53 protein-coding genes (2 of these 53 cut by a window edge) are annotated in these 56,482 nt (G+C 73.0%); 24 read left to right on the forward strand and 29 right to left on the reverse strand.

Translation table 11 applies throughout. The annotated features are described in order from the left end of the window. Positions 1–342 carry the 3' portion of an ATP-binding protein gene (locus AB0J53_RS15010; protein ID WP_364172206.1) on the forward strand. Its footprint begins 45 nt before the window's first position, so 342 of the gene's 387 nt are visible here — the last part of the coding sequence; its start codon lies beyond the left edge, outside the window; its stop codon occupies positions 340–342. Between the two features lie 9 nt (positions 343–351). Here the strand turns inward: AB0J53_RS15010 and AB0J53_RS15015 are convergent, their stop codons facing one another. Both AB0J53_RS15015 and AB0J53_RS15020 read right to left on the reverse strand, forming a co-directional pair. Continuing rightward, positions 352–2,154 (reverse strand): ABC transporter ATP-binding protein, encoded by a 1,803-nt coding sequence (locus tag AB0J53_RS15015; protein WP_308125674.1) that lies wholly within the window; start codon positions 2,152–2,154, stop codon positions 352–354. Further along, positions 2,151–3,959: an ABC transporter ATP-binding protein gene (locus AB0J53_RS15020; RefSeq protein WP_364172920.1), complete on the reverse strand. Its 1,809-nt coding sequence runs from the start codon at positions 3,957–3,959 to the stop codon at positions 2,151–2,153. The genes AB0J53_RS15015 and AB0J53_RS15020 overlap by 4 nt, the downstream gene beginning before the upstream one ends. A 117-nt stretch (positions 3,960–4,076) precedes the next feature. On the opposite strand from AB0J53_RS15020, the gene AB0J53_RS15025 reads away from it, so the two are divergent. Beyond that, on the forward strand, positions 4,077–4,718 hold the full coding sequence (locus AB0J53_RS15025; RefSeq protein ID WP_364172208.1) for a TIGR03085 family metal-binding protein: 642 nt from the start codon (positions 4,077–4,079) through the stop codon (positions 4,716–4,718). Between the two features lie 11 nt (positions 4,719–4,729). Here AB0J53_RS15025 and AB0J53_RS15030 read toward each other — a convergent pair whose 3' ends face one another. Continuing rightward, the gene (locus AB0J53_RS15030) at positions 4,730–5,362 is read right to left on the reverse strand and encodes a MerR family transcriptional regulator (protein WP_364172923.1); all 633 of its coding nucleotides are present in this window, start codon (positions 5,360–5,362) and stop codon (positions 4,730–4,732) included. Between the two features lie 258 nt (positions 5,363–5,620). On the opposite strand from AB0J53_RS15030, the gene AB0J53_RS15035 reads away from it, so the two are divergent. Both AB0J53_RS15035 and AB0J53_RS15040 read left to right on the forward strand, forming a co-directional pair. Then, positions 5,621–5,782 carry a hypothetical protein gene (locus AB0J53_RS15035; protein WP_197094029.1) on the forward strand — a complete coding sequence of 54 codons (162 nt, stop codon included), beginning with the start codon at positions 5,621–5,623 and terminating at the stop codon, positions 5,780–5,782. 62 nt (positions 5,783–5,844) lie between these two features. Further along, positions 5,845–7,218, forward strand: coding sequence for a glutamine synthetase family protein (locus AB0J53_RS15040; protein ID WP_364172211.1), 1,374 nt, complete (start codon positions 5,845–5,847; stop codon positions 7,216–7,218). Here the strand turns inward: AB0J53_RS15040 and hisF are convergent. The 9 genes from hisF to hisD are packed head-to-tail and all read right to left on the reverse strand — an operon-like array spanning position 7,215 to position 13,187. Further along, a complete protein-coding gene (gene hisF / locus AB0J53_RS15045) occupies positions 7,215–7,976 on the reverse strand; it encodes an imidazole glycerol phosphate synthase subunit HisF (protein WP_219502399.1) in 762 nt (253 codons plus the stop codon). The genes AB0J53_RS15040 and hisF overlap by 4 nt on opposite strands. Continuing rightward, the gene (locus AB0J53_RS15050) at positions 7,973–8,368 is read right to left on the reverse strand and encodes a Rid family hydrolase (RefSeq protein WP_246644356.1); all 396 of its coding nucleotides are present in this window, start codon (positions 8,366–8,368) and stop codon (positions 7,973–7,975) included. The genes hisF and AB0J53_RS15050 overlap by 4 nt, the downstream gene beginning before the upstream one ends. A gap of 29 nt (positions 8,369–8,397) precedes the next feature. Beyond that, the gene (gene priA, locus AB0J53_RS15055) at positions 8,398–9,120 is read right to left on the reverse strand and encodes a bifunctional 1-(5-phosphoribosyl)-5-((5-phosphoribosylamino)methylideneamino)imidazole-4-carboxamide isomerase/phosphoribosylanthranilate isomerase PriA (RefSeq protein ID WP_219502393.1); all 723 of its coding nucleotides are present in this window, start codon (positions 9,118–9,120) and stop codon (positions 8,398–8,400) included. Further along, on the reverse strand, positions 9,120–9,449 hold the full coding sequence (locus AB0J53_RS15060) for a hypothetical protein (RefSeq protein WP_219502390.1): 330 nt from the start codon (positions 9,447–9,449) through the stop codon (positions 9,120–9,122). The genes priA and AB0J53_RS15060 overlap by 1 nt, the downstream gene beginning before the upstream one ends. Continuing rightward, entirely contained in the window at positions 9,442–10,077 is a 636-nt protein-coding gene (gene hisH, locus AB0J53_RS15065; protein ID WP_219502387.1) for an imidazole glycerol phosphate synthase subunit HisH, read from the reverse strand. The genes AB0J53_RS15060 and hisH overlap by 8 nt, the downstream gene beginning before the upstream one ends. Then, positions 10,071–10,226 carry a hypothetical protein gene (locus tag AB0J53_RS15070; RefSeq protein ID WP_219502385.1) on the reverse strand — a complete coding sequence of 52 codons (156 nt, stop codon included), beginning with the start codon at positions 10,224–10,226 and terminating at the stop codon, positions 10,071–10,073. The genes hisH and AB0J53_RS15070 overlap by 7 nt, the downstream gene beginning before the upstream one ends. Further along, the gene (hisB, locus tag AB0J53_RS15075) at positions 10,223–10,816 is read right to left on the reverse strand and encodes an imidazoleglycerol-phosphate dehydratase HisB (protein ID WP_219502383.1); all 594 of its coding nucleotides are present in this window, start codon (positions 10,814–10,816) and stop codon (positions 10,223–10,225) included. The genes AB0J53_RS15070 and hisB overlap by 4 nt, the downstream gene beginning before the upstream one ends. After that, a complete protein-coding gene (locus AB0J53_RS15080; RefSeq protein WP_364172215.1) occupies positions 10,813–11,883 on the reverse strand; it encodes a histidinol-phosphate transaminase in 1,071 nt (356 codons plus the stop codon). The genes hisB and AB0J53_RS15080 overlap by 4 nt, the downstream gene beginning before the upstream one ends. Beyond that, positions 11,880–13,187 carry a histidinol dehydrogenase gene (gene hisD / locus AB0J53_RS15085; protein ID WP_364172217.1) on the reverse strand — a complete coding sequence of 436 codons (1,308 nt, stop codon included), beginning with the start codon at positions 13,185–13,187 and terminating at the stop codon, positions 11,880–11,882. Before hisD ends, AB0J53_RS15080 begins: the two co-directional genes overlap by 4 nt. 370 nt (positions 13,188–13,557) lie before the next feature. Between hisD and AB0J53_RS15090 the strand changes: the two genes are divergently transcribed. Next, the gene (locus tag AB0J53_RS15090) at positions 13,558–13,752 is read left to right on the forward strand and encodes a hypothetical protein (protein ID WP_219502377.1); all 195 of its coding nucleotides are present in this window, start codon (positions 13,558–13,560) and stop codon (positions 13,750–13,752) included. A gap of 58 nt (positions 13,753–13,810) precedes the next feature. Further along, positions 13,811–14,812, forward strand: coding sequence for a non-homologous end-joining DNA ligase (ligD, locus tag AB0J53_RS15095; protein ID WP_364172219.1), 1,002 nt, complete (start codon positions 13,811–13,813; stop codon positions 14,810–14,812). Positions 14,813–14,830: 18 nt separating this feature from the next. Here ligD and AB0J53_RS15100 read toward each other — a convergent pair whose 3' ends face one another. Next, positions 14,831–15,988 (reverse strand): MFS transporter, encoded by a 1,158-nt coding sequence (locus AB0J53_RS15100; RefSeq protein WP_364172221.1) that lies wholly within the window; start codon positions 15,986–15,988, stop codon positions 14,831–14,833. Positions 15,989–16,046: 58 nt separating this feature from the next. On the opposite strand from AB0J53_RS15100, the gene AB0J53_RS15105 reads away from it, so the two are divergent. The 4 genes from AB0J53_RS15105 (at position 16,047) to AB0J53_RS15120 (ending at position 20,164) form a co-directional block, all read left to right on the forward strand. Next, complete coding sequence (locus AB0J53_RS15105) at positions 16,047–16,823, forward strand: helix-turn-helix transcriptional regulator (RefSeq protein WP_364172224.1); 777 nt, start codon at positions 16,047–16,049, stop codon at positions 16,821–16,823. Between the two features lie 20 nt (positions 16,824–16,843). Further along, positions 16,844–17,338 (forward strand): Cys-tRNA(Pro) deacylase, encoded by a 495-nt coding sequence (gene ybaK, locus AB0J53_RS15110; RefSeq protein ID WP_308125672.1) that lies wholly within the window; start codon positions 16,844–16,846, stop codon positions 17,336–17,338. A 106-nt stretch (positions 17,339–17,444) separates the two neighbouring features. After that, the gene (locus AB0J53_RS15115) at positions 17,445–18,710 is read left to right on the forward strand and encodes an MFS transporter (protein ID WP_364172226.1); all 1,266 of its coding nucleotides are present in this window, start codon (positions 17,445–17,447) and stop codon (positions 18,708–18,710) included. Then, positions 18,707–20,164, forward strand: coding sequence for an amidohydrolase family protein (locus tag AB0J53_RS15120; RefSeq protein ID WP_364172228.1), 1,458 nt, complete (start codon positions 18,707–18,709; stop codon positions 20,162–20,164). Before AB0J53_RS15115 ends, AB0J53_RS15120 begins: the two co-directional genes overlap by 4 nt. A gap of 38 nt (positions 20,165–20,202) precedes the next feature. Here the strand turns inward: AB0J53_RS15120 and AB0J53_RS15125 are convergent, their stop codons facing one another. Together AB0J53_RS15125 and murA are read right to left on the reverse strand one after the other, a co-directional pair. Further along, entirely contained in the window at positions 20,203–22,524 is a 2,322-nt protein-coding gene (locus tag AB0J53_RS15125; protein WP_364172230.1) for a transglycosylase domain-containing protein, read from the reverse strand. A 52-nt stretch (positions 22,525–22,576) separates the two neighbouring features. Continuing rightward, entirely contained in the window at positions 22,577–23,887 is a 1,311-nt protein-coding gene (murA, locus tag AB0J53_RS15130) for a UDP-N-acetylglucosamine 1-carboxyvinyltransferase (RefSeq protein WP_357592650.1), read from the reverse strand. A 64-nt stretch (positions 23,888–23,951) separates the two neighbouring features. Here murA and AB0J53_RS15135 point away from each other — a divergent pair, with 64 nt between their 5' ends. Beyond that, complete coding sequence (locus tag AB0J53_RS15135) at positions 23,952–24,485, forward strand: hypothetical protein (RefSeq protein ID WP_357592648.1); 534 nt, start codon at positions 23,952–23,954, stop codon at positions 24,483–24,485. A gap of 11 nt (positions 24,486–24,496) precedes the next feature. Here the strand turns inward: AB0J53_RS15135 and AB0J53_RS15140 are convergent, their stop codons facing one another. Continuing rightward, positions 24,497–25,918 carry an amidase gene (locus tag AB0J53_RS15140; RefSeq protein ID WP_364172233.1) on the reverse strand — a complete coding sequence of 474 codons (1,422 nt, stop codon included), beginning with the start codon at positions 25,916–25,918 and terminating at the stop codon, positions 24,497–24,499. A 16-nt stretch (positions 25,919–25,934) separates the two neighbouring features. On the opposite strand from AB0J53_RS15140, the gene AB0J53_RS15145 reads away from it, so the two are divergent. Beyond that, positions 25,935–26,591, forward strand: a complete 657-nt coding sequence (locus tag AB0J53_RS15145; RefSeq protein WP_364172235.1) for a class I SAM-dependent methyltransferase — start codon at positions 25,935–25,937, stop codon at positions 26,589–26,591. A gap of 107 nt (positions 26,592–26,698) precedes the next feature. On the opposite strand, the gene AB0J53_RS15150 is transcribed toward AB0J53_RS15145, so the two are convergent. After that, complete coding sequence (locus tag AB0J53_RS15150) at positions 26,699–27,319, reverse strand: TIGR03086 family metal-binding protein (RefSeq protein ID WP_364172237.1); 621 nt, start codon at positions 27,317–27,319, stop codon at positions 26,699–26,701. Positions 27,320–27,447: 128 nt separating this feature from the next. Then, positions 27,448–30,975, reverse strand: coding sequence for a DNA polymerase III subunit alpha (gene dnaE / locus AB0J53_RS15155; RefSeq protein WP_364172239.1), 3,528 nt, complete (start codon positions 30,973–30,975; stop codon positions 27,448–27,450). Between the two features lie 147 nt (positions 30,976–31,122). On the opposite strand from dnaE, the gene AB0J53_RS15160 reads away from it, so the two are divergent. Beyond that, complete coding sequence (locus AB0J53_RS15160) at positions 31,123–32,493, forward strand: amino acid permease (RefSeq protein WP_364172241.1); 1,371 nt, start codon at positions 31,123–31,125, stop codon at positions 32,491–32,493. Between the two features lie 7 nt (positions 32,494–32,500). Here AB0J53_RS15160 and AB0J53_RS15165 read toward each other — a convergent pair whose 3' ends face one another. Continuing rightward, the gene (locus tag AB0J53_RS15165; RefSeq protein ID WP_364172243.1) at positions 32,501–33,406 is read right to left on the reverse strand and encodes an RNA polymerase sigma-70 factor; all 906 of its coding nucleotides are present in this window, start codon (positions 33,404–33,406) and stop codon (positions 32,501–32,503) included. Between the two features lie 191 nt (positions 33,407–33,597). Here AB0J53_RS15165 and AB0J53_RS15170 point away from each other — a divergent pair, with 191 nt between their 5' ends. Continuing rightward, positions 33,598–34,449 carry an SDR family NAD(P)-dependent oxidoreductase gene (locus AB0J53_RS15170; RefSeq protein WP_364172245.1) on the forward strand — a complete coding sequence of 284 codons (852 nt, stop codon included), beginning with the start codon at positions 33,598–33,600 and terminating at the stop codon, positions 34,447–34,449. Between the two features lie 175 nt (positions 34,450–34,624). Beyond that, positions 34,625–35,626, forward strand: a complete 1,002-nt coding sequence (locus AB0J53_RS15175; protein WP_364172247.1) for an SGNH/GDSL hydrolase family protein — start codon at positions 34,625–34,627, stop codon at positions 35,624–35,626. 15 nt (positions 35,627–35,641) lie between these two features. Here the strand turns inward: AB0J53_RS15175 and AB0J53_RS15180 are convergent, their stop codons facing one another. Further along, complete coding sequence (locus AB0J53_RS15180) at positions 35,642–36,544, reverse strand: chorismate mutase (RefSeq protein WP_364172249.1); 903 nt, start codon at positions 36,542–36,544, stop codon at positions 35,642–35,644. A gap of 286 nt (positions 36,545–36,830) precedes the next feature. Between AB0J53_RS15180 and AB0J53_RS15185 the strand changes: the two genes are divergently transcribed. From AB0J53_RS15185 to AB0J53_RS15210, 6 genes are read left to right on the forward strand one after another with little or no spacing between them, the layout of a single operon-like run. Beyond that, positions 36,831–38,783, forward strand: coding sequence for a protein kinase (locus AB0J53_RS15185; RefSeq protein ID WP_364172251.1), 1,953 nt, complete (start codon positions 36,831–36,833; stop codon positions 38,781–38,783). Positions 38,784–38,793: 10 nt separating this feature from the next. Beyond that, positions 38,794–40,737, forward strand: a complete 1,944-nt coding sequence (locus AB0J53_RS15190) for a protein kinase (protein WP_364172253.1) — start codon at positions 38,794–38,796, stop codon at positions 40,735–40,737. Continuing rightward, complete coding sequence (locus AB0J53_RS15195; RefSeq protein WP_308125668.1) at positions 40,734–41,564, forward strand: AraC family transcriptional regulator; 831 nt, start codon at positions 40,734–40,736, stop codon at positions 41,562–41,564. The genes AB0J53_RS15190 and AB0J53_RS15195 overlap by 4 nt, the downstream gene beginning before the upstream one ends. 22 nt (positions 41,565–41,586) lie before the next feature. After that, on the forward strand, positions 41,587–42,249 hold the full coding sequence (locus AB0J53_RS15200) for an AzlC family ABC transporter permease (RefSeq protein WP_364172255.1): 663 nt from the start codon (positions 41,587–41,589) through the stop codon (positions 42,247–42,249). Next, complete coding sequence (locus AB0J53_RS15205) at positions 42,246–42,557, forward strand: AzlD domain-containing protein (RefSeq protein ID WP_219502330.1); 312 nt, start codon at positions 42,246–42,248, stop codon at positions 42,555–42,557. Before AB0J53_RS15200 ends, AB0J53_RS15205 begins: the two co-directional genes overlap by 4 nt. A gap of 9 nt (positions 42,558–42,566) precedes the next feature. After that, complete coding sequence (locus AB0J53_RS15210; protein ID WP_364172258.1) at positions 42,567–43,991, forward strand: protein kinase; 1,425 nt, start codon at positions 42,567–42,569, stop codon at positions 43,989–43,991. Between the two features lie 15 nt (positions 43,992–44,006). On the opposite strand, the gene AB0J53_RS15215 is transcribed toward AB0J53_RS15210, so the two are convergent. From AB0J53_RS15215 to AB0J53_RS15225, 3 genes are read right to left on the reverse strand one after another with little or no spacing between them, the layout of a single operon-like run. Then, on the reverse strand, positions 44,007–44,936 hold the full coding sequence (locus tag AB0J53_RS15215) for an RluA family pseudouridine synthase (protein WP_364172260.1): 930 nt from the start codon (positions 44,934–44,936) through the stop codon (positions 44,007–44,009). Next, the gene (lspA, locus tag AB0J53_RS15220; protein ID WP_308125667.1) at positions 44,920–45,510 is read right to left on the reverse strand and encodes a signal peptidase II; all 591 of its coding nucleotides are present in this window, start codon (positions 45,508–45,510) and stop codon (positions 44,920–44,922) included. Before lspA ends, AB0J53_RS15215 begins: the two co-directional genes overlap by 17 nt. Next, entirely contained in the window at positions 45,474–45,878 is a 405-nt protein-coding gene (locus tag AB0J53_RS15225; protein WP_246644367.1) for a TraR/DksA C4-type zinc finger protein, read from the reverse strand. The genes lspA and AB0J53_RS15225 overlap by 37 nt, the downstream gene beginning before the upstream one ends. Positions 45,879–46,298: 420 nt before the next feature. Here AB0J53_RS15225 and ileS point away from each other — a divergent pair, with 420 nt between their 5' ends. The 3 genes from ileS (at position 46,299) to AB0J53_RS15240 (ending at position 51,038) form a co-directional block, all read left to right on the forward strand. Beyond that, positions 46,299–49,448, forward strand: a complete 3,150-nt coding sequence (ileS, locus tag AB0J53_RS15230; RefSeq protein ID WP_364172262.1) for an isoleucine--tRNA ligase — start codon at positions 46,299–46,301, stop codon at positions 49,446–49,448. Between the two features lie 136 nt (positions 49,449–49,584). Continuing rightward, a complete protein-coding gene (locus AB0J53_RS15235) occupies positions 49,585–50,427 on the forward strand; it encodes an alpha/beta hydrolase (protein ID WP_364172264.1) in 843 nt (280 codons plus the stop codon). Then, positions 50,424–51,038, forward strand: coding sequence for a TetR/AcrR family transcriptional regulator (locus AB0J53_RS15240; RefSeq protein ID WP_364172266.1), 615 nt, complete (start codon positions 50,424–50,426; stop codon positions 51,036–51,038). Before AB0J53_RS15235 ends, AB0J53_RS15240 begins: the two co-directional genes overlap by 4 nt. A gap of 204 nt (positions 51,039–51,242) precedes the next feature. Here the strand turns inward: AB0J53_RS15240 and AB0J53_RS15245 are convergent, their stop codons facing one another. From AB0J53_RS15245 to AB0J53_RS15270, 6 genes are all read right to left on the reverse strand, one after another. Continuing rightward, entirely contained in the window at positions 51,243–51,878 is a 636-nt protein-coding gene (locus tag AB0J53_RS15245) for an MBL fold metallo-hydrolase (protein ID WP_364172268.1), read from the reverse strand. A 132-nt stretch (positions 51,879–52,010) separates the two neighbouring features. Further along, a complete protein-coding gene (locus AB0J53_RS15250) occupies positions 52,011–54,284 on the reverse strand; it encodes a hypothetical protein (RefSeq protein ID WP_364172270.1) in 2,274 nt (757 codons plus the stop codon). A gap of 62 nt (positions 54,285–54,346) precedes the next feature. After that, entirely contained in the window at positions 54,347–55,213 is an 867-nt protein-coding gene (locus tag AB0J53_RS15255) for a DivIVA domain-containing protein (RefSeq protein ID WP_219502314.1), read from the reverse strand. A gap of 107 nt (positions 55,214–55,320) precedes the next feature. Further along, positions 55,321–55,614: a YggT family protein gene (locus AB0J53_RS15260; RefSeq protein ID WP_049564087.1), complete on the reverse strand. Its 294-nt coding sequence runs from the start codon at positions 55,612–55,614 to the stop codon at positions 55,321–55,323. An 80-nt stretch (positions 55,615–55,694) separates the two neighbouring features. Then, positions 55,695–56,195 carry a cell division protein SepF gene (gene sepF, locus AB0J53_RS15265; protein ID WP_049564089.1) on the reverse strand — a complete coding sequence of 167 codons (501 nt, stop codon included), beginning with the start codon at positions 56,193–56,195 and terminating at the stop codon, positions 55,695–55,697. Between the two features lie 139 nt (positions 56,196–56,334). Then, positions 56,335–56,482: the 3' end of a YggS family pyridoxal phosphate-dependent enzyme gene (locus AB0J53_RS15270; protein ID WP_219502312.1), read on the reverse strand. It continues 545 nt past the right edge of the window; 148 of the gene's 693 nt are visible here — the last part of the coding sequence; the start codon falls outside the window, past its right edge; its stop codon occupies positions 56,335–56,337.

A 56,482-nucleotide genomic window follows, 5' to 3' on the forward strand; every position in this document is an offset into this window, starting at 1 on the left:
ACGGCGCTGCGCCGCACGCTGGCCGAGCGGGTGGCGGGTGAGGGGCTGGGCGGGCGCCGCCTGGAGGACTTCGTGGTGGCGGTCAACGAGGTGATCACGAACGCGGTGCTGCACGGCGGGGGCGGCGGGACGGTCCGCGTGTGGTGGCAGCACGGGCGGCTGTGGTGCGAGGTGGCCGACGAGGGGCCGGGCATGGGCCGCTGGAGCAGCGCCCTGCCGCCGCCGTCGGGGTTCGAGGCGGGCGGCAGGGGGCTGTGGCTGGTGCGGCTGCTGTGCGAGCACGTGACGATCGTGTCGGGGCCGGTCGGCACGACGGTGACCTTCAGCGTCGCGCGGGGGTGAGCCCGCGGGTCAGGAGCGGGCGGCCGACACCCAGGAGGCGTGCAGGTCGGCGTAGACGCCGGGTTCGGTCACGAGCTCGGCGTGCGGGCCGCGCTGGACGAGCCGGCCGCCGTCGAACACGAACACCTCGTCGGCGTTCTCGGCCGTCGAGAGGCGGTGCGCGATCGACACGGCGGTGCGGCCGCGCGTGACGCCTTCGAGTGCGCGGGCGAGCCGCACCTCGGTGGCGGGGTCGACGGCGGAGGTGGCCTCGTCGAGCAGCAGCAGGTCGGGGTCGGCCAGGTAGGCGCGGGCCAGCGCGACGAGCTGCCGCTCCCCCGCCGACAGCGACTCGCCGCGCTGCCCGACGGGCGTGTCGAGGCCGGCGGGCAGGCCGTCGAGCCAGTCGGCCAGGCCCAGCTCCGTCAGCGCGAGCAGGATCTCCTCGCGGGTGGCGTCCGGCTTGCCGTACCGGATGTTGTCCTCCAGCGTGCCGTCGAACAGGAACCCGTCCTGCGGGACCATCACGATCCGCTCGCGCAGCGAGGAGAAGCGGATGTCGCGCAGGTCGTGGCCGTCGACGGTGACGCGCCCGCCGACGGGGTCCATGAGCCGGGTGAGGAGCTTGGCGAACGTGGTCTTGCCGGAGCCGGTCTCGCCGACGACGGCGACGCGCGAGCGCGGCGGGATCTCCACCGACAGCTCGCGCAGCACGGGCGGGCCGCCGGGGTAGGCGAAGTGGACGTCCTCGAAGGCGACGGAGATGGGGCCTCGCGGCAGCTCGACGCCGTTCTCGCCGGGGTCGGCGACGTCGGCGGGGGTGTCGATGACGCCGAGGATGCGCCGCCAGCCGGCGACGGCGTTCTGCGCCTCGTTGAGCACCTCGGTGGCGGTCTGCATGGGTGAGACGAACAGCGTGATGAGGAACAGGAACGCGATCAGCCGCCCCTGCGTGATGTCGCCGGACAGGCCGAGCCGGACGCCGAGCAGCACGATGCCGGCGATGGCCAGGGCGGCGACGATCTCGGTCAGCGGGAAGACGAAGCCGACGATGGTCTGCGCCTTGACCTGGGCGGCGCGGTTGGCGTTCACGGCCTTGTCGATGCGCTCGGCGGTGCGCCGCTCGGTGGCGTACGCCCGGATGACGGCCGCGCCGACGACGGACTCGCTGACGGCGGCGAGCATGTCGCCGGTGCGCTCGCGGACGGTGGTGTACGCGCGCGACAGCCAGCGCTGGAAGCGCGGCAGGGCGATCATCAGCGGGACGAAGCACAGCCACACGAGCAGGGTGAGCTGCCAGGAGTAGACGAGCATGAGCACGCTGGCGACCAGGAGCTGGCCGAGCGCGACGATGATCATCAGCCCGCCCCACTGCATGAACGTGCTGATCTGGTCGATGTCGTTGGTGACGCGGGAGACGAGCGCGCCGCGCCGCTCGGTGTTCTGGGTGAGCACCGACAGGTCGTGGACGTGGCGGAAGCCGCGCACCCGCAGCGTCGCCAGGGACGCCTCGGTGGCCTTGTAGAGGCGGACGTTCATGATGTACGCGGCCAGCGCGGTCAGCAGCACGGCGGCGGCGCACAGGGCGACGGTCCGGTAGATGTAGGGCAGGTCGGGGACGCCGTCCTTGAGCCCGGTGTCGATCGTCTGCTGGACGGCGATCGGCACGATGATCTTGCCGATGGTGGCGACGACGGCGAGGGCGAGCGTGACCGCCAGCCCCTGGCGGAACTCGGGGGTGAGCGAGAGCCCCCGGCGGATGGTCGCCCAGGCCGAGCTGTCGGCGTTCGCGCCGATGCCCTGGCGCACGTTCTCGGCGGTCTCGGCGGTCACGCGCTGACCCCTTCCTCTTCGGCGTCGGTGCCGAGTTGAGTGCTGCCGTCGAGGTCGAGGGCGGCCCGTTCGGCCTCCTCGCGCTCGTAGGCCGTCACCAGGTTGCGGTAGCCCTCGCACCGCTTGATCAGTTCGTCGTGGGTGCCGCGGTCGGCGACGCGGCCGTGGTCCAGGAAGACGACCTCGTCGGCGAGGGCGATGGTGGCCATCCGGTAGGCGACGACCACGACGGTCGAGGCCTGTGCCCGGTCCCGGAGCCCGTACAGGATCTTGGCCTCGACCTGCGGGTCCACGCTGGAGGTGGCGTCGTCGAGGATGAGCAGGCGGGGGCGGCGGACGACGGCGCGGGCCAGCGCGAGGCGCTGGCGCTGGCCACCGGACAGGGAGGCGCCGCGCTCGCCGACGCGGGTGTCGAGCCCGTCGCCGAGGCGGGTGACGAAGCCGTCGGCCTGGGCGACGCGCAGCGCGCCCCACACCTCGTCGTCGTCGAGGGGCAGGTCGAGCGCGATGTTGCCGCGTACGGAGTCGTCGAACAGGAACGTCTGCTGCGGCACCAGCGCGACCGACTCGGCGAGCTTGCCGTACGCGAGGTCGCGCAGGTCGACGCCGTCGAGCGCGACGCGGCCCGAGTCGGGGTCGACGAGGCGGACGAGCAGCTGGACGAGCGTGGACTTGCCGGAGCCGGTGGGGCCGACGAGCGCGACGGTGCGCCCGGCGGGCACGTCGAAGGTGACGTCGTGCAGCACCTCGGCGTCGCCGTAGGAGTAGGAGACGCCGGAGACGGCCAGGGCGGCGGGCTCGTCGCGGTCGGCGGCGGCCTGGCCGTAGTCCATCGAGCCCTCGGCGTCGAGCACGGCCTGGACGCGGGTCCAGCCGACGACGCTGCGCGGCAGTTCGGCCAGCACCCAGCCGAGCGCCCGGATCGGGAACGACAGCAGCGTGAACAGGTAAGCGACCTGGACGAGTTGCCCGGCCTCGATGGAGCCGGTGGACAGCCGCAGCGCGCCGACGGCCAGGACGGCGAGCACGCCGAGCGTGGGCAGCGCCTCCAGCAGCGGGTCGAACAGGCCGCGCACCTTGCCGACGGCGATGTTGGCGTCGCGCAGCTCGTGGGCGCGGCGGCGGAAGCGGTCGGTCTCCAGGTCCTCGCGGCCGAGCGTCTTGACGACGAGGGCGCCGTCGAAGCTCTCGTGCGCGATCTCGCTGACCTCGGCGCGCAGCTGCTGGGCCCGGGTGGCGAGCGGGCTGAGCCTGCGCTGGTAGACGAGGTTGAGCACGGCGATGGCCGGGAAGATGAGGAAGCCGACCAGGGCGAGCACGAGATCGGTGAGCAGCATGCCGACGGCCGCGGTGAGCAGCATGACGACGACGCCGACGGCCATCGGCAGCGGCGCGAGCGGCGCCCAGGCGGCCTCGGCGTCGGCGCTGGCGTTGGACAGCAGCTGGCCGGTGGGGTGGCGGTGGTGCCAGGCGAGCGGCAGCCGCAGATACTGCTTGGTGACGTCGCGGCGGGAGCGGGCCTGCATCCGGTACTGGATGACGCCGGCCAGGATGCGCCGCCCGGCCACGCCGATGGACTTGAGCAGGGCGGTGCCGAGGATGAGCAGCACGCCGGTCCACATCGCGCCCGCCGCGGTCTCGCCGGCGGTGAACGCGGGCATCACGACGTGCTCGGTGGCCCACCCGAGTGCCCATGCCGAGGCGACGGTCATGCCGCCGTAGAGCGCGCTCGCCACGACCGCGGCGGCGAACATCGCCTTCTCCGTACGAATGGCCACCCCAAGGACACGCAGCCCTTGACGCATGACGGCCGAGGTGACCTTGTTCGCCACTCCTGAAGCTTCCCTTCACTGCCCGCTATAGCTACGTAAGTCAGTATCACGTCTGATCATCCCGTTATTCCCCTGGCGTAAGGTTGGCATGTGACTCATGCTCGTGACGAACGCGCGGCGCTCTGCGATCTGTTCGACCGGCTCGGCCCCGGCGCCCCCACGCTCTGCGCGGGATGGGACTCCTACGACCTGGCCGCCCACCTGGTGTTGCGCGAGCGCAGGCTCGACGCGCTGCCGGGCATCGCGATCCGGGCGCTGTCGGGCCGCACGGCCTCGGTGCAGCAGTCGCTGAAGGACCGCCACCCCTTCCCCGAGCTCGTCGCCCTCGTCCGCAGGCCCGGCGGCGTCTACGGGCTGGTGCCCTTCCTCGACTCGGCCGTCAACACGCTGGAGTACTTCGTCCACCACGAGGACGTGCGCCGCGCCCAGCCCTCCTGGGAGCCGCGCGAGCTGCCCGCGGACTTCGACGACCACATCTGGAAGCGGCTGTCGGCCATGGCCAAGCTGATGCTGCGCCGCGCCCCCGTGGGCGTGGTGCTGCACCGGCGCGGCTCCGGCGGGGCGCGCTCGGTGCTGCTCGGCGGCGCGGGCGAGGGCCCCAAGGTCGAGGTGACGGGTGACGCGGGCGAGCTGCTGCTGTTCTGCTTCGGCCGCCAGGCGCACGCCAGGGTCGACCTGACCGGCGACCCGGGCGCCGTCGAGCGGCTGCGCAGCGCCCGCCTGGGCGTCTAGTCCGCGTATGCCTAGCTCTGGTACGTGTCCTCCGCCAGGCGGGCCTGGGCGAGCCTGCGCAGGGCGGCGATGAGCGTGTCGCCGAGCAGGGTGCCGAGCGCCACGACCTCGACCGCCCGCTCCCGGTCGGTCACGTCCCCCAGGATGCGCACGTCGGCCGAGGCCGCCGCCTCGGCCGCCTCGGCGTAGTCGTCCAGCCCGTCGAGCACGTCGTCGAGCCCCAGCTCCAGGAGGCTCGCCAGGACGCCGGTGAGCGTGGCCGCCGACGGATGATCCGCCAGGCCGTCCCAGCCCTTCCTGGCCAGCAGGGCGGCCACCTGGTCCCGTGCCCGCTCCGCCGCGGCGCCGGAGCCCGGGGCGGGGCCGGGCTCCTCGGGCGCGGCCACGGCGGGCTGCGCCTCGGCCAGCAGCTCGCCCGCGCTCACGCCCGGGTCGTCGAGGTGGCGCACCAGCCCGGCGATCGCGGCGATGCTCAGCCCGCCGTAGTCGGCCAGCGCCCGCACCAGCTTCAGCCGCCGCACGTGCGCGGGCCCGTACTCGGCCTGGTTGCGGGCCAGCGGCCGGCCGGGCGGCAGCAGCCCCTCCCTCAGGTAGTACTTGATCGTCGGCACCGGCACCCCGGTGGCGGCGCTCAGACCGGCCATGCGCACGCTCGCGGCTCCCTTCTCGCGGATTGCGGAAAGTCTAGCCATTGGAGAGTGTCGCTATCCATCTAGGGTCTGTCGCTCCCGTCACATCACCGAACCACCGGCCCGTATGGCGCCCCCGCCACGCCCGCAGGCCGTACGATGACACAGGAAACAAGCCCCCCGGTTAGGATCATGAACATCTTCACAGAAGATGCCTAGTGACCGCCCAGATCCGGGTATATACGGCTGGGAATGGACTGCAGGAGGCCCCCCATGCAGGTCAAGAAGGTGATCACGTACGTGGCCGTCGCGTTCGTGATCTTCTACCTGTTCACCCGGCCGGCCGAAGCCGCCGCCGCGGTCAACGGTGTGTTCGATGGGATCGTCCAAGGAGCCAATCAACTGGCTGTCTTCTTCAGCAGTGTTTTGACCTGAAGCGCGGTCCTGTCTGCGTCAATTGGCTTCCCCGCGCTGCCAAGTCGTGTTACGCAGACAGGATGAGAGATCGCCCAGCCGTTGCCAAGCCCGTCCAGCCTGACCCCGCGGTCAGGCGGATCCTCGAGCGCACCGAGCTCGAGGGCGTCGAGCTGATCCGGTTCCTGTACGCCGACCACGGCGGCGTCATCCGGGGCAAGGCCGCCTCGCGGTCGCGCCTCGCGGAACGGCTCAACACGGGCATCGGGCACACGGTGGCCATGATGGCGATGAACATGCTCGACCAGTTGCAGGAGGTCGAGCACCTGGGTCCGGTGGGCGAGGTCCGCATCGTCCCCGACCCCTCGACGTACGTCCCGCTCCCCCACGCGCCGGGGGCCGCGGCCATGCTGTCGGATCTGCGCCTTCCCGACGGCTCGCCCTGGGCGGCCTGCCCGCGCACCTTCCTCAAGGACGCGATCGCGCTGCTCGCCGGCGAGGGCTACACGCTGCTGGCCGCGTTCGAGCCGGAGTTCACGCTCGGGCGGCGGCTGCCCGACCCGTCCGGCGGGCCCGACCGGCTGGTGCCGCTCGACGACTCGCTGTGCTACGCCGGTCACGGCTTCGACACCGCCCACGACTACACGATCAAGCTGGTCCGCGCCCTGGAGACGCAGGGGCTGCGGGTCGAGCACTACCATCCGGAGCTCGGCCCCGGCCAGCAGGAGCTGACCGTGCGGCACGCGCCCGCGCTGCGGGCCGCCGACAACCACGTCCTCTACCGCGAGACCGTGCGCGGCGTGGCGCTGCGCATGTCCATGTGGGCGTCGCTGGCCCCCAAGCCGCTGGCCGACCAGGCGGGCAACGGCGCGCACCTGCACCTGTCCCTGTGGCGCGAATCCCGTAACCTCTTCGACGGTGACAGTGGCGGCGAGGGGGCTGTGCGTGACTGGTTCGTCGGCGGGCTGCTCGCCCATCTGCCCGCGCTGACCGCGCTCACCTGCGGCAGCGTCAACAGCTTCCGCCGCCTGGCGCCGCGCATGTGGGCCAGCGCCTACGCCGTGCACGGCCCCGACAACCGCGAGGCCGCCGTACGGATCTGCTCCCCGCTCGGCGAGAGCGGCGAGCCCAACCTGGAGCTGAAGCCCTCCGACTCCTCGGCCAACCCCTACCTGGCCCTCGGCGCGGTCATCCACGCCGGGCTCGACGGCGTCCGCCGCAGGCTCGATCCGGGCGAGGCCGTGGACGTCGACCCCGACACCCGGCCCGGCCGCTACCCGCGGCTGCCGTCGTCGCTGGCCGAGGCCCTCGACGCGCTGGAGGCCGACCCGGTGCTCATGGAGGCGCTCGGGCCGCTGCGCGCCTCCGCCTACCTGGCCGTCAAACGGTCCGAGGCGGCGGCGTTCGCCGCCCGCGACGCCTCCTACGAGCTGTTCCAGCACATGCGGGTCTTCTAGCGGACCGGGTGGCCCGCCGTCCGCAGCGTCTCCTTCACCTCGCCGATCTTCAGCGTGCCGAAGTGGAAGACGCTGGCCGCCAGCACCGCGTCGGCGCCCGCGGCGACGGCGGGCGGGAAGTCCTCCAGCCGCCCCGCGCCGCCGCTGGCGATCACCGGTACCCGCACGGCGGCCCGCACCGCGCGCAGCATCTCCAGGTCGTAGCCGTCGAGCGTGCCGTCGCCGTCCATGGAGTTGAGCAGGATCTCGCCCACGCCCAGCTCCTCGCCCCGGGCGGCCCACTCCACCGCGTCGATGCCGGTGCCGCGCCGGCCGCCGTGGGTGGTCACCTCGAAGCCGCTCGCCGTGCCCGGCGCCCGCCGCGCGTCGACCGACAGCACCACGCACTGCGCGCCGAAGCGCCGCGACGCCTCGGTCAGCAGCTCCGGCCTGGCGATCGCGGCGGTGTTGAGCGACACCTTGTCGGCCCCGGCCCGCAGCAGCCGGTTGACGTCGTCGACCGAACGCACCCCGCCGCCGACGGTCAGCGGGATGAACACCTGCTCGGCGGTGCGGCGCACCACGTCGAGCATGGTCTCGCGCTCGCCCGACGAGGCGGTGATGTCGAGGAAGGTGAGCTCGTCGGCGCCCTCCTCGTCATAGCGCCTGGCCAGCTCGACCGGGTCTCCCGCGTCACGCAGGTTGGCGAAGTTGACGCCCTTGACGACCCTGCCGGCGTCGACGTCCAGGCAGGGGATCACCCTCACGGCTACGGTCATGCTCGGTGTGCCTCTATCTCGATCTCGACAAGCATCCGCGGGTCCACCAGCCCGGCCACCCGAACCCCGGTGCAGGCGGGCCGCACGTCGCCGAACGACTCGGCGATGGCCTGGCCGGCCAGGTCGAAGTGCCGGTGCTCGACCACGTAGTAGCGGACCATGACGACGTCCTGGCGGGACAGCCCGCCCATCTCCACGGCCTCCAGCGCGATCTGGATCGCGGTGCGGCTCTGCCGGTAGGCGTCGCCGACGTGACGGACCTCGCCGTCGACGGTGGAGGTGCAGCCCGAGACGATGACCCGGTTGCCCACGACCACCGCGCGCGCGTAACCGTACTTCTCCTCCCAGACGCCTCCGGAGAACACCCGCATGCCGGTGCTTTCCATGCTCATGGTGCCCATCACGCCCCCTCCCGGCGTCACTACTCGCCCACCGCGGCCAGCGCGCTTTCCAGCGTGAACGCCCGGGCGTACAGGGCCCTGCCCACGATGGCACCTTCCACGCCGACGGGAACGAGAGAAGACAGTGCCACCAGATCGTCGAGAGACGAGACTCCGCCGCTGGCCACGACGGGTTTGTCGGTGCGCGAGCACACCTCCCGCAGCAGGTCGAGGTTGGGGCCGCGCAGGGTGCCGTCCTTGGTGACGTCGGTGACCACGTAGCGCTGGCAGCCGTCGGCCTCCAGCCGCTCCAGCACCTCCCACAGGTCGCCGGCGTCCTCGGTCCAGCCCCGGGCGGCGAGCGTGGTGCCGCGCACGTCCAGGCCGACCGCGATCTTGTCACCGTGCTCGGCGATGATCCGGCGGCACCACTCGGGGTTCTCCAGCGCGGCCGTGCCGATGTTGACGCGGCGGCAGCCGGTCGCCAGCGCCGCGGCGAGCGAGGCGTCGTCGCGGATGCCGCCGGACAGCTCCACGTTCACGTCCAGCCGGCCGATCAGGTCGGTGATCAGCTCGCGGTTGGAGCCGCGGCCGAACGCGGCGTCGAGGTCGACCAGATGGATCCACTCGGCGCCCGCCTCCTGCCAGGCCAGCGCGGCGGCCAGCGGCTCGCCGTAGCCGGTCTCGGTGCCGGCCTCACCCTGGACGAGGCGTACGGCCTGGCCGTCGGCCACGTCCACGGCGGGGAGCAAAACGAGCGACATCAGGTCCTCCGGTCGAAAGCGAGGGTCACGAGCACGGGAAAGAGCAGCAGTGAGAAGACGAGGACGCCGAAGCTCAGCAACGGCGAGCCCCACAGCAGCCAGGCGAGCGCCTGGACGAGCAGGAAAGCGAGCGCGACGACCGCGTTCTGCGCGCGGTGGCGGCGGGCGAGCAGGCCGCCCTGGCGGGCCACCCGCACCGGGCGTGGGACGAGCCGGGTCAGGCGGGCGCGGCGGCGCGCCCGGCGGGCCTGGCGCTCCTCGTTGATCCGCATGGCCCGGGCCCGTTCGGCCTCACGCTCGGCGCGGCGGCGCGCCCGCTCCTTACTCAAGGGTGCCGAGCCAGTTGGCCAGCAGCGCGGCCCCGGCGTCGCCGGACTTCTCCGGGTGGAACTGGGTGGCCATGAGCGGGCCGTTCTCCACGGCGGCGACGAACGGCACGCCGTGCTCGGCCCAGGTCACCACCGGCTCGGCGAACCCGTCGCCGGGTCGCAGCTCCCACTCGCGCACGCCGTAGGAGTGCACGAAGTAGAAGCGGGTGGCGGCGTCGAGGCCGGCGAACAGCACGCTGCCCTGGGGGGCCTTGACGGTGTTCCAGCCCATGTGGGGCAGCACCGGCGCCTCCAGGCGCTCGACCGCGCCGGGCCACTCGCCGCAGCCCTCGGTCTCCACGCCGTGCTCGACGCCGCGGGCGAACAGGATCTGCATGCCGACGCAGATACCGAGCACGGGCCGGCCGCCGGCCAGCCGCCTGCCGATGATCTGCTCGCCGCGCACGCCCTTGAGCCCGGCCATGCAGGCGGCGAACGCGCCGACGCCGGGCACGACGAGGCCGTCGGCCTCCAGCGCGGCGTCGAAGTCGGCGGTGACCGTGACGTCGGCGCCGACCCTGGCCAGCGCGCGCTCGGCCGAGCGCAGGTTGCCCGACCCGTAGTCGAGCACGACGACGCGGCTCACCACCACATCACCCCCGCGGTGATCGCCATGGCGGCGCCGACGCCGCAGATCGCGGCGCCGATCTTGAGCCCCTGCTTGTACAGAGAGACCACGCCGCCGACCAGGAACATGCCGAGGAACACCATGACGACGGCGATCACGTTGCCGGTCACAGCACGCCCTTGGTGCTGGGCACGCCGGTGGCGCGCGGGTCGCGCTCGGAGGCGGCCCGCAGCGCCCTGGCCAGCGCCTTGAACTGGGCCTCGACGATGTGGTGCGCGTTGCGCCCGTAGGGGACGCGCACGTGCAGGCAGATCGCCGCCTGGGCGACGAACGACTCCAGGATGTGGCGGGTCATCGTCGTGTCGTAGTCGGGCCCGATCATCGGCGCCATGCCCTCGGGCTCGGAGTGCACCAGGTAGGGGCGGCCGGACAGGTCGACGGTGACCTCGGCGAGCGACTCGTCGAGCGGGCACGACGCATTGCCGAACCGCCTGATGCCCGACTTGTCGCCCAGCGCCTCGCGGAACGCCGCCCCCAGGGCCAGCGCGGTGTCCTCGATCGTGTGGTGGGAGTCGATGTGCAGGTCGCCCTCGGTCTTGACCGTCAGGTCGAACAGCCCGTGCTTGCCCAGCTGGGCCAGCATGTGGTCGTAGAAGCCGACCCCGGTCGACACGTCCACCGTGCCGGTGCCGTCGAGACCCACCTCGACCAGGACCGACGTCTCCTTCGTCGTACGCTCGACGCGGCCTACGCGACTCACAGGACTCCCTCCAGGGCGGCACGGAAGGCCGCCATCTCCTCGCCGGTGCCGATCGACACCCGAAGCCATTGTGGCGGGCCCACCTCACGGATGAGCACGCCCCGGGCCAGCAGCCCCTCCCACACCGCGCGCCGGTCGGGGAAGCGCCCGAACAGCACGAAGTTGGCGTCGGAGTCGGCGACCGCCAGCCCCTTGGACCGCAGCCACGCCACCGTGTCGTCACGCTCGCGGCGCAGCGCGTCGACGGTGCCGAGCAGCTCGGCCCGGTGCCGCAGCGCCACCCGCGCCGCCGTCTGCGTGAGCGCCGACAGATGGTACGGCAGCCGCACCAGCAGCAGCGCCTCCACCACGGCCGGGTGGGCGGCCAGGTAGCCGAGCCGGGTGCCCGCCATGGCGAACGCCTTGGACATCGTCCGGGTGACGATCAGCCGGGGGTGACGCGGCAGCAGGGTGAGCGCCGACGGCGTGCCCTCGCGGGCGAACTCGGCGTAGGCCTCGTCGACCACCACCATGCCGGGGGCGGCCTCCAGGATGGCCTCGATCACCGCCAGCGGCTGCGCGGTGCCGGTCGGGTTGTTGGGCGAGGCCAGGAAGACGACGTCGGGCCGGTGCTCGCCGATCGCCGCGACGGCCTTGCCGGGGTCGAGCGAGAAGTCGTCCTCGCGCGCCGCCTTGATCCACTCGGTGTTGGTGCCGGTCGTGATGATCGGGTGCATCGAGTAGGACGGCTCGAAGCCGAGCGCGGTGCGGCCGTGGCCGCCGAACGCCTGGAGGATCTGCTGGATGATCTCGTTGGAGCCGTTGGCCGCCCACACCTGCTCGGTGGTCAGGCCGTGGCCCAGGTAGGCGGCCAGCCCGGCGCGCAGCTCGACGGCGTCGCGGTCGGGGTAGCGGTTGAGGCCGCCCGCCACCCGCCCGACCTCCTCGGCCAGGTCGGCGACCAGCTCGGGAGAGGGCGGGTAGGGGTTCTCGTTGGTGTTGAGCCGGACCGGGACGTCGATCTGCGGCGCGCCGTAGGGCGACTTGCCGCGCAGGTCGTCGCGGATGGGCAGGTCGGAGAGGTTCACGACGGCACCTGCCCATCGAAGCGGGCGCGCACGGCGGCGCCGTGCGCGGGCAGGTCCTCGGCGTCGGCCAGCACCGACACGTGCGCGGCCGCGCCGGCCAGCGCCTCGCGGGTGTAGTCGACGACGTGGATGCCGCGCAGGAACGACTGCACCGACAGGCCGCTGGAGTGGCAGGCGCAGCCGCCGGTGGGCAGCACGTGGTTGGACCCGGCGAGGTAGTCGCCGAGCGAGACCGGCGACCAGGGGCCGACGAAGATCGCGCCGGCGTTGCGCACCCGGGCGGCCACCGCGGCGGCGTCGGCGGTGTGGATCTCCAGGTGCTCGGCGGCGTAGGCGTCGACGACCTTGAGCCCGTCGTCGAGGCTGTCGACGAGCACGATGCCCGACTGGCGGCCGGCCAGCGCCTCGGTGATGCGCTCGGAGTGGCGGGTGGCCGCCACCTGGCCGGGCAGCTCCTTCTCGACCGCGTCGGCGAGCTCGGGGCTGTTGGTGACCAGGACGGCGGCGGCGATCACGTCGTGCTCGGCCTGGCTGATCAGGTCGGCCGCCACGTGGACGGGGTCGGCCGTCTCGTCGGCCAGGATCGCGATCTCGGTGGGGCCGGCCTCGGAGTCGATGCCGATGCGGCCCTTGAGCAGCCGCTTGGCCGCGGCGACCCAGATGTTGCCGGGCCCGGTGACCATGGTGGCGGGCTCGCACTCCTCGGTGCCGTAGGCGAACATGGCCACGGCCTGGGCGCCGCCCGCCGAGTAGACCTCGTCGACGCCGAGCAGCGCGCACGCGGCCAGGATCGTCGGGTGCGGCAGACCGCCGTGCTCCTTCTGGGCGGGGCTGGTGACGGCCAGCGAGGCCACCCCGGCCTCCTGCGCGGGCACGACGTTCATGACCACGCTCGACGGGTAGACGGCGCGTCCGCCGGGGACGTAGAGGCCGACCCGGTCGACGGGCACCCACCGCTCGGTGACGGTGCCGCCGGGCACGACCTCGGTGGTGGCGTCGCTGCGCCGCTGGTCGCGGTGGACGAGCCTGGCCCGCCTGATCGACTCCTCCAGCGCCGCCCGGACCGCGGGGTCCAGCTCGTCCAGCGCGCGGGCGATGGCCTCGGCGGGGACGCGGGTGGTGGCGATCTCGACTCCGTCGAACCTGGCGGTCAGCTCCCGTACGGCTGCCGCCCCGCGATGGCGCACGTCCTCGCAGATGGGCCGCACCTTCTCCAGGGCGGCCTCGACGTCGAGCTCGGCGCGGGGCAGCACGTCGCGCAGGTTCGCCGGCAGGGAACCGCGCATGTCGATACGGGAAATCACCCTGACAGTCTACGGAGTCCGATCCCCGGATCCGGATCTGTCCACACTACGGACAGTCGCGTGGCGCGACGGGGACGGGACAGTGGCGGCACAGGGCTGGCACAGGGGTGACGCGGGCGGCCCGGTCGTGAGGTCGCGACGGGGGCACGCGACCTCACGACCGTTTCCGCACTGGCCCGGGCCGAGCGCCAGTGCGGGGCGCCGTGGGCGGTGGATCCACGGCTGGGGTGAAGCTTGGGCCGGGTGCTGCCCGGCGGGGTCGCGGGCAAACACGTCCACGGTTTGGCCAGGGTTTTTCCCTGGCCCGGGACACTTGAAACGTACTTTGACATTACTTGTCCTTTATGTTCCCTCCCGTACGCTTGCCCGCATGGGAATCTGGCGTGGGCCCGACGGCGTCGTCGTCGAGGCCATCGTGCTCGGCGACCGGCCGGTGCTCCGGGTCTCTCACCAGGTCGGCGGGCGCGCCTACCTCCAGGGCTACTGCTCGTCCGTCGACGAACTCGGCCGGCACGGCGTCGACCTGGCCCAGCTCGTCGAGGAGAAGCCCGACCCCGTGGCTTGACCATCTGTAAACCCCCGGCGATCACTGGCGGCGCGTGCGCCGGGGTATGCCTGGATGCATGGCGCCGCTGCCCACCTACGCGCCGATGCTCGCCCAGCTCGGTTCCCTGCCCACCACCGACGAGAACGACTGGGCCGTCGAGATGAAGTGGGACGGCGTCCGCGCCCTCGCCTACGTCGACGGCGGCGCCGTCCGCCTCATGTCGCGCAACGCCAAGGACATCACCGCCGCCTACCCCGAGCTCCAGCTCATGGCCGGGGCCACCGGCGGCCGCCCCGCCGTGATCGACGGCGAGATCGTCGCCTTCGACGAGGCGGGCAGGCCCAGCTTCGGCGCCCTGCAGCCGCGCATGCACCAGCGCAACCCGCTGAGCGTCGCCGAGCTCGCCCGCACCGTCCCCGTCACGTTCCTGGCCTTCGACATCCTGCACCTCGGCGACGACCCCGCCATCGCGCTCCCCTACACCGCCCGGCGCGACCTGCTGGAGAGCACGCTCACGCCCGGCTTCCGCTGGCAGGTCCCGGTCTGGTTCCACGACCACGCCGAGGACGCCTTCGCCTCCTCCCGCCGCCTCGGCCTCGAAGGCGTCGTGTGCAAACGGCTCACCTCCCCCTACCGGCCCGGCCGGCGCACCGCCGAATGGACCAAGGTCAAGAACGTCAGCGCCGTCGAGGTCGTCGTCGGCGGCTGGAAGCCCGGCGCCGGCCGCCGGGCCGGGACGATCGGGTCGCTGCTGCTCGGCTCCTACGACGACGGCGGCAGGCTGCTGTTCGTCGGGCACGTCGGCACCGGCTTCACCCAGGCCATGCTCCGCGACCTGCACCGCAGGCTCGCCCCGCTGGAACGTCCCGACCCGCCCTTCGACGAGCCCGTCCCGCGCGAGCACGCCCGCGACGCGCACTGGGTCAGCCCCGTCCTGGTCGGCGAGGTCCAGTACGCCGAGATGACCGGCGACAACCGGCTGCGCCACCCGTCCTGGCGTGGCCTGCGCCCCGACCGCGAGCCCCGTGAGGTCCGCGCACCCGGCGGCGAGAGCCCTGGCGCGTCCGCGACAGGCTGACCGGTCAGCGCTGACCGGTCAGCGCTGACCGGCGGCCGGGGCGTCGGCAGGGGCGTCGGCCCGGACCGGCTCGGCCAGCGTGAGCGACAGCAGCCACGCCAGCACCGGGAACGCGATCAGGCAGCCCAGCGCCAGCCGCAGCGACGTCGCCTCCGCCACCGCCCCCACCAGCGGGCTCGCCAGCCCGCCGACGCTCACCGCCAGCCCCAGCGTCACCCCGCTCGCCGTGCCCACGCGGCGCGGCAGGAAGTCCTGGCCCAGCGTCACGTGCAGGGAGAAGGGCGCGTACAGGGTGATCGACGCCGCCGCCACGAACACGTACGCGGCCGGTCCGGGCGCCAGCACCACGCCCGCCACCGCCGGGACGCTCAGCGCGTACGCCAGCCGCATCGCCCGCACCCGCCCCATCCGCGCCGCCAGCCTGCCGCCCAGCACCGTGCCCACTGCGCCGCCCGCGAACAGCACGAACAGCGCCACCGCGCCCGCCGCCCCGCCTCCGAGGTACAGCGCCACGAACGCGCTCAGCCCCACGTACACCACCGACCGGAACACGATCACCAGCGTCAGCCGGGCGAACGACGGCCAGTCGTCACGCCCCCGCGCCGGCCCGGCCGCGCGCCCCCGCTCCCCCGGCCCCGCCAGCGAGCGCATCACCACCAGCGTCAGCACCGCCCCGGCCACGCCCGGCACCACCAGGAACGGCGACGCCGCCAGCCCGCCCGCCGCCAGCAGCGGCGTCACCAGGATCGGCGCCGAGGCGAACCCCAGCGTGCCGCCCAGCGAGAACCAGCTCATCCGCACGTCGCTGCCCTCGCTGGCGATCCGCGCCAGCCGCGCCGACTCCGGATGGTAGGCCGCCACCCCCAGCCCCGACAGCGCCACCGCCAGCCACGTCAGCGGGTACGACTCCGACACCCCGCTCAGCGCCACGCCGAGCCCGGCCGTCGTCATGCTGACCGGGATCAGCCACGGCATCCGCCACCGGTCCGTCAGCGCCCCGAACACCGGCTGCACGATCGACGACAGCAGCGTCGCCGCCAGCACCACCCCCGACGCGGCCACGTACCCGTAACCCCGCTCGGCCACCAGGAACGGCACCATCGCCGGAACCGCGCCCTGATACACGTCCACGCCCGCATGCCCGGCGGCCAGCACCGCGACCCTGTTCACCCGCACGCCCCCGATCGTGCCGCCGGGCGGATGTGGCCCGCTTCCGATAAAATGCCAATCAGTCATGAAAATCCGCCATCTGTCGCGTGCGCCCACCGGCATCCGCCCGCTCGCGGCCGGCGCGGGCATCGACGCCCACCGGCACGACACCCACCAGATCGTGTACGCGCGCCACGGCGTCCTGTCGGTCACCACCGACGCCGGCACCTGGGTCGCCCCGGCCAACCGGGCGATCTGGATCCCGGCCGGGACCGTCCACGAGCACCGCGCCCACGGCAGCACGGACCTGCGGCTGATCGGGCTCACCGGCAACCCGCCCGGCCTGACGCGCCCCGCCGTGCTCGCGGTCGGGCCGCTGCTGCGCGAGCTGATCATCGCCTACACCGGCCTGCCGGACGACGACGCCGCCGCGACCGGGGACACCGCGGACGGAGGCTTCACGGCAGGAGGGGAGCGGGCGAGGTTGCTGGCCGTGCTGGTCGATCAGCTCCGGCGGGCGCCCGAACAGCCGTTCCACCTGCCGACCCCGCGTGACGCGCGGCTGGCGGCCGTGTGCGCGGCGCTGCACGCCGACCCGGCCGACAACCGGACGCTGGCCAGGCTCGCCGCCCACGCAGGCACCAGCGACCGGACGCTGGCCCGGCTGTTCCGGGCCGAGCTGGGCATGACGTTCCCGCAGTGGCGCACCCAGCTCCGGCTGCACCACGCGCTGCTGCTGCTCGCCGACGGGGTGAGCGTCACGACCGTGGCGCACCGGTGCGGCTGGGCGTCGGCCAGCGCGTTCATCGACGCGTTCCGGCGGGCGCTCGGGTACACCCCGGGCCGCGCCTTTACAATGTAGATTCGCTACACTGGGTCTCCGTGAGCAAGAAGAGCAAGGGCGGCGGCACGCCGGCCACCGTGGCGCTCGACAAGGCCAAGGCGGAGTTCACCCTCCACCCCTACGAGCACGACGCCTCGGCGCAGGCCTACGGCGAGGAGGCGGCCGACGCGCTCGGCGTCCCCCACGAGCGGATCTTCAAGACGCTGGTCGCCGAGGTCGAGAGCGGCCTGGCCGTGGCCGTGGTGCCCGTGGCCGGCAAGCTCGACCTCAAGGCGCTGGCCGCCGCCACCGGCAGCAAGCGGGCCGCGATGGCCGACGCCGCCAAGGTCGAGCGCGTCACCGGCTACGTCGTCGGCGGCATCAGCCCGCTCGGGCAGCGCAAGCTCCTGCCCACCGTGGTCGACTCCTCGGCGCTGGAGTTCGACACGATCTACTTCTCGGCGGGTAAGCGCGGGCTGCAGATCGAGACCGCCCCCGCCAACCTGATCGCGCTGACCCGGGCGGTGACCGCACCCATCGGGAAGACGGGCTGACCTCGTCGTAGCGCACAACACCTGGGCCGACTTTCGTCCGGACGCACCAAGCGGTCGCGGCGTTTCCGTATGAACAATGCAGAAACGCCGCAACACCGGAGATCGTATGGGACTGGCCGAAAACACCCCGGCAACCACCTGGACGCCCGCCAAGATCCGCAAGACCGCCACGCTGACCATCGCGCTGCTCGCCGGCGTGTGGGTGATCGACTACGTCGACCGCGTCATGATGGCGGTCGCGCTGCCGTTCATCGGCGCGGAGTTCGCGCTCACCAAGACCGAGCAGGGCTGGCTGATCACCGTCTTCTCGCTGGTCTACCTGCTGTGCCAGATCCCCGGCGGCATGCTCGCCGACCGGTTCGGGGCGCGCCGGCTGCTCGTCGCCTCCCTGGTGCTGTGGTCGGCGTTCACCGCGCTGACCGGGCTCGCGTGGGGGCTGGCCGCGCTGCTGGTGATCCGGGCGCTGTTCGGCGTCGGCCAGGGACTGTTCCCCGGCGCGTCGTTCAAGGCCATCGCCGAACGCACCACGCCCGAGCGGCGGGCCACCGCCGCCGGCGCGATGCTCGCCTCCAACGTGCTCGGCGGCGGCCTCGCCCCGCTGATCGCCGCGCCGCTGCTGCTGGTGTTCGGCTGGCGTGACACGTTCCTCGTGGCGGCCGTGGCCGGCGTCGCGATCGGCGTGCTGCTGTGGTCGCTGCTCCCCCGCGCGCTGCCCGGCCACCTCACCGGCGCCGCCCAGGCCACCGGCCCCGCCGCCCGGCCCGCCATCCCGCTCGCGGCCGTGCTGCGCTCGGCCGCCGTGTGGAAGTTCGCCGCGCTGTTCTGCGCCACGAACATGCTCGGCTACGGCATGATCACCTGGGTGCCCAGCTACCTCATGGAGGCCCGCGGCATCTCCCTGCTCAACACCGGCTTCCTCGCCGCGCTCCCCCAGCTCGTCATGACCGCGACGACGCTGCTCGGCGGCTGGCTGTTCGACCGCTACTTCCACGACCGGGCCAGGCTGTACGTGATCCCGCTGCTGCTGTGCACCGCCGTGCTGCTGCTCGTCATGATCAACGCCGAGACCGCCGCCGGGTTCACGCTCTTCCAGACGCTGGCGATGGCCGTGGCCGGGCTGTCCACCATGGGCATCCTCGGCATGCCGGTCCGCGCCCTGCCGCCCGAGGTGATCGGCTCCGGCATGGGCGTCGTCAACGTCGGCGGGCAGCTCGCCGGCGTGATCGCGCCGGTGCTCATGGGCTGGCTCGTCGACCAGTACTCCTACAGCGCCGCGTTCGGGCTGCTCATCGGCACCACCGTGCTCGGCGCGCTGATCGCGCTCATCGTGCCGCAGCGCGCCGACCGCTTCACCCTCGGGAGGGCCTCGTGACCACGTACGACCTGGTGATCTCCCGGGGGCGGGTGATCGACCCCGAGACCGGGCTCGACGGGATCCGCGACGTCGGCGTCAGCGGCGGCACGATCCAGGAGGTGTCGGCCGGACCGCTGCACGGCGTCACCCGCGTCGACGCCACCGGGCTGACCGTCTGCCCCGGCTTCGTCGACCTGCACAGCCACAGCGCCGACCTCGCCGGGCACCGGCTCCAGGCGCTCGACGGCGTCACCACCGTGCTGGAGCTGGAGGCCGGCAGCCTGCCCGTGTCGGCCGCCTACCGCGCCGCCGCCGAGGAGGGACGGCCGCTCAACTACGGGTTCGCCACCTCGTGGGCGGCCGCCCGGATGGCCGTGCTCGCCGGCGTCGAGCCCACCGGCAGGCTGGAGACGCTGTTCGCCAACATCGCCGTCGACGCCTGGCAGCGCCCCGCGACCCCCGAGCAGGTCGCGCGGATCGTCGGCCTCCTCGAGGCCGACCTCGCCGACGGCGCCCTCGGCATCGGCGTCCTCGTCGGCTACGCGCCCCGCACCGGGCCCGACGAGTATCTGGCCGTCGCCGCGCTCGCCGCCCGCGCCGGACGGCCCACGTACACCCATGCCCGCGAGCTCGTCGAGATGGACGCCGGCACGCCCGTCGACGGCGCCGAGGAGATCGTCCGCGCCGCCGTCGAGACCGGCGCGCACATGCACTACTGCCACGTCAACAGCACCTCCATCCGGCACGTCGACCGCGTCCTCGCCCTGGTCGAACGCGTGCGCGCCGAAGGGGCGCGGGTCACCACCGAGGCGTACCCGTACGGCGCGGGCATGACCGGCGTCGGCGCCGCCTTCCTCGCGCCCGAGCTGCTGCACCGGCGCGGGCTCACCCCGCACTCCATCGGGCTGCTGTCCACCGGGCGGCGCATGGCCGACGCCGCCGAGCTCCGCCGCGTCCGTCAGGAGGAGCCCGGGTCGGCGGCGTTCGTGCACCTGCTGGACGAGGACTCGCCCGCCGAGTTCGCCTACATCCGGCGGGCGCTCGACTTCGAGGACGCGGCGGTCGCCACCGACGCCGTGCCACTGCTGTGGCGCGAGGGCGGCGACCCGGCGCGGCGGCTGGAATGGCCGCTGCCGCCGGACGCCGTCACCCACCCGCGCACCGCCGGCACGTACGGGCGCACCCTGCGGCTCGTGCGCGAGCAGGGGATGCTCGGGCTCGCCGAGGCCGTGCGGCGATGCACGCTCGTGCCCGCCCAGGTCGCCGGGCTGGCGCGCAAGGGGCGGGTCCAGCCGGGGGCCGACGCCGATCTCACGGTCTTCGACCCGGACACGGTCACCGACCGGGCCACCTACGCGGCCACGGCGCTCCCCTCCACGGGATTCCGGCACGTGCTGGTGGGCGGCGTCCCGGTCGTCCAGGACGGCGCCCTCCTCCCGGACGCCCGCCCCGGCCGCCCCGTCCGCGCCTGACCTCCGCCGGGCGCGGCCCTGACCCCCGGACGGGCAGGTCAGTGGCGGTCGCGGCGGTGGCGGGGGGCGGTGTCGCGGCGGTGGCCGTCACCGTGGCGGCGCCGGACCTCCGGCGGGCGGCCCTCACGGAGCGGGCCCTCGTACGGGCGCGACTCGTGAGGGCGCGACTCGTGGGGGCGGGCGCCGTGGCCGAAGAGCCAGCGGAGGAGCTTGCGGTGGCGCTTGGCGTACGCGCGGTGCCGGCCGCGGCGGCCGTTCTCCTCGCCGGCCTCCTCCTCGCCCTCCTCCAGGCCCGGCGTGTTGCCGCCGCCGAAGCGGCTCATGTCGGGCCCCGGGAACCCCTTGGCCTCGGTGTGGCGCAGGGCGGCGCGCATGGAGTCCACCCAGATGGGCCCCGGCAGCGAGGCGCCCTGGACGGAGCCGTAGTACTGGTCGCCGATGCGCACGTCGGTGAGCGGGTGCTTGTAGGAGCCGCGGATGTCGCCGACGCTCACCGCCGCCGCCAGGTGGGGCGTGTAGCCGGCGAACCAGGCGGAGGTGTAGCCGTTGTTGGTGCCGGTCTTGCCGGCGGCGGGCCGGTCCAGGTCCTGGCCCTTCATCGTGCCCTTGTCGAACACGCCGGTGAGCACCCAGTTGACGGCGTCGGCCACCTGCCGGTCGATCACCTGCTCGCAGGCGGGCGAGACGTGGGTGCGCCGCCCGTCGCGGTCGACGATCTCGGTGATGGCGAGCGGCTCGCAGTAGCGCCCTCGGGCCGCGAAGGCGGCGAACGACGCGGCCACGGTGAGCGGGTCCATCTCGTTGACGCCGAGCGTGAAGGTCGGCACCTCGCGCAGCGGAGCCCCGTCGGCGCGGGTCACGCCGAGCGCCTTGGCGGTCTTGACCACGTTGCAGAGCCCGACCTTGCGCTCCAGCATCATGTAGAAGATGTTGACGGACTTCCAGGTGCCGGTGGAGATGCTGTGCGGGCCGCCCTTGCCCTCGCCGCTGGCGTTGTGGATCTCGGTGCCTGGGTCGTTGACCGGGCGTCCCGAGCAGTCGCGGTAGCCCTGTGACGGCGTCATCACGCCGGGGGTGTCGAAGCCGTCGTCGAAGCGCCAGCCCTGCTGGAGCGCCGTGGCGAGGGTGAACACCTTGAACGTGGAGCCCGCCTGGAGTCCCTGGCCGCCGCCGTGCCGGACGTCGGCGACGAGGTTGAACGTGGTCCTCGGCCCGTTCTTCTTGTTGCCGGGGTTGCGGCCGAACCGCTTGCTGGCGGCCATGGCCTTGATCCAGCCGGTGCCGGGCTCGATCATGGCCTCGGCGGCCACCTCGGTGTCCTCGGCGGAGACCCGCTGGCGGATGGCCTGGTCGGCGGCCCGTTGCGCGCGCGGGTCGAGGCTGGTCCTGACGACGAGGCCGCCTCGGGCGAGCCGCGCCCGGCGCACGTCCGCCGTGGCGCCGAACACCTCGTTCGTCATCAGCTCGCGGTGCACGTACAGGCAGTAGTAGGGGTGGTCGCTCTGCGCGCAGCCGCCGGGCTCGGGGCGCAGGCGGATGTTCAGCGGGCTGGCCTTGGCCTCGGCCGCCTGCGCCTGGGTGATGAGCTTGAGCCCGGCCATCCGGTCGAGGACGAGGTCGCGGCGCATCTTCAGGCGGGCGCGGTGCTCCTGGCCGATGGACGGGTCGGTGGAGTACGGGGCGCGGACGGCGCCGGCGAGGGTGGCCGCCTGGGTGAGCGTCAGCTCGGCGGCCGTGGTGGAGAAGAACCGCCTGGCCGCGGCCTCGACGCCGTGGGCGCCCGCGCCGAAGTAGGCGATGTTGAGGTACTTCTCCAGGATCTCGTCCTTGCGGTACTTGCGTTCCAGGGCGAGCGCCAGCCGCAGCTCGGTGATCTTGCGGGCGAGGTTGGGGGCGCGGGCCCTGTCGCGTTCCGCCTCGGTGCGGGCGCTCTCGACGAGGATGTTCTTGACGAGCTGCTGGGTGAGCGAGGAGCCGCCCTGCTTGATGCCGCCCGCCTGGGTGTTGGTGATCAGCGCCCGCAGCGTGCCGATGACGTCGAGGCCGCCGTGCTCGTAGAAGCGGGCGTCCTCGATGGCGACGATGGCGCGGCGCATCACCGCCGACACCTTGTCCAGCGGGACGACGGTGCGGTTGGCCTCGTAGAACTGGGCGAACGTCCGGCCGGTGCGGTCGACCAGCCGGGTGACCTGCGACAGCGGCTCCTCCCGGGGCGCGGGCGGCAGGTCGTTGAAGGTGTCGGCGACGCTCTTGGCTCCGATCCCGGCCCCGCTCACGACGGGCGCGGCCAGTGCCGCGACCAGCACCCCGCTGAGCGCCCCCGCCGCCCCGAGCCTGGTGATGGATTTGAGCACAGTCACGCAGATGATCTGCTACCACCCGATCACCGGCAAACGACCCGCTCTTAACTCTTTACTCTCCTCTGCGGATGTTCAGACCAAGCGACTCGAACTGCTCGAACGGGCGGTGGTAGCCGCGCTCGATGTGGTGCACGCCGCGCAGCGTCGACTGCCCGTCGGCCACGGCCGCCGCCAGCACCGCGGAGAAGCCGGCCCGGATGTCGGGCAGCACCACGTCGGCGCCCTTGAGCTGCGACACGCCGCGCACCACGGCCGAGTGGCGGGCGTTGGTGTCGTGGTAGCGGCAGGCGGGACCGCCCAGGCACTGGTCGAACACCTCGATCTCGCAGCCCATGCTCTGCAGCGCGGGCACGTACACGAGCCTGTTCTCGAAGACCGTCTCGTGCAGCACCGACATGCCCTGGCTCTGCGTGAACAGCACCATGAGCGGCGTCTGCCAGTCGGTCATGAAGCCGGGGTGGGTGTCGGTCTGCACCGCCGCCGCGCGCAGCCCCTCGGGCGGGGCGGTCGCGCACACGTACTCGTCGTTGATGTCGAACTGGGCGCCCATCCGGGCCAGCGTGGTGATCGCGGTGACCAGCCGGTCCTGCGGGCAGCCGTGCACGCGCACCTCGCCGCCCGTCACGAGCCCGGCGGCCAGGTACGAGAACGCCTCGATGCGGTCGCCGGCCAGCCAGGTGGAGGCGCCGCGCAGCCGTTCGACGCCCTCGATGACGATGCGCCGGTCGGGCGACAGCTCGATGCGGGCGCCCATCCGCTGCAGGAACAGCGCCAGCTCCACGACCTCGGGCTCCATCGCGGCGTTCTTCACCACGGTCTTGCCCTCGGCCAGCACCGCCGACATGAGGATCGTCTCGGTCGCGCCGACGCTCGGGTACGGCAGCTCCAGCCGGGTGCCGTTGAGGCGCTTGGCCTTGGCGTAGATGCCGGTGTCGCCGACCTCCACCTCGGCGCCCATCGCGCGCAGCGCCTCCACGTGGAAGTTGACCGGCCGCCGCCCGATCGGGTCGCCGCCCACCAGCGGCACGAACGCCTCGCCCGCCAGGTGCAGCAGCGGGCCGAGCATGAGGATCGGGATGCGGTTCAGTCCGGTGAACGCGTCGGGCACCCGGGGCCTGATCTCCGGGCCGCGCCCGATGCGGATCTCCGTCCGGCCGATCTCCACGCTGATGCCCAGGGCGCGCAGCATGTCGGCGGTGATGCCGACCTCGCCCACCTCGGGGGCGTTGTGGATGCTGCTCTCGCCGCTGCCCAGCATGGCGGCGACCATGTGCTTGGACACGCCGTTCTTGGAGCCGCGCACGACGACGTCGCCCCGGAGCGGGCCGGAGGGTTCGATGAGCCAGACCTTCTCTTCAATCACGAAGTGAGCCTAACCGGGAGATACCATCGGTCTGGCAGAGACTCAGAACGCGAAGGGGAGTGGCGTGGCGAGGGAAGTACGCGTTTTCGCGGTCACTGTCCTCTCCCTCGCCGCACTGGGGGTGCCCGCCGGGCTGGTCTGGTCGGCCCTGTCACCCCGGCCGCCGTACCTGGTCACGCAGGAGGCGACCGTGCTCGCCGACCCGTCCACGCAGGCGCTGATCGCCGCCGACGGCTGGTTCGCCACCGTGACCGGCGCGCTCGGGCTCGCGTGCGGGGCCCTCGCCTGGTTCCTGAGCCGCCGCCGCCAGCTCGCGGCGCTGCTCGGGCTCTGCGCGGGCGGGGTCCTGGGCGCGTACGTGACGCTCTGGGTGGGGTCGGCGTTCACGATCGGCGTGGTCACGGTGGAGGCCGCGGCGGCGCCGGGCGCGCAGCTGACGCCGGGGCCGCTGCACCTGACGGCCAAGGGCGTGCTGGTGTTCTGGCCGCTGCTGGCGGTGGGGCTGTTCGGGCTGCTGGAGGGCATGCACGGCTACCGCGACTCGCCGCTGCGGCGGCCGTACGGGCTGGCGCCGCCGCTGCCGCCGCCGGACCGCTGACCGCCTGCTCCTCAGAGCGGCGGGCGGCGCAGGCCGTGGCCGGTGGCCTGCTCGAACGCCCCGGCCACCCGCAGCACCCTGGCGTCCTCGAACGGCGCCCCCACGATCTGCACCCCGACCGGCAGCCCCTCCGGCGTGAACCCGGCGGGCACGGACGCGGCCGGCGCGTGCAGCACGCTCACCCAGTACGCCGACCGCATCCAGGTCAGGTAGTCGGGCAGCTCGATCCCGTTGATCTCGCGCACGTACGGGTCCTCGACCGGGAACGGCGGCACCTGGCTGACGGGCGCGATCAGCACGTCGTGGTCGTCGAAGAAGGCGGCCATCCGCTGGTAGAGGCGGCTGCGGGCGCGCTCGGCGCGGGCCAGGTCGGCGCCGGTCACCGTGCGGCCCTGCTCGACGTTCCACGCGGTGTTGGCGCCCAGCCCGTCGAGGTCGCCGTAGGCGAGCGCGTAGAACCAGGCCCGGTAGGTGCGGAAGGCGTCGTCGGCGTCGCTCAGGTCGAGCTCCACCTGCTCCACCCGCGCGCCGAGCCGTTCGAGCACGGCGGGCGCGGTCGCGGTGACCGCCGCCGTCGCGGCGTCGACCGGCAGCCCGCCGAGGTCCGGGCTCCACGCCACCCGCAGCCCGGCGACGCCCTCCTCGGGGTCGGGGGTGAAAGGCTCCCTGATCGCGTACGGTGACCGCCGGTCGAATCCCGAAATGACCGACATCATCAGGGTGAGGTCGTCGACCGTCCTGGCCATCGGCCCCGGCACCGACAGCGTGTACCAGGCGGCGATCTCGGACGGGCTCGGCACCCGGCCCGGCGTCGGCCGCAGCCCCACCACGTTGCAGAACGACGCCGGGTTGCGCAGCGACCCGCCCATGTCCGAGCCGTCCGCCAGCGGCGTCATCCCGCAGGCGAGCGCCGCCGCCGCGCCCCCGCTGCTCCCCCCGGCCGACCGGCTCAGGTCGTACGGGTTGCGGGTCACCCCGAAGACCTCGTTGACCGTGTGGGAGCCGGTGCCGAACTCGGGCGTGTTCGTCTTGCCGAGCGAGACGGCGCCCGCCTCCTTCAACCGCCGGACGACGAGCGCGTCCTGGTCCGGCACGTGACCCGCGTACAGCGGCGAGCCGTACGTGGTGCGGATCCCGGCCGTGTCGGCCAGGTCCTTGTGCGCGACCGGCACCCCGTGCAGCGGCCCCGCCGGCTCCGCCGCGTCGGCCGCCTTGGCCGCGTCGAGCGCCTGCTCGGCGGCCAGCGTGACGATCGCGTTGACCTGCGGGTTCGCCTGCTCGATGCGGTCCAGGTGCGCCTGGAGCAGCTCGACGGCGCTCACCTGGCGGGTCCTGACGAGGCGGGCCATCTCGGTCGCGGTCAGGTAGTGCAGCTCGCTCATCCTGCGATCCTCCCGCACCCCCTCGGGGGCGGCGACGGCAAGGGTTGCCATCTCCTAGGATGCCGGAATGTCCGAAACGCTCTCTCCCCCGCCGGGCAGCGCCGCCTCCGTCGCCCACCTATGGGACGCCCGCGCCGACCGCTACCTCGAGCTGTTCCGCCACGAGCTGGCCGACAAGCCCCACGACCGCGAGGTCCTGGCGGCGTTCGCCGGGCGTGTCGGCCCGGGCGGGCGGGTCTGCGACGCCGGCTGCGGGCCCTGCGGGCACGTCACCGCGCTGCTCGCCGGGCACGGCCTGGACGTGCTGGGCGTCGACCTGTCGCCGCGCTGCGTCGAACTGGCCGCGCGCGAGCAGCCCGGGTGCCGGTTCGCGGTGATGGACCAGCGCGACGTGACCGGCGGGCTCGACGGGCTGGTCTCGTACTACTCTCTGCACGACCAGCCGAAACGCGAGCTGCCCGGCACCCTCGCGGCGTGGGCGCGAGCCCTGCGGCCCGGCGGCGAACTCCTCGTCGTGGCCAAGCAGGGCGACGGCGACGGCGTCATCGACGACCCCCTCGGCACCGGGCTGCGCGTCTACTGGGCCGAGTTCACGCCTGGCGAGCTGGAGTCGGCGGCCCGGGCCGCCGGGTTCACGATCGGCGAGATCACCGTGCGGGAGGCGTACGAGGACGAGATCGCCGCCCGGCGCATCTACCTGACCGCCACCACCCGCCACCCCTGACCAGCTAGAACTACCCGCCCAGCGGCACCCACCGGTGGAGGGCCCCCTGCTCAGGACGGCCCGCCCGAGCCGCTGCCCGGAAGCCCCACCCGGTCCGGGGTGTCCGGTCAGGGGTGCCAGTGGGGGTCGCGGCCGATGAAGGCGAGGAGGCGGTCCTGGGTGGAGGCGTCGTCGTCCACCGGCACTTCGGGGCCGAACACCTCGACACCGGGGCCGAAGGCGCCCGGTTCGCGGAACTTCGCCACGAGGTCGGCAGGCAGCGCCCGCATGGCGGCCCAGCCCTGTTCGACGTCCTCGGGGTCGATCGTGGCGTCCTGGGAGGTGGCGACCGCGAGGTCCCAGCCGTGCAGCGGCAGGTCGGCGCTGACCACCTGGTCGATGTGCTCGGCCGCGGTGAGCCTGCCGGCGGGCGTGTCGCAGAGGCGGCCGGCGAGCGCGGGATCGGCCAGGATCGCCTCCACGTCGGCGCGGGCGGCGCGGTAGGCGGCCACCGGGTCCTCGGCGGCCGGCGGGGCCGGGCTGAGGCCGCGGCCGAACGGCCGCAGCATCACCGCGTGCATGTCGATGATGTGCCGCAGCACGTCCAGGACCGTCCACTTGGCGCACGGGGACGGGCCGTCCCACTGCCCGGGCCGTACGGCGGCGACCTTGCGCTCGAACGCGTCGGCCCTGCGCCGGTAGCGGGCGGCGATCTCGGCGACCCTCTCGGCGGTGATCTCGCTGGTCACGGGACTTCCCCTTTCCTGGCGGACGGTGCTGCCTGACGTGCGGCTCTCTACGCGGACAACTCCCTCGGACCGACCCCTGGGGAAGCGGTCCCGAGGTGGCCGTCCGCAGGGAAGCGGTCCTGAGGGGGTCAGGCGCCCAGGCAGGCGGGGCCCAGGAGTTCCTTCAGGTCGCCCATCAGGGCCGGGGAGGGCGCCACGCGGAGCCGGTCGTCGACCCGCATGACGGTGGTCTTGGGGCCGTTGTGCACCTGCAGGTGGACCTCGGAGGTGCCCGGGTGCGTGGTGAGGATCTCCTTCAGCCGGCTCACCACCGGCGGCGTGCAGCGGGTCAGCGGCAGGCTCACCAGCAGGGGCCCGCCCGCCTCCTGGGTCAGGTCGGGGGCCGTCACCTCCATGGCGATGATCTTGGCGACGTCCTCCCGCTTGTCGATGCGCCCCTTGACGAAGACGATCGCGTCCTCGGCGAGGATGGTCGAGCACAGCTGGTAGGCCGACGGGAAGATCATCACCTCGATGGCGCCTTCGAGGTCCTCCAGCTGGGTGAGCACCCAGGTGTCGCCCTTCTTGGTGACCTTGCGCTGGACGCCGCTGAGGATGCCGCCGAGGGTGACGACCTGGCCGTCGGCGCGGCTCTCGTCCTGGACGGCGGCGATGGAGCAGTCGGCGCCCGAGGCGAGGATGTGCTCGACGCCGAACAGCGGGTGGTCCGACACGTACAGGCCGAGCATCTCCCGCTCGAACTGCAGCAGCGTGTTCTTGTCCCATTCGCCGACGGGGATCTGCACGTCGAAGGTCTGGTCCTCGCCGCCGTCGATGGCGCCGAACAGCGAGTCCTGGCCGATGGCCTCGTTCTTCTTGATGTCGATGATCGCGTCGACGGCCTGCTCGTGCACCATGACCAGGCCCTTGCGGACGTGGCCGAGGGAGTCGAAGGCGCCCGCCTTGATCAGCGACTCGATGACGCGCTTGTTGCAGACGATCGCCGGGACCTTGCGCAGGAACTCCTTGAAGTCGGCGAAGCGGCCCTTCTCCTTGCGGGCGGTGAGGATGCCGTCGACGACGTTGCCGCCCACGTTGCGCACGGCCGACAGGCCGAAGCGGATGTCGGTGCCGCGCGGGGTGAAGTCGAAGTCGGAGTCGTTGACGTCCGGCGGGAACACCTTGATGCCCATGCGGCGGCACTCGTTGAGGTAGAGGGCCGACTTGTCCTTGTCGTCCTTGACCGACGAGAGCAGCGCGGCCATGTAGGCGGCCGGGTGGTTGGCCTTGAGGTAGGCCGTCCAGTAAGCGATGAGGCCGTAGGCGGCGGTGTGCGCCTTGTTGAAGGCGTAGTCGGAGAACGGCAGCAGGATGTCCCACAGCGCCTTGATGGCGGCGTCGGGGAAGCCGTTGTCCTTCATGCCCTTTTCGAAGGAGGCGTACTGCTTGTCCAGCTCCGACTTCTTCTTCTTGCCCATCGCGCGGCGCAGCAGGTCGGCGCTGCCGAGCGAGTAGCCGGCCACCCGCTGGGCGATGGCCATGACCTGCTCCTGGTAGATGATCAGGCCGTAGGTGGTGTCGAGGATGTCGCGCAGCGGCTCCTCGAGCGCCGGGTGGATCGGCGTGATCTCCTGCTGGCCGTTCTTGCGCAGGGCGTAGTTGGTGTGCGAGTTGGCGCCCATCGGGCCGGGCCGGTAGAGCGCGAGGGCGGCGGAGATGTCCTCGAAGTTGTCGGGGCGCATGAGCCGCAGCAGCGAGCGCATGCCGCCGCCGTCGAGCTGGAACACGCCCAGCGTGTCGCCCTTGGACAGCAGCTCGTAGCTCTTGCGGTCGTCGAGCGGCAGCCCGAGCAGGTCGACCTTCTCACCCGTGGTCGCCTCGATCATCTTGAGGCAGTCGTCCATGATGGTGAGGTTGCGCAGGCCCAGGAAGTCCATCTTGAGCAGGCCGAGCGTCTCGCAGGTCGGGTAGTCGAACTGCGTGATGATCGCGCCGTCGGAGTCGCGGCGCATGATCGGGATGTGGTCGGTCAGCACCTCGGCCGACATGATCACGCCGGCGGCGTGCACGCCGGTCTGCCGGATCAGCCCCTCCAGGCCCTTGCCGAGGTCCATCGTCGCCTTGACGTCGACGTCCTCCTCGTAGAGCCTGCGCAGCTCGCCCGCCTCGTTGTAGCGCGGGTGGTCCTTGTCGAAGATGCCCGCCAGCGGGATGTCCTTGCCCATGACGGCGGGCGGGAACGCCTTGGACACCTTGTCGCCGAGCGCGTAGGGGTAGCCCAGGACGCGGCCGGCGTCCTTGATGGCGGCCTTCGCCTTGATGGTGCCGAACGTGGCGATCATGGCGACCTTGTCGGCGCCCCACTTCTCCGTCACGTAGCGGATGACGTCGCCGCGCCTGCGCTCGTCGAAGTCGATGTCGACGTCGGGCATGGAGACGCGCTCGGGGTTGAGGAACCGCTCGAAGATCAGGCCGTGCGGCAGCGGGTCGAGGTCGGTGATGCCCATCGCGTACGCCACCAGCGACCCGGCGGCCGAGCCTCGGCCGGGGCCGACGGGGATGCCGTTCTCCTTGGCCCACATGATGAAGTCGGCGACCACGAGGAAGTAGCTCGGGAAGCCCATCTGCTCGATGATGCCGATCTCGTACTCGGCCTGCCTGCGGTGCTCGTCGTCGTAGCCCTCCGGCCAGCGCCGGTCCATGCCCTCCCAGACGGTCTTGCGGAAGAACTCGCTCTCCGTCATGCCGTCGGGGATCGGGTAGGTGGGCATCAGGTTCTTGAACTCGAAGAACCCGGACGGGTCGACCTTCTCGGCCACGAGCAGCGTGTTGCGGCAGCCCTCGGCCCACAGGTCGGAGGAGTCGACGGCGCGCATCTCGTCGGCGGTCTTGATGTAGTAGCCGCTGCCGTCGAAGCGGAACCGGTCGGGGTCGGAGAGCTGCTTGCCCGTCTGGATGCACAGCAGGGCGTCGTGCGAGGCGGCGTCGGACTCGTAGGTGTAGTGCGAGTCATTGGTGACCAGCGGCGGGATGCCCAGCTCCTTGCTGATGCGGGTCAGCCCGTCGCGGACGCGGCGCTCGATGTCGAGGCCGTGGTCCATGATCTCCAGGTAGAAGTTGTCCTTGCCGAAGATCTCCTGGTATTTGGCGGCGGCCCTGACCGCCTCGTCGTACTGGCCGAGCCGCAGGCGCGTCTGCACCTCGCCCGACGGGCACCCGGTGGTCGCCATCAGGCCCTCGGAGTGCTCGGCGAGGATCTCGGCGTCCATCCGCGCCCACTTGCGGACGAATCCCTCGGTGTAGGCGCGCGAGGACAGCCGCATCAGGTTGTGCAGGCCGGTCTTGTTGCGCGCCCAGATCGTCATGTGGGTGTAGTAGCCGCCCGCGGAGACGTCGTCCTTCTTCTGGTGCGGCTCGCCCCACAGCACCGGCTTCTTGTTGTGGCGCAGCTCGGGCGCCACGTAGGCCTCGATGCCGATGATCGGCTTGATGCCGGCGCCGGTCGCCTGCTTGAAGAAGTCGTAGGCGCCGTGCATGTTGCCGTGGTCGGTGATCGCGATCGCCGGCATGCCCAGGTCGCCGACCTGCTTGAACATCTGCTTGAGGCGCGCGGCACCGTCGAGCATGGAGTATTCGGTGTGCACATGCAGATGGACGAACGAGTCGCTGGACGACATGGAGCGGCGCCTCCCCGGTCTGAATGTGGCTGTGCGCTCCGACTCTAGTGGTCCCCGCCGACACTCCGGGCGCGGCGTGCCGCGCCCCGCCCGGAGCCGCCGCGCCGATATCGTCGCCGTCACGGACCGTGACGAAGGAGACACCCAGTGCCTGCCGAGACGGACGAGGGATACAGGCCCGCGCTGGGCAACCGCCAGGTGCAGATGATCGCCATCGGCGGGGCGATCGGCGTGGGGCTGTTCCTCGGCGCGGGCGGCCGGCTGGCCGCCTCGGGCCCCGCGCTCGTGCTGTCGTACGCCGCCGCCGGCGTCGCCGCGTTCTTCGTCATGCGTGCGCTGGGCGAGCTCGTGCTCTACCGGCCCGCCTCGGGGTCGTTCGTCGAGTACGCGGGCGAGTTCGTCGGGCCGTGGGCCGCCTTCGCCAGCGGCTGGATGTACTGGCTGAACTGGGCGTTCACCGGCATCGCCGAGCTGACCGCGATCGCCGCGTACGTGCACTACTGGGCGCCGGCGTTCCCCCAGTGGGCGACCGCGCTGCTGGCGCTGGCGTTCGTGCTCGTCGTCAACCTGCTGTCGGTCCGGCTCTTCGGCGAGCTGGAGTTCTGGTTCGCGCTGCTGAAGGTGCTGGCCATCGTCACGTTCCTGGTGGTCGGGCTGGTGCTGGTGGTGTTCGCCGTCGGGCAGGCCGGGCCTGGCAACCTGGTGGCGCACGGCGGTTTCCTGCCGGCCGGGTTCCCGATGGTGCTGATGAGCCTGCAGTCGGTGGTGTTCGCGTACGCCTCCATCGAACTCGTCGGGATCGCCGCGGGCGAGACCGCCAGGCCGCGCGAGGTCATCCCGAAGGCCGTCAACGGCGTCGTGTGGCGCATCGCGATCTTCTACGTGGGCTCGGTGCTGCTGCTGGCGATGGTGCTGCCGTGGACCGCGTACGAGGCGGGCACCTCGCCGTTCGTGACCGTCTTCGCCGGGCTGGGGGTGCCGTGGGCGGCCGACGCGATGAACCTCGTGGTGATCACCGCGGCGCTGTCGTCGTGCAACTCCGGCCTGTACGCGACGGGCCGCATCCTGCGCTCGATGGCCCGCAAGCGGGAGGCGCCCGGGTTCGCCGCGGCGCTCAGCTCGCGGCACGTGCCGGTCGGCGGCGTGGTGTTCACCGCCGCGATGTTCCTGGGAGGCGTGGCGCTGTTCTACTTCCTGCCCGCGCGGGCGTTCAACATCGCCACCGCCGCCGCCTCCCTCGGCGTGATCACCACCTGGGGCACGCTGGTCTACTGCCAGCTCCGGCTGCGCGCCACCGGGCACCGCTCGGCGTTCCCGATGCCGGGCAGCCCGTACACCAACTGGCTGACGCTCGGCTTCCTGGCGCTGGTCGTCGTGCTGATGCCGTTCGCCGACGAGGACCAGCGGGTGGCGTTCTTCCTCCTGCCGGTGGTGGCGGCGGCGATCGCGGCGGGCTGGGCGGCGCTCAGGCGGCGGGGGCGCGCCGCGGCGCCCGCCGATCCGGCCGTGGCCGACTGAGCGGGGTTCAGCGGAGGGTGAGCCGGACCTCCGACTCGATGCGGGTCAGCTTGTGCGGGTTGCGGACGTAGTACAGGCCGATGATGCGGGCCCCCTCGACCTGGAGGGCGATGACGCCGTCCGTCTCGCCGTCCACGCGCACGACCAGGCCGGGGGCGCCGTTGATCACGGTGGGCTCGCCGGTGAGCGTGACCTGTGCCTTGCCGATGCCGCCGACGATGTAACGGGCCACCTTGCCGGCTCCGCTGATCGGCCTGGGCGCGGCCTGGCGGACGCCGCCGCCGTCGCTCAGCAGGACGACGTCGGGGGCGAGCACGTCGAGCAGGCCCTGCGTGTCGCCGGTCTCCAGGGCGCGCAGGAACGACTCCATCACCGCGCGGGTCTCGTCCGGCGAGACCGTCTCGCGGGGGCGGCGGGCCTCGACGTGCCTGCGGGCGCGGTGCGCGATCTGCCGTACGGTCGCGGGGGTCTTGCCGACGGCCTCCGCGATCTCGTCGTACGCGACGTCGAACACCTCGCGCAGCACGAACACGGCCCGCTCGGTCGGCGACAGGGTCTCCAGGACGAGCATGAGCGCCATCGACAGGCTCTCGGCGAGCTCCACGTCCTCGGCCACGTCGGGCGTGGTGAGCAGCGGCTCGGGCAGCCACGGGCCGACGTACGCCTCCTTGCGCCGCTTCAGCGTGCGCAGCCGGTCGAGCGCCCGCCTGGTCGTGATCCGCACCAGGTAGGCGCGCTCGTCGCGCACCTGCTCCAGGTCGATCCTCATCCAGCGCAGCCAGGTCTCCTGGAGGACGTCCTCGGCGTCGGCCGCCGAGCCGAGCATCTCGTACGCGACCGTGAACAGCAGGTTGCGATGGGTGAGGAACGCAGCGGTCGCCTGGTCCGTCGTCGGGTCGCTGTGCTCGTCCATCTCCGGCTCCTGTCCGTCCCGCTGTGTCTCATGCACAAGGCGCCGGCCGGGGCCCCGGCGTGACAGCCGTGACCGGTGACACACGTCACACCATCGCGGCTGTCACAGCCGCCAGGGGGCCGGCGACTCATGGGCGTCAGCGTGCCGCACGGCACGCACCCCTGACGACTGATCATGAATGGGAGAACACCATGAGCAAGGTCTGGTTCATCACCGGCACGTCCCGCGGCCTGGGCCGTGAGTTCGCCGAGGCGGCGCTGTCGCGCGGCGACCGGGTGGCCGCGGCCGCCCGTGACCCCAGGAGCCTGGAGGCGCTGGTGGACGCCCACGGTGACGCGGTGCTCCCCCTCGCCCTGGACGTGACCGACAGGGCCGCCGTCTTCGAGAGCGTCAGGCGCGCCCAGGAGCGGTTCGGCCGCCTGGACGTCATCGTGAACAACGCCGGGTACGCCCAGATCGGCGCGGTCGAGGAGCTGACCGAGCGGGAGCTGCGCGACCAGATGGAGACGAACCTGTTCGGCGCCGTGTGGGTGGTCCAGGCCGCGCTGCCGTATCTGCGCGAGCAGCGCTCCGGGCACATCGTCCAGCTCTCGTCGGCGGCCGGGCTCATCGCCATGCCGCTCGGCGGCGCCTACCACGCCTCCAAGTGGGCGCTGGAGGGGCTCAACGAGGCCCTGGCCGGCGAGGTCGCCGGGTTCGGCGTCAAGGTGACCGTCATCGAGCCCGGCGGCTTCGCCACCCGCGACGGCAAGAACCCGGACCCGCTGGCCAACGGCCACATGGCCAGGATGGACCCGGCCTACGACGAGCTGCGGCAGCGGCTCGGCGCCGCCGCCGGGAGCCAGCCCGCCGGCGACCCGGCCGCCGCGGCCCAGGCGCTGCTCACGCTCGTCGACCTGGACAACCCGCCGCTGCGGGTGCTGTTCGGGCTGGGCTTCCAGCCGATGATCGAGCGCGCCTACGCCGACCGGCTCAAGATCTGGGCCGACTGGCAGGACCTCTCGGCGCGGGCGCAGGGAGCCGGGGCGAGCGCCCGCGCCTGATCATCCGGTGTTCTAGGCTCGGTGGCGGAATGGCCGTCACCGGGGGGAGGCAGCGCTGGACGGGGCGAGGACGCGCACGGAGCGGTGGGCGGGGCTGAAGGCAGCGATACGCGGGTCAGCCTGGATCGCCGGGCCGGCGGGGAAGGTCAGGCTCGCCCTGGCCGCCCGGATCGGTGTGGCCGTGGTGGCGGGCGCGGCGCTGGCGCTGTCGGTGGTGCCGCTCGGGCTGCACACCATGCTCGGCTGCGCCGTCCTCGACGTCGGCTGCGCCCCGGCCGAGCCGCGCGGGCGGCTGCCGGAGCTGACCCGGCTGACGCCCGTGGAGGTGGCGCTGAGCGGCGGCTACGTGGCGCTCGGCGACTCCTACTCCTCCGGCGAGGGCGTCTACGACGGCGCGGGGGCGCCCGCCGGTGAGGGCGCGGCGCGCTGCCACCGCTCCGAGGGCTCCTACGCGCCGCAGGTCGCGGGCGCGCACGCGTTCGGCGGCGAGGCGGGCTTCTGGGCGTGCAGCGGCGCCACCGCCGGCCAGCTCCTGCGCGGCCAGCACGGCCACGCGCCCCAGGTCAGCCGCGTCAGCGCCGGGACGAGCCTGGTGACGCTGAGCATCGGCGGCAACGACGCCGGGTTCGCCCCCGTGCTCACCGAGTGCATCGCCAAGCTGCCGTGGTCGTCGGCCTGCGTCGACCAGGACGCCCGGGTGCGGCAGCGCATCGACGAGCTGCGGCCCCGGCTGCGCCAGGTGCTGGCCGGGATCCGGGCGCGGGCGCCCGAGGCGCGGGTGATCGTGCTCGGCTACCCGAGGCCGTTCCCCGCCGCGCCGTCGAAGACCGTCACCAACCTCTCCGCCGCCGACCAGCGCTGGCTCAACGGCGTCACCCGCCTGCTCAACGACGCCGTGGGGGCGGTGGCGCGGGAGTTCGAGCAGCTGATCACCGCGTTCGGCGCGCCGGGGAGCGTCGAGTACGTGGACGCCTACGACGCCTTCGACGGGCACGAGGTGGGGCAGCCGCACCCGTACCTGAACGGGCTGGTCGTGGACCTCGGCGAGCTGACCGTCAACGCGCGCAGCTTCCATCCCACCGCCGACGGCTACCGCCGCTTCGCCGAGCTGGTCAACGAGCGCATCGCCGCCGGGCCCGGCCGCCCGATGAACAACTTCCGCCTCGCCACCCCCTGACCCCGCCCGGGGCGGTCACCGGCGGGCGCGCTCTTCGGCGAGGTGGAGTCCGGCTTCGATGACGGCGTTCATGACGGGGGCCAGGCGGGCCTCGCCGAGCTCCGGGGCGCGCTGCGCCATCCGGGCCACCAGGGCGCGCTCGCGGGCCGGGTCGCGGCCGGCGAAGCCGCCGACCGGCTTGAGGCGCTGCACGATGCCCGCCAGCTCGGCGCGGCGCTCCAGGAGGGTGGCCAGCGCGGCGTCGACCCGGTCGATGGCCTGGCGGCAGTCGGCGAGCGTGCCGGGCGCCTCGGGGCGCAGCAGCGCGCCGACGAGCGTCACGGCCTCCTCGGCCAGGGCGCGCTCCTCGGCGGAGCCGCCGACGACGAGCCCGTCGGCCCCCGCCGCCACGGCCGCCGCGCTCAGCTCCGCGCCGAGCCGCACGCCCTGCGCGCCGCCGCCCGGAGCAGGGTCGGGGCTCGTGCTGATGTTTCCGGACAAGTCGGCGAGCACCGGGAGGCCGGACGCCTCCCGGGCGGCACGCATCAGCCCCAGGTCGGCGCTCTCGCACAGGATGACCTGGTCATTGCCCTCGGCGGCCACGTAAGCGGCCACCCCCAGCCACTCCTCCAGCGTCGCCGACGGGCGGCGCTCCACCACGACCGGCAGCCCCAGCGCGGCCACCGCCCGGATCAGCGGGATGTCGCGCGTCCACGCCGACCCGATCACCACGCCCCGGGCCCGCGCCGCGATCGCCGGCAGGTCGGCGGCGCCGGCGGGCTCGGCCAGCGTCACCCCGTCGCGCAGCCGTTCGGCGGCGTCCGCGCCGCGCCCGCCGCGCTCACGCAGGCTCACCCGGTCGCTGATCACCACGGCGGGGCCCTCGCCCACCCGCAGCCCGCCCAGCGCGACCACGTGTCGTTCCAAGGTCGATGACATCTCGGCTCCCCAATCGGCCGGCTCTCCTGGAACCGGCGGAAAAACCAAAAAGGCAGAGACGCGGCGTCTCTGCCTTGTGCCGACTCCAGGTGGTCGCTAGCTGACGACCGGCCCTCCCGGAGCCGGCTCGGTAAACGCGTAGCGACAAGTCATGTCTGAACCTTACACCCGTCATCCACCTGCCGGGACATCGTTCCCGAATGGTGGACTGGCCTTCCGGCGAGTCGCCGTTGATCCGTGCCTATGGGAGTATTTCTTGGCCGAGAGGGAGGGTTTGAGGCCGTTGATGTCGGATCGCAAGCAGGACGGACGCCGCATCGCCGGCCGGTACCACCTGCAGGAGCCCATCGGCAAGGGCGGCATGGGCATCGTGTGGCGCGCCCATGACGAGCTCCTTGACCGCACCGTCGCTGTCAAGGAAGTCAGGTACGCCGCCGCCCTGGGTGACGAGGTGCAACTGCTGAACCGGCGGACGATGCGCGAGGCGCGCGCCGCCGCCAGGTTCGAGCATCCGAACGTGATCGTCGTGCACGACGTGATCGAGGAGGACGGCCGGCCCTGGATCGTCATGCAGCTCGTCCAGTCGCGCTCGCTCGGCACGGTGATCAAGCAGGACGGGCCGCTGCCCCCCGCCCGCGTGGCGGAGATCGGCCTGGCGGTGCTCGACGCCCTGCACCGCGCGCACGAGTCCGGCGTGCTCCACCGCGACGTGAAACCCGAGAACGTGTTGCTGGCCGACGACGGCCGGGTGGTGCTGACCGACTTCGGCATCGCCACGCTGGAGACCGAGACGCAGCTGACCGTGACCGGCCTGGCGGGCACCCCGGCGTTCATCGCGCCGGAGCGGCTCAAGGGCCTGCCCGCGCGGCGCGAGTCCGACCTGTGGGCGCTCGGCGCGACGCTCTACACCGCCGTGGAGGGACGCTCCCCGCACGAGCGCGGGATGGCCCTGGCCACCATGCACGCGGTGCTCACCGACGAGCCCGACCCCGCCCCGCACGCGGGGCCGCTGGCGCCGGTGATCGCGGGCCTGCTGGCCAAGGAGCCGGTGCAGCGGCTCACGTACGAGGAGACCGCGCGGATGCTGCGGCGGATCAGCCAGTCCGGCGGCGGCGAGCCCCGGGCGGTCCCCCGCGCCGACCCGCCCACGCGGGTGCAGCCGCCCACCCGGGTGCAGCCGGCGACGCGGGTTCAGCCCGCGATCGAGGACGACATGCCGACGGACCCGAACCTGGCGCCCGTCCGGCCCGCGCAGCCCGTCCCGCCCGCGCGGCCGTCCCGTCCCGCGCCCTTCGCCGAGACCGGGGCGCGCTTCCCCGAGCCCGGCGCGAACCGCCCCCAGGGCGGCCCCCGCGCAGCCGAGACCCGCGCCCGCCACGAGGACCGCGACGGCGGCTTCCCCGAGGCGGGCGGCGCCGGCCGCGCCCCGCGCGAGGTCGAGGAGCGCCGCCCGGAGAGCGAGTCGCTGTTCGCCGAGGCCGCCGACCGGTTCGGGCCCGCGACCGCCGACCCGGTGACCGGCGACCCGACGCGGCTGAGCGGCGACGGCAAACGGCAGGCCGTGCCCGTGGTCGTCGCCGTCGTCGCCGTCGTGCTGATCGCGGCCGTAGGCGGCTATCTCGGCCTGCGTTCCACCGCCGGCGACACGCCGGAGGAGCAGCAGACGGCCGCCGCGAGCACCGCCGCCACGCCCGGCGGCACCGGATCGCCGGCGCAGCCGTCGTCCGAGCCGCCGAGCACCGCCCCCACCCCGTCCGAGACCGCGGAGAAGGAGGAGGACCCCGCCTCCGCCCTGCCCGACGGCTGGAAGCTCTACAAGGACAAGAAGCTCGACTTCACCATGGCGCTGCCCAAGGGCTGGGAGGAGTTCAAGCGCGAGGGCAACCAGGTCTTCTTCCGCGGCCCCGGCGCCGCGTCCAACGCCTTCGTGTCCGTCGACCGGGCCTCCAACCCGGGCTCCGACCCGTACAAGGACTGGAAGAAGCAGGAGAAGACGGCCCGCTACGGCTTCGGCGGCTACAAGCTCATCGGCATCAAGAAGGTCGACTACCAGAAGGCCGCCGCCGACTGGGACTTCACCTGGCGCACCAACACGGGCCTGACCCGGGTCCGCAACCGCGGCTTCGTCACCGAGAACGGCCGCGGCTACGCGATCTACTGGCACAACCTCAACAGCCGCTGGAAGAAGGACTACCACTTCTTCGAGACGTTCTGCGCGACGTTCAAACCCGACCAGTAGGCTGCGGGCGATGGACAGGCAGGTCGGCAACCGCTACCGCCTCATCGAGCCCATCGGCGAGGGCGGGATGGGCGTGGTCTGGCGCGCCCACGACCAGCTCCTCGACCGCACGGTCGCGATCAAGGAGGTCCGCTACACGGGCGTCGGCGACGCCCAGCGGGCCGCGCTCAACCGGCGCACCATCCGGGAGGCGCGGGCGGCGGGGCGGCTCGACCACCCCTCGGTGGTCGTCGTCCACGACGTCGTCGAGGAGGACGGGCGGCCGTGGATCGTCATGCAGCTCGTCCGCTCCCGCTCGCTCGCCGAGACGATCCGCGACGGCGGGCCGCTGCCGGCGGCGCGGGTGGCGGCGATCGGCGCCCGCGTCCTCGACGCGCTGCGTGCCGCGCACGCCACCGGGGTGCTGCACCGCGACGTCAAGCCCGAGAACGTGCTGCTGGCCGACGGCGGCCGGGTGGTGCTGACCGACTTCGGCATCGCCGCCGTGGAGACCGACGCCGGGCTGACCGCGACCGGCGGGCTGGTGGGCACGCCCGCGTACATGCCGCCGGAGCGCCTCAACGGCGAGGCCGCGCGGCCCGAGTCGGACCTGTGGTCGCTGGGGGCGACGCTGTACGCGGCGGTGGAGGGCGCGCCGCCGTACCGGCGCGACACGTGGGCGGCCACCGTGGCGGCGATCCTGCGCGACCCGCTGGTGCCGCCGGCCCACGCCGGGCCCCTCGCGCCGGTCATCACCGGGCTGCTGTCCCGCGACCCGGCCACGCGCATGCCCGCCGCCGAGGCGGCCCGGCTCCTGGAGTCGATCGCCGCCCAGCCTCCCCACCCGAGCCCCGTCCCCGGGCAACCGGCCGGAGGGGCGAACCCGGGGGTCCCGCCCTCCCCGGCAGGCCCGCCCCCGCATGGGGGCGCGCCCGCCTATGACGGCACGCCCAGCGAGGGCGGCGTGCTCGCCCACGGCGGCGGGTCCTCCCAGGGCGGCTGGTCCTCCCAGGGCGGCTCACCTGCCCCTGGCGGCGCGTCCTCCTGGAGTGGCGCGCCCCTTCAGGGCGGCGCACCCTCCCAGCACCGCGCACCCACCCAGGGCGGCGCGGCCGGTCATGGTGGGACGCCCGCTCAGGGAGGGGCGTGGCGCGAGGAGACGGCCGGTCAGCGCGGCGGGACGCCGACCGGGGGTGTGCCGGGCGGGGACACCGTCCACGTGCCCCGGGGCCGGCGGTGGGCGGGGATCGGCGTGGCCGTGATCGTGGCGGCGGCCGTGGGCGCGGGCGGTGTGCTGGTGGCGCTGGAGCTGAGGTCGCCGGGCTCGGACGTCACCGCCGCGGCCACGCCGACCGGCGCCTCGACCGGCATCTCGGCGGACACCCCGACGGACACCCCGACAGGCAGCCCGGCAGGCGACCCCACGGGCGCCCCGACCAGCAGTCCGACCGGCAGCCCGGCCGAGCCGACCGCCTCGGACTCCGGGGAGCCCACGGCCACCGGGTCCGCGCGCCCGCCCGCCGGGTGGCGGACGTACCGCAACGCCGCCGGCGGGTTCTCCATCGCCCTGCCGCGCGGCTGGCGGGCCGCCAAGAGTCCCACGCGCGACAGCGTCACCCTGTCCGGCCCCGGCACCGCCGGGAAGATGGTCGTCGAGTGGACCGTGCCCGAGGTGCGCCACAGCACTCCGGAGGCGCACTGGCGGGCGCTGGAGCGGGAGATCAGGGACAAGGGCGAGTTCCCCGGCTACCGGCGGATCGGCATCAGGCCGCTGACGTACCTGGGGGTCCCGGCGGCCGACTGGGAGTTCGTCAGGCCGCGTGACGGCGCCCTGCTGCACGTGGTGAACCGGGGTTTCCGCACGGCCGACGGCCGCCCGTTCGCCCTCTACTGGGAGACGGCCCACACCCGGTGGGAGCGTGACCGGCACTACGTCGAGGCGTTCCTGCGCACGTTCCGCCCGGTGCCGAGGTGAAGGAGCAGGCGCGGTTCTGGCGGCATCCGGCGGTGCCGGAGGTCGACCTGCTCAAGGCCCGGTACGTCACCCACCGCTTCTCTCGGCACGTGCACGACGGTTACGCGATCGGCGTGATCACGTCCGGGGTGGAGGAGTTCGACTACCGGGGCACGCTGCACCGGGCGGGGGCCGGTGAGATCGTGCTGGTCAATCCCGACTCGATGCACACCGGGCAGGCGGGTGTGGAGGACGGCTGGTCGTACCGCATGCTCTACCCGACGGTGGAGGCGGTCGCGGAGGTCGCGGCGGAGCTGGGCGTGACGTACGGGACGCCGTACTTCCCGCAGCAAGTGGTCGGCGACCGGGAGATGGCGGCGGCGCTGGCGGCGGCGCACCGGGCCGCGGAGGTGGGCGACCGGCTGGCGGCCTCGACGCTGACGCGGACGCTGTTCGCGGGGCTGCTGACCCGGCACGCGGCGGGGCGGCCGGCGGTGGCGCTGGCGCCGGAGGGGCTGCGGGCGGTGCGGGAGGCGATGGGCGTGCTGCGCGAGCGGCTGGTGGACCCGCCGGCGCTGGAGGACCTGGCGCTAGCGGTGGGGGCCAGGCCGTTCCCGCTGCTGCGGGCGTTCAAGGCGGCGACGGGGCTGCCGCCGCACGCCTATCTGACGTCGCTGCGGGTGCGGCAGGCGCGCCGGCTGCTGCGGTCGGGCATCCCGGCGGCGCGGGTGGCCGCCGACGTGGGCTTCACCGACCAGGCGCACCTCACCCGGCACTTCAAGCGGATCGTGGGCGTGCCGCCCGCGGCGTACCAGCGGGCCGCAGGAACGTACAAGAAACACGGCTGACCTGCCCATACCCTCGTATGACATGGAAAGAACGACATATCGCTCGGCCGCGATCCGGGACGGCCTGGGGGTGGGCCTGGCCGTGGGCCTGTCGGGCGTCGCCTTCGGCGCGGCGGCGATCACCGCGGGCCTGAGCGTGCCGCAGGCGTGCGTGCTCAGCCTGCTGGCCTTCACCGGGGCCTCGCAGTTCGCGCTCACGGGCGCGGTGGGGGCGGGCGGCGACCTGGTCGCCGCCGCGTCGGGGGCGCTGCTGCTGGGCGGCCGCAACACGCTGTACGGGCTGCGCCTGGCCGACCTGCTGGGGGTACGGGGGCCGCGCAGGCTGGTGGTCGCGCACGGCGTCATCGACGAGACGACGGCCGTGGCGCTGGCCCAGCCGTCGCCGGAGGCGTCCCGTACGGGATTCGTGACGACGTTCGCCACCCTGTACGTGACGTGGAACATCACGACGCTGGCCGGGGCGCTCGGCACGTCGGCGCTGGGCGATCCGGGCATGCTGGGGCTGGACGTGGTGGGGCCGGCGACGTTCCTGGCGATCCTGTGGCCGCGCCTGGCGGGCAGCGGCGAGCTGCGGCTGCTGGCGGCGGCCGGGGCGGGGATCGCGCTGCTGGCGACGCCGTTCCTGCCGCCGGGGGTGCCGGTGCTGCTGTCGGCGTTCGCGGTGCTGGTGGTGATGGCGCGATGACGCTGTGGTGGGCGATCGCGGCGGTGTGCCTGGGCTGTTACGCGCTCAAGCTGGCCGGGCTGGCGGCGCCGCGTCAGGTGCTGGACCATCCGGCGGTGCGGCGCTTCGCCGAGCTGGTGCCGGTGGCGCTGCTGTCGGCGCTGATCGCCGTGCAGACGTTCACGGCGGACGGGGCGCTGGCCTTCGACCTGGCCAGGACGGCGGGGCTGGTGGCGGCGGTGGTGGCGCTGGTGCTGCGGGCGCCGTTCCTCGTGGTGCTGATCGCGGCGGCGGCCACAACCGGGGTTGTCAGGCTCTTTCTCGGGTAGGCGCCCCGCATGTCCGATTCTGCGGGGATTGTTGGGGGCCGCTACCGGCTGGTGCGGACGATCGGCCGTGGCGGCATGGGCACCGTGTGGCAGGCGCACGACGAGGTGCTCGGCAGGGACGTGGCCCTGAAGGAGGTCCTCCCGCCCCCCGAGCTGACAGGGCCGGAACGCGAGGTGTTCACCACCCGGACGTTCCGCGAGGCGCGGGCGGCCGGGCGGGTGGCCCATCCGTGCGTGGCGGCCGTCTACGACGTGCTGGAGGAGCACGGGCACCCATGGATCGTGATGCAGCTCGTCCGCTCCCGCACGCTGGGCGAGCTGGTGCGCGACGACGGCCCGATGTCCCCCGCCGAGGCCGCGCACCTGGGCCTGCAACTGCTGGAGGCGCTGCGGGCCGCGCACACGGCCGGGGTGCTGCACCGTGACGTCAAGCCCGACAACGTGCTGCTGACCGAGGACGGCCGGGCGGTGCTGACGGATTTCGGCATCGCGACCACCGAGGACGAGGCCCCGGTCACCCGCACCGGGATGCTGATCGGCACGCCGGCGTTCATGGCGCCGGAGCGGGCGGCGGGCGGGCAGGCGCGCCCGGAGTCGGACCTGTGGTCGCTGGGCGTGACGATGTACGTCGCGGTGGAGGGCCACTCCCCCTTTCACCGCTCGAACGCGCTGGCCACGCTGGGCGCGGTCATGCACGCCGAACCGGCTCCGCTGGCGCGGGCGGGGGTGCTGGCCCCGGTGCTGCTCGGGCTGCTGCGCAAGGACCCGGCGGAGCGGATGTCGCTGGAGGAGGCGGAGGCGCGGCTGACGGCGATCATCGCGGGCAGCCCGCCGGAGCCGACGGGGCCCGTCCCGGTGCCGGTCCCGGCGCCGCAGGCCGAGCCGCCGCCGGGCCGTACCCGGCCGCCGCTGCTCGCGCTGGGCGTCGGGTCGCTGCTGGTGGCGCTGGTGACGGGCGGGTGGGCGTGGTGGTCGAACCGGCCGCCGGAGACGGCCAGACCGCCCGCCGTGCCGGCCGTGGTGAGCACGCCCAGCTCCGCCGGGCCCGCCGAGCCCTCCTCCCCCGCCGACACGCCGTCGTCGTCCCCGCGCTCCGGCCTGCCGCCCACCGGCTCCGACCCCACGTACGCGACACCGCGCAACGAGGAGACCGGCAAGCAGGCGAGACCGTCGGACCGCCCGTCGGACCGCAAGCCCGACCCGAAGCCCACGAAGTCCCCCAAGCCCAGCGACTCCGCCGACCCCCAGGAGCCGGAGAACCCCGAGGGCACGGACGAGCCGGACGGCCCGTCGCCGACCAAGCCGGGACAGGTGGACCCGGAGCCGGACGGCGGCGACCAGGCGCAGGCCCCGCCCGAGAAGCCCGGCAACTCCGACAGCTCCGGCAACTCAGCGAAGTCCGCCAAGAACGCGAAAAAGGCGGAGAAGACCTGACCGGCTGCTGACCGGCTACGACTCGGCGCGCACGACGTCGAGCGCGTGGCGCAGGTCGTCCGGGTAGTCGGTGGTGAACGACATCCACTCGCCGGTGGAGGGGTGCTCGAACCCGAGCGACACAGCGTGCAGCCACTGCCGGGTGACGCCCAGCCGGGCGGCGATCGTCGGGTCGGCGCCGTACATGAGGTCGCCGACGCACGGGTGCCGCAGCGCGGACATGTGCACCCGGATCTGGTGGGTGCGGCCGGTCTCCAGCTTGATGTCGAGCAGCGAGGCCGCCCGGAACGCCTCGATCGTGTCGTAGTGGGTGATGGACGGCTTGCCGCCCGCCACCACCGCGAACCTGCCGTCACCCGAGGGGTGGCGGTCGATCGGCGCGTCGACGGTGCCCCGGAACGGGTCGGGATGCCCCTGGACCAGCGCGTGGTAGCGCTTGTCGACGGTGCGCTCCTTGAAGGCGCGCTTGAGGAAGGAGTAGGCGTGCTCGCTCTTGGCCACGGCCATCGCGCCGGTGGTGTTGGCGTCGAGGCGGTGCACGATGCCCTGCCGCTCGGCCGCGCCGCTGGTGGCGATCGTGTGGCCGGCGCCGAGCAGGCCGCCGATCACGGTCGGGCCGGTCCAGCCGACGGTCGGGTGGGCGGCGACGCCGATCGGCTTGTTGACCACGACGATGTCGTCGTCCTCGTACACGATCGTCATGCCGGGGACGGGCTCGGCCACCGGCATCGGGGTCGCCACCGGAGGCGGCAGCGTCACCTCCAGCCAGGCTCCGGCGTGGACCCGGTCGGACTTGGCCGGCTCGCGGCCGTCGACCATGACCTCCCCGGCGCCGATGAGCTCGGCCGCGCGGGTGCGCGAGAATCCGAACAGCCGGGAGAGCGCGGCGTCGAGCCGCTCGCCCTCCAGCCCGTCGGGCACGGGCAGACTACGCTGCTCGGCCACTCTTGCCCTCCCTCGTTCCGTCGATCTGGTAGCCACGCCAGGCCAGGACGACCGCCACGATGCCGCCGCACACGATCGCCGAGTCGGCGACGTTGAACACCGGGAAGTAGTCGATCACCGGGAAGTTACCGGGCAGCACCTCGACGAAGTCGACCACGTGCCCCTGGAACTGGGTGGACCTGCCGAAACCGGAAGGGTAGCGCAACAGCCGGTCGGTGAGGTTGCCGAGCGCGCCGCCCAGCAGCAGCCCGAGCGTGATCGCCCAGGGCATGCTGCGGAGCTTGCGCGCCGTGCGGATGATCGCGACGACCACGCCGGCGGCGATGAAGGTGAAGACGAACGTCATCCCGGTGCCGATGCTGAAGGCGGCCCCGGAGTTGAAGATCACCCGGAACTGCAGGACTCCCGGGATGACGACCAGCGGCGGCTCGCCCTCCAGCGTCCGCAGCACCACCGTCTTGGTGACGAGGTCGGACACGTACAGGACGGCCGCCAGGCAGGCCAGGACCGCGATCAGGCGGCCCCGGCGCCCGCCTGCTACCGGCGTTCCTCCTTCTGCTTGCAGGCCACGCACAGCGTCGCCCTCGGGAACGCCTGAAGGCGTTCCTTGCCGATCGGCTTGTGGCACGATTCGCACACTCCATAGGTCCCTGCGTCGATCCTGGCGATCGCACGTTCGTTCTGCGCGACCAGGTCGCGTGCATTCAGGGTAAGGGCGATCTCGCGTTCCCGCTCGTACGTCTTGGCGCCGGCGTCCGCCTGGTCGTCGCCCGCTCCCTGGGTGACGTCACCCGAGGCGATCTCCGTCTCGTGGCGGCGGATGTCGGCGTTGAGCTCGTCGATCTCCGTCTGCAGACTGCCGCGTACCTCGGCCAGCTCCTGTTTCGACCACATCGACGGTGTTGCGGTGGTCTGCGTGACTGCCACCATGGCTGCCTCCATGCTGATCAAGGCCGTGAATGGTGCGGGCAGCTTAGGTCTCCGATAACGGAACGGCAAACGACCCGCCGGACGGTTTACCTCTGCCGTACTATCCCGCCCCGCAGTTCTCACTCCTGCTCAGTGGACTCCATTCCCACAACTTTGTCGCTTGCAGGCACTTCCCCGGCACGGGGAAAGGCGGAAGCGACCGGCCTCCGCTCTGCGTTAAGGTGTGAAGCTGCAAGGCGTTGATGGGGCCCTCGTGTGAGGGATATCACCCCGGAGCCGCCGGAAGAACGGCTCGCCTCGAGCTCACTAGACCCGGCAGCAGCCAAACGAAGAGGGCCCCTCAGGGGCCAAGAAGGGTGGTACCGCGGAGCCCGTGCGGCTTCGTCCCTTCACGCCGGTCCGTCCAGTCGACGCGTGGAGGTCCCACCCGAAATGTCTTCGCCATCATTCCGCTCTCTTCCCGCGCAGGTCGACCTGCCCGCGCTCGAGCGCGAGGTCCTGGACCGCTGGCGGGACGGGAAGATCTTCGAGCGCTCGATCCAGCAGAACGAGGGCAACCCGTCCTGGGTCTTCTACGAGGGCCCGCCCACCGCCAACGGCCTGCCCGGCGTGCACCACGTCGAGGCGCGCGTGTTCAAGGACCTGTTCCCGCGCTACAAGTCGATGCGCGGCTTCAGCGTCCCCCGCAAGGCCGGCTGGGACTGCCACGGCCTGCCCGTCGAGGTCGGCATCGAGAAAGAGCTCGGCCTGTCCGGCAAGCGCGACATCGAGGCCTACGGCATCGCCGAGTTCAACGCCAAGTGCCGCGAGTCCGTGCTGCGCCACGTCGACGCGTTCGAGCAGCTCACCGAGCGGATGGGCTACTGGATCGACCTGTCGACGGCCTACCGGACCATGGACCCGGCCTACGTCGAGGCCGTGTGGTGGTCGCTCAAGGTCGTCTTCGACAAGGGCCTGCTGTTCCGCGACTTCCGCATCACGCCCTACTGCCCGCGCTGCGGCACCGGCCTGTCCGACCACGAGCTGGGCCAGCCCGGCGGCTACGAGACCGTCACCAGCCCGTCGGTCTACGTCCGCATGCCCGCGACCTCCGGCCCGCTGGCCGAGCTGGGCGCCTCGCTGCTGATCTGGACCACCACGCCGTGGACGCTGGTGTCCAACACCGCCGTCGCCGTGCACCCCGACGTCACGTACGTCGCCGCCCGCACCGCCGACGGCGAGGTCCTGGTCGTGGCCGAGCCGCTGCTGACCGCCGTGCTCGGCGAGGACGCCACGGAGCTGGCCCGCTTCACCGGCCGCGAGCTGGAGCGCACCACGTACGAGCGGCCGTTCGAGCTGGTCGACATCCCCGACGCCCACTACGTGGTGCTCGGCGACTACGTCACCGTCGAGGACGGCACCGGCCTGGTCCACCAGGCGCCCGCCTTCGGCGCCGACGACATGGCCGTCATCAAGCGCTACGACATGCCGGTCGTCAACCCGATCGGCCCCGACGGGCGCTTCCTGGACGACGTGCCGATGGTCGGCGGCGTGTTCTTCAAGGACGCCGACGAGCGGCTGACCGACGACCTGCGCGGGCGCGGGCTGCTGTTCCGCGGCGGCCACTTCGACCACAGCTACCCGCACTGCTGGCGCTGCCACACGCCGCTGCTCTACTACGCGCTCCCGTCGTGGTACATCCGCACCACCGCGGTCAAGGACCAGATGCTGGCCGAGAACGCCCGCACCAACTGGTACCCCGACACGGTCAAGTGGGGCCGCTTCGGCGAGTGGCTGCGCAACAACGTCGACTGGGCGCTGTCGCGCTCGCGCTACTGGGGCACGCCGCTGCCGCTGTGGGTGTGCTCCGCCGACGAGAGCCACGTGACCTGCGTCGGCTCGCTGGCCGAGCTGGGCGAGCTGGCCGGGCAGGACCTGTCGGCCCTCGACCCGCACCGGCCGTTCGTCGACGACGTGGCCTTCCCCTGCCCGACGTGCTCGGCCGAGGCCCGCCGGGTGCCCGACGTCATCGACGCCTGGTACGACTCCGGCTCGATGCCGTTCGCCCAGTGGGGCCGCCCCGGCAAGCCCGAGGGCGTCTACCCGGCGCAGTTCATCTGCGAGGCCACCGACCAGACGCGCGGCTGGTTCTACTCGCTGATGGCCGTGGGCACGCTGGTGTTCGGGCAGTCCTCGTACGAGAACGTGCTCTGCCTGGGGCTCATCCTGGCCGAGGACGGGCGCAAGATGAGCAAGCACCTGGGCAACATCCTGGAGCCGATGCCGCTGATGGACCAGCACGGCGCCGACGCGCTGCGCTGGTTCATGGCCTGCTCCGGCTCGCCGTGGGCGGCCCGCCGGGTCGGCCACAACGCGCTGGAGGAGATCGTCCGCAAGGTCCTGCTGACCTACTGGAACACCGCCTCGTTCTTCACCCTGTACGCCAACGCCGAGTCGTGGTCGCCCGCCATGCTCGCCGACGCCCCGCCGGCCGCCGAGCGCCCGCTGCTCGACCGGTGGGCGCTGGCCGAGCTGCACCGCACGGTGGCCGAGGTCACGGCGGCGCTGGACGAGTACGACACCCAGCGGGCCGGGCGCAGGCTGGCCGAGTTCCTCGACGACCTGTCCAACTGGTACGTGCGCCGCTCGCGCCGCCGGTTCTGGCAGGGGTCGCGGGAGGCGTTCGCCACCCTGTACGAGTGCCTGGAGACGGTCACGCGGCTGATGGCGCCGATGACGCCGTTCGTCACCGACTACCTGTGGGACGTGCTGCGCGGCGAGGACGCGCCCTCCTCGGTGCACCTGGCCTCCTGGCCGGCCGTGCGCGAGGACCTGCTCGACCCGGCGCTGTCGGAGCGGATGGCGCTGGTGCGGCGGCTGGTGGAGCTGGGCCGCTCGGCCCGCGCCTCCTCCGGCGTCAAGACCCGTCAGCCGCTCGGCCGCGCCCTCGTCGGCGCACAGGGCTGGCCGTCGCTGCCGGGCGAGCTGCGCGACCTGGTCGCCGACGAGCTGAACGTCCAGGCCCTGGAGGACATGTCCGGCTTCAGCGCCGATCTCGTCTCCTACACGGTCAAGCCGAACTTCCGGGCGCTCGGCAAGCGGTTCGGGTCGCAGACCAAGCTCGTGGCCGCCGCCGTGGCCGCCGCCGACGCCACCGCGCTGGCCCGAGGGCTGCGCTCCGGCGCCGCGGTGACCGTGGACGCGGGCGAGCTCGGCCAGGTCGAGCTCGGACCGGACGAGGTCATCGTCACCGAGCAGCCGCGCTCCGGCTGGGCGGTGGAGACCGGCGCCGTCGACACCGGCACCGGCGAGACGGTCGCGCTCGACCTGGAGCTGACCGACGAGCTGCGCCGCGCCGGGCTGCTGCGCGAGGTCATCCGCCTGGTGCAGGACGCGCGCAAGTCGAGCGGCCTGTCCATCACCGACCGCATCGACCTGTGGTGGACGGCCTCGGGCCCCGACCTGGCGCAGGCGCTGCGCTCGGGCGGCGGCTCGGTCGCCGACGAGGTGCTGGCCGCCTCGGTCACCGAGGGCGCCGAGCCCGGCCTGCCCGAGCACACCGACGCCGACCTGGGGCTCACCTTCCAGCTCCGCCGCGCCTGAGACGTCCCGCACTCCCTCCCGGGCGGCGGTAGGGCCTGCCCTACCACCGCCCGGGGGGAGCACCTTCCTTGTCCGGGCACCGGGCCGCCGCAAGACTTGGCCAAGCGCCCATTTGCTTCCGGAAGGAGCTCGTCCCATGCGAGTCCAGGTCAACGGCACCACCCTGTACGTCGACGTCGAAGGTGCCGCTCTTGAGCCCGACGGCTGCACGATGCGGGAGAAGCCCACGCTCGTGCTGCTGCACGGCGGCCCCGGCCACGACCACACCATCTTCAAGCCCGCCTACCGGCAGCTCGCCGACGTGGCCCAGCTCGTCTACGTCGACCAGCGCGGCAACGGCCGCAGCCAGGACTCCGACCCGGCGACCTGGCACCTCGACCAGTGGGCCGACGACGTACGCGCCCTCTGCGACACCCTCGGCATCGTCAGGCCGATCGTCCTCGGCTGGTCCTGGGGGGGCGCCGTCGCCATGAACTACGCCGCCCGCCACCCCGGCCACCCCGCCAAACTGATCCTGCAGAGCACCGTCGCCCGCTGGGACGTGGACCGCGTCGTCGAGGGCTTCCGCGCCGAAGCGGGCGAGGAGGCCGCGCTGGCCGCCAAGGCGTTCCTCACCGAGGGCACGCCGGAGACGTTCGCCGCCTTCGGGCGGCTCTGCGCCCCCGCCTACAGCCCCGACCCGGCCTTCCCCTCGGAGGCCGACATCCAGGCGATGGCCCGCATGACCCCCAACCCGGAGCTGACCATGAGCTTCATGTCCACCGCCCGCTTCGACCTGCGCGACCGGCTCGCCGCGATCCGCTGCCCGACGCTCGTCGTGGCGGGCTCCCGCGACCCGATCACGCCCCTGGACACCGCCCAGGAGATCGCCGCCGGCGTGCCCGGGGCCCGGCTGGAGGTGTTCGGGCGCTCCGGCCACTTCGTCCCCGACACCGAGGGCGAACGGTTCTTCTCCCTGCTGCGCACGTTCGTCGCATGACGTACCTGCCGGCCGGGGAGCGGCGCCGGCTCATCGCCGACGCCGCCATCGAGGTGATCGCCGAGGAAGGGCTCGCGCACGCCACCACCCGGCGCATCGCCGAACGCGCCGGCACGCCGCGCGCCACCATCCACTACTGCTTCCGGGGCAAGGACGAGCTCATCATGCTCGTCCTGGAACGCGCCGGCGCCACCATGCGCGCCGCCTTCGACGGCCTCGACCCCGCCGCCGGGCTGGAGGCCACCCTGCGCGCCCTCGTCGCCACCTACTGGCGGTGGATCCGCGACCACCCCGGCCTGCACCTGGCCCTCATGGAGCTGACCATGTGGGTCATCCGCAACAAGGACAGCGTGCTGCCCGGCTCCCAGGACGTGTGGGAGGCCGTCAACGGGCCGCTCGGCGGCGACCTCATCCGGTCCGCCCTGGACGCCGCCGCCGACGCCGACGGCGTCCGGCCCGCCGTGCCCACCGGGGAGCTGACGCGCTTCCTCATCCACCGGATGGACGGGCTGGTCTTCGAGTACGCCGAGACAGGCGACCCGGCCGCCTGCGAACGCCAGGCCACCCTCCTGGCCGACGCCCTGGTCACCCTGACCCGAGCCCACCCCTGAGCGAGCCCACCCCCGCACCCGGCTTCCCCCCGGCCTGGGTGTGAGGCCGGGGTGTGAGGCCGGTACGCGAGGCCGGTACGCGAGGCCGGTACGCGAGGCCGGTACGCGAGGCCGGTACGCGAGGCCGGTACGCGAGGCCGGTACGCGAGGCCGGGGTCACGCCTGGACCGGGTCACGCTGCGGCCGGGGACGGGGGCGGGGGCGTCAGAGGTCCACGGTGCCGCCCACGGGCAGGCGCCGGATGTCCGCGCCCAGGCCGTCCCGCTCGCTCTCCAGCACGCCGTCGAGCACCTTCAGCCCCCACTCGTTGAGCAGCCCGTCATGCACCGCGAACGCCCTGCGCGGCCGCATCGTCCGCAGGACGCCGATCAGGTCGGGCACCGTCATCCACGGCGCCTGCCCCGGCACCAGCAACGTCGGCGCGTCCACCACGGTGAGCGCGTCACCCGGATGGAACACCTCCCCGTCGACCAGGAACCCCACGTTGCCCACCGGCGGCACGTCGGGGTGGCTCACATGGTGCCGCTCCCCCACGACCGCCACCTCGAACCCGGCCGCCTTCACCACATCACCGTCCCGCACCACCTGCACCCGCTCGGCGAGCCGCGGCAGCTTCCGCGCCACGGCCTCACAGGTGTAGATGACGAGGTCCGGCTTCTCCTCGGCCGCCGCCCGCAACCGGTCGGCGTCGAAGTGATCCCAGTGCTCGTGCGTGACCAGCACCGCCTCCGCCCCGGCCAGGGCGGCGGGGTCCGGCATGATCATTCCGGGGTCGATGACCAGTGCCCGCGAATCCTTCTCCAGCCGTACGCAGGCATGTCCGTACTTGGTGAGCTTCATGCGCCCATCCTGCCGCCCGTACATCGCCCCGCACGCCCGGCTTCGCGTACAGCTCAACCCGCCGCAGGCCCGGCTTCGTGCACAGCTCAACCCGCCGCGCGCCCTCTCGGACGCGGGGCGGTGTCGTCGATGTCAGCCGACGGCCTCGCGCTCGTTCTGGCAGACCGAGCAGCTCGTCAGCCCGGCCGCCTCGGCCTGCGCCTGCGTCATGGTCTCCACGCCCGAGTCGCCGGCGCCCTGGATCAGCGGGCACGCGGTGCTGTGGTAGCGCCGGGTCCCGACGATGACCTTCACCGTCCCGCCGCCGTTCTTGCCCTGGGCAGCGGCGGCCTCACGGCCCTTGCCCGCGGCACCGGCCGTCCCCTTGGCTGACTCCGCCGACGAAGCCGGACGCCCCGGGCCAGCGGACTCCCCCGCCGTCCCGGCCATCCTTTCCTCGGCTGTCCGAGACTGCGCCTTCCCCTTGCCCGCGCCAGAGGCACCGCCTTCCGCGGCCCCCTTCCCGGCCCCACTGCCCGCAGCGGTCCCGCCCTTGGCAGCGGAAACCTTGGGCGTTGAGTCCTTGGGCGCGGGGCCCTCGGTCACGGGGCCCTTGGCGGCGCCGGTCGAGGCGGCACCGGTAGAGGTGCCGCCACCCGACGCGCCACCCGTTCCGGCGGCTCCGCTCGCGGCGGCGCCCGTCGGCCTGCCACTCCCGGAGGTTCCGGTGGCTCCGCTCGCGGACGCGCCCGTAGATCTGCCGCCACCTGAGGTTCCGCCCGTTCCGGCGCTGCTCGGGGTGGCGTCTGACGGGGCTGCCCCTCGTGAGGCGCCCGTGGGAGCGGTCCCCTGGGAACCGCCCGTCGGGCCGGTCTCCTTGGAGTCGCCGGCCGAGCCCGTCCCCTTGCGGTCGCCAACCGGGGCAGCGCCCTTGGGGGCGTCGGCCGGGGCGGCGCCCTTGGATGTGCCGGCCGGGGCGGCACCCTTGGAAGCGCCCGCCGGAGCGGCGGTCTTCGCGTTGCCTGCCGAGGGGCGGTCGGCCGGGGTGGCGTTCTTGGGGCCCGTGCCGGAGGGCAGGGGGCCGCTGGGGCGGGCCGATTCCGCGGACGATGCCGGGCGTTCCGGCGCGTCACCCGCTGGGGAGCCGGGCCGGACGCCGCCTGCGGCGGGTCGCCTGACCCCGCTGGGCGGCGTCATCTCGGAGGCCGCCTCAGCCTGGCGGGACGTACTGGAAGAGGACGGGCCGGAAGCGGACGGGCCGCCCGACGCGCTGGACCGCTCCGTGCGGCCCGCGGCGGCGGCGGCGGGAGGCTGCGGCACCGGCGTGCCGTCGGCGGTGACGCGCGGCTGCGGCTGAGTGTCGGGATCGCGGTCCGCCGGGTCGGCGTCGCGGTCAGCAGCGTGGTCGGCAGTGGGCCGCCCCGGCTTGGCGCCGGGCAGCGGGAGGGAAGTCCTGGTCTCCGTCTCGTCCTCGTCGGAGGCCGTGGCGCTGCCGCTGGGACGGGAGCCGGAGGGGGTGTCGTCAGGCTTGGCGGCCGGGCGGGCGAACCAGCCGGACGCGCTCTCACCGTCCTCGGCGGGCGAGGCGGGCGAGGCGGACGGGCCGTCGGCAGGCGCGGGGCGCCCCTCGGCGGGCGAGGCGGCTGCGGCCTCGGCACGCGACCCGGTCGCACGCTCATCAGGCGAAGCAGACGAAGCGGGCGAGCCCGGCGACGCGGATGAACCGGACGGGGTGGGGGTGGAAGCCTGGGGACCGGACTTCGGCGGGGCGACCGGGGAACGCAGGTCGCGCGTGGGTTCGGCGGGTTCGGCCAGATGTGCGGCGGAGACCGCGGGCTCGGGGTCGGCGGCAGGCGGCAGCTGCCGTCCGCCGAGCGCGGCGTCCGGGAGGCAGGCGGTGCAGGGCGTGAAGCCCTCCTCCCGCGCCTCTTCGTACGTGAGCTCCTCGTGATCCCGTCCGGCGAGCTGGCGGCATCCCGGCACGTGGTAGCGCCTGCGTCCGGGAATGACCAGCACGATCGCGTCCGGGGAGATCCCTCCGGCCGTCGCGGGGCGGTGCGTCGCGGGTGCCTGCGCGGGCCGGGCCGCGGGCGCGGGCACAGGTGCGGGCATCGCCGGAGTCCGCTGGTACGGGTGCGGACCGGACGGCGGTTGTGTCCCCATCGGGGCCCCCATCGAGGTCCCTGCCGAGGTCGTCATCGGGCCGGTGCGGGTGTGCGGCGCCCCGGGGGGCACGAGCCCTGCCGGAGGGGGGGTGGCCGGCGCAGCGGCCTGCCCACCACCGGGGAACAGCTCGTGACGCCGCAGCAGCGCTCCGATCACCAGGAACAGCGCCGACAGCACGCTGACCACGATGGACCACATGATCAGGAACGGCTTGGCCAGTACGAAGCCCGCGATCAGCAGCACGACCGCCGCGAGCACCAAACCAGCACTGATAAGGATCACTAGGGGCTCTTTCGAGTGACGGGTCCGGTCGACCCGTTACTTTACCGGCGGTCGTTGTGGGGACCGTCACCGCCGGGGAAGGCACCCTGCGGAGCCTCGCCGCCGAACGGGTTCTGGCCACCAGGCAGAGGCTGCTGACCACCCTGAGGCACGGCGTGCGACATGGCGGGAGCGCCGGGACCGCCCGACATGACCGGGAACCCGCCGCTGCCCTCCGCGGAGACGTTGAGCTCGGCGAGCTGGTTCTCCAGGTAGAGCTTGAGGCGGCTGCGGTATTCGCGTTCGAAGCTGCGCAGCTCCTCGACCTTGCGCTCGAGCTCGTCGCGGGTCTGGACGAGGGAGCCCATGGCCTGACGGTGGCGCTCCTGGGCGTCGCGCTCGAGCGTCTCGGCGCGGGCGCGGGCGTCGCCGATGACCTGCTCGGCCTGGCGGCGGGCCTTGGTGAGGATCTCGTCGGCCTCGCGGCGGGCGCGGGTGACGGTCTCGTCGGCCTCGCGGCGGGCGTCGGCGATCGCCTGGTCGGCGGTCTGCTGGGCGAGGGCGAGAACGCGGGCCGCGGTGTCCATGTTGTCCTCGGCGGGAGGCATGTTCATGGCCACGGGAACCGGCTGGGGCTGCGGCTGCGGCTCGGGGGCCCGCATGGGCTCCGGCTGCGGCGGCTGCATCATCTCCGGCTTGGGCTGCTCCTGGACCGGCGCGGAGGCCATGGGCATGTTCATGCCCCCAGGCACCTTGCCGCGCAGGCACTCGGCCAGCTTGGCGCGCAGCTCCTCGTTCTCCTGGATGAGGCGGTCAAGCTCGGCCTCGACCTCGTCGAGGAACGCGTCGACCTCTTCCTCGTCGTAGCCCGGTCGCAACCGGGTCGTGCTGAACTGCTTGTTCCGCACATCAGCGGGCGTAAGCGGCATCTTTTGGTCTCCTTGGCGCGCTTTGGAGTCTGTCCGGAGGGACGGTAACCCGAATCACTTCAGCGCGGACACGAGTTGGATCACGACCTGTGCCCCGCGGCCCCCACTCATCGGCCGCCGAACGATCCTACGATGTTGATCAGCAGCAGGACGATGATGAAGAGGACAGTGAAGCTTAGGTCAAAGGCCACCGTACCCAACCGGAGCGGGGGAATGAAACGGCGGAGGAACTTGAGAGGCGGGTCGGTTGCGGTGTATGTGGCTTCGGCGAGCACGAGGACGACCCCTGAAGGCCGCCACTGCCGGGCGAAAGCCTGCACTGTCTCGAAGATCATCCGGCCGATGAGCAGCACCAGATAAAGAGACAGGACGACGACCAAGATCTGGCTTACGATCCCCACGGTCCGGCCGTCCCTCCACTTCCGATGTGTCCGCCCGGTCTCGGGGAGACCTGGTTGGATCCGATAGGCATACAGAGACTCTAACTCTGGTTGAAGAACCCGCGTTCCGCGATTCGAGCCTTGTCCTCGGCGGTCACCTCGACATTGGCAGGGGACAACAGGAACACCTTGTTGGTAACACGTTCAATGCTGCCATGTAGCCCGAAGACCAGACCTGCCGCGAAATCGACCAGCCGCTTTGCGTCGCTGTCAACCATTTCCGTCAGGTTCATGATGACCGGCGTGCCGTCGCGGAAGTGCTCGCCGATGGTCCGGGCCTCGTTGTACGTCCGGGGGTGGAGGGTCGTGATGCGGGCCAGATCGGTCGTACGGCGCTCCAGGACGGTCGTGGCGGGCCGCGGCGCGGGGACCCCGGGCTCGGCCTCCTCCTCACGGTCCTGGACCGTTACGGGACGTTCCTCGCCGGTTCGCGGCCCGTCGTCCTCGTAGGTGTACTCATCCGTGTAGGGCTCGTACCTCTCGTAGCGGTCGTCCTCCACGAGACCGAGGTAGACCGCCATCTTGCGCATCGCGCCGGCCATCGCTAAGTCGTCCTCCTGCTCATGGTCGCACTCGCTCGGGCCTGTCGCCGGGCCCGAGGCGGTAGCCGTACCCCCTTGGAGCTCACCGCTGATCGACCTCTACCGGATCGCGGGCCTTGAAGACCCACTTGAGGGGACATTACCTGACGAAGAGCTTGCGGCGGCCGAGCAACGCCGTACCGATCCGCACATGTGTGGCGCCGTGCGCGACGGCCTCGGCCAGATCGTCGCTCATACCCGCCGAAATCATCGTGGCACGTGGATGCCGGTCCTGTACGGCCAGCGCC

The sequence above is a fragment of the Nonomuraea sp. NPDC049725 genome, from assembly GCF_040674795.1.
GTDB classification, from domain to species: domain Bacteria; phylum Actinomycetota; class Actinomycetes; order Streptosporangiales; family Streptosporangiaceae; genus Nonomuraea; species Nonomuraea ceibae.

Coding starts and splice junctions, on each gene's coding strand:
- AB0J53_RS15030 (WP_364172923.1), bottom strand. CDS start 5,362: ATGGCCGGTCTGAGCGCCGCCACCGGGGTGCCGGTGCCGACGATCAAG.
- AB0J53_RS15205 (WP_219502330.1), top strand. CDS start 42,246: ATGACGCTGTGGTGGGCGATCGCGGCGGTGTGCCTGGGCTGTTACGCG.
- AB0J53_RS15170 (WP_364172245.1), top strand. CDS start 33,598: ATGAGCAAGGTCTGGTTCATCACCGGCACGTCCCGCGGCCTGGGCCGT.
- AB0J53_RS15140 (WP_364172233.1), bottom strand. CDS start 25,918: ATGGCAACCCTTGCCGTCGCCGCCCCCGAGGGGGTGCGGGAGGATCGC.
- AB0J53_RS15145 (WP_364172235.1), top strand. CDS start 25,935: ATGTCCGAAACGCTCTCTCCCCCGCCGGGCAGCGCCGCCTCCGTCGCC.
- AB0J53_RS15180 (WP_364172249.1), bottom strand. CDS start 36,544: ATGTCATCGACCTTGGAACGACACGTGGTCGCGCTGGGCGGGCTGCGG.
- hisF (WP_219502399.1), bottom strand. CDS start 7,976: ATGACCGTAGCCGTGAGGGTGATCCCCTGCCTGGACGTCGACGCCGGC.
- AB0J53_RS15040 (WP_364172211.1), top strand. CDS start 5,845: ATGAGAGATCGCCCAGCCGTTGCCAAGCCCGTCCAGCCTGACCCCGCG.
- AB0J53_RS15115 (WP_364172226.1), top strand. CDS start 17,445: ATGGGACTGGCCGAAAACACCCCGGCAACCACCTGGACGCCCGCCAAG.
- ileS (WP_364172262.1), top strand. CDS start 46,299: ATGTCTTCGCCATCATTCCGCTCTCTTCCCGCGCAGGTCGACCTGCCC.
- ligD (WP_364172219.1), top strand. CDS start 13,811: ATGGCGCCGCTGCCCACCTACGCGCCGATGCTCGCCCAGCTCGGTTCC.
- AB0J53_RS15225 (WP_246644367.1), bottom strand. CDS start 45,878: ATGGAGGCAGCCATGGTGGCAGTCACGCAGACCACCGCAACACCGTCG.
- AB0J53_RS15240 (WP_364172266.1), top strand. CDS start 50,424: ATGACGTACCTGCCGGCCGGGGAGCGGCGCCGGCTCATCGCCGACGCC.
- AB0J53_RS15210 (WP_364172258.1), top strand. CDS start 42,567: ATGTCCGATTCTGCGGGGATTGTTGGGGGCCGCTACCGGCTGGTGCGG.
- AB0J53_RS15235 (WP_364172264.1), top strand. CDS start 49,585: ATGCGAGTCCAGGTCAACGGCACCACCCTGTACGTCGACGTCGAAGGT.
- AB0J53_RS15190 (WP_364172253.1), top strand. CDS start 38,794: ATGGACAGGCAGGTCGGCAACCGCTACCGCCTCATCGAGCCCATCGGC.
- AB0J53_RS15165 (WP_364172243.1), bottom strand. CDS start 33,406: ATGGACGAGCACAGCGACCCGACGACGGACCAGGCGACCGCTGCGTTC.
- AB0J53_RS15185 (WP_364172251.1), top strand. CDS start 36,831: ATGTCGGATCGCAAGCAGGACGGACGCCGCATCGCCGGCCGGTACCAC.
- priA (WP_219502393.1), bottom strand. CDS start 9,120: ATGTCGCTCGTTTTGCTCCCCGCCGTGGACGTGGCCGACGGCCAGGCC.
- AB0J53_RS15255 (WP_219502314.1), bottom strand. CDS start 55,213: ATGCCGCTTACGCCCGCTGATGTGCGGAACAAGCAGTTCAGCACGACC.
- AB0J53_RS15105 (WP_364172224.1), top strand. CDS start 16,047: ATGAAAATCCGCCATCTGTCGCGTGCGCCCACCGGCATCCGCCCGCTC.
- AB0J53_RS15050 (WP_246644356.1), bottom strand. CDS start 8,368: ATGAGCATGGAAAGCACCGGCATGCGGGTGTTCTCCGGAGGCGTCTGG.
- AB0J53_RS15020 (WP_364172920.1), bottom strand. CDS start 3,959: ATGCGTCAAGGGCTGCGTGTCCTTGGGGTGGCCATTCGTACGGAGAAG.
- sepF (WP_049564089.1), bottom strand. CDS start 56,195: ATGGCCGGCGCGATGCGCAAGATGGCGGTCTACCTCGGTCTCGTGGAG.
- AB0J53_RS15200 (WP_364172255.1), top strand. CDS start 41,587: ATGGAAAGAACGACATATCGCTCGGCCGCGATCCGGGACGGCCTGGGG.
- dnaE (WP_364172239.1), bottom strand. CDS start 30,975: ATGTCGTCCAGCGACTCGTTCGTCCATCTGCATGTGCACACCGAATAC.
- AB0J53_RS15090 (WP_219502377.1), top strand. CDS start 13,558: ATGGGAATCTGGCGTGGGCCCGACGGCGTCGTCGTCGAGGCCATCGTG.
- AB0J53_RS15245 (WP_364172268.1), bottom strand. CDS start 51,878: ATGAAGCTCACCAAGTACGGACATGCCTGCGTACGGCTGGAGAAGGAT.
- AB0J53_RS15035 (WP_197094029.1), top strand. CDS start 5,621: ATGCAGGTCAAGAAGGTGATCACGTACGTGGCCGTCGCGTTCGTGATC.